This window comes from Burkholderia semiarida, assembly GCF_029268935.1.
Taxonomy (GTDB): domain Bacteria; phylum Pseudomonadota; class Gammaproteobacteria; order Burkholderiales; family Burkholderiaceae; genus Burkholderia; species Burkholderia semiarida.
The window spans coordinates 2020130-2065789 of sequence record NZ_JAHLCL010000008.1; the positions used below are offsets into that span (position 1 = coordinate 2020130).

The 45660-nt window shown below is 67.5% G+C and carries 42 protein-coding genes and 1 pseudogene (1 of these 43 running past the window's edge); 26 read left to right on the top strand and 17 right to left on the bottom strand.

The annotated features are described in order from the left end of the window. The 7 genes from osmF to KPB06_RS32160 all read left to right on the top strand — a co-directional run. Positions 1-900, top strand: the 3' portion of a protein-coding gene (osmF, locus tag KPB06_RS32130; RefSeq protein ID WP_104012533.1) for a glycine betaine ABC transporter substrate-binding protein OsmF. 24 nt of this gene lie to the left of the window's left edge; the window shows 900 of its 924 coding nt (coding positions 25-924); the start codon falls outside the window, past its left edge; the stop codon is at positions 898-900. Continuing rightward, positions 897-2075, top strand: coding sequence for an ABC transporter permease (locus KPB06_RS32135; RefSeq protein ID WP_104012532.1), 1179 nt, complete (start codon positions 897-899; stop codon positions 2073-2075). Before osmF ends, KPB06_RS32135 begins: the two co-directional genes overlap by 4 nt. After that, positions 2072-3025, top strand: coding sequence for an ABC transporter ATP-binding protein (locus KPB06_RS32140; RefSeq protein WP_104012531.1), 954 nt, complete (start codon positions 2072-2074; stop codon positions 3023-3025). The genes KPB06_RS32135 and KPB06_RS32140 overlap by 4 nt, the downstream gene beginning before the upstream one ends. Continuing rightward, a complete protein-coding gene (locus KPB06_RS32145) occupies positions 3022-3789 on the top strand; it encodes an ABC transporter permease (RefSeq protein ID WP_104012530.1) in 768 nt (255 codons plus the stop codon). The genes KPB06_RS32140 and KPB06_RS32145 overlap by 4 nt, the downstream gene beginning before the upstream one ends. 32 nt (positions 3790-3821) lie before the next feature. Continuing rightward, positions 3822-4217, top strand: coding sequence for an NAD(+)--rifampin ADP-ribosyltransferase (arr, locus tag KPB06_RS32150; RefSeq protein ID WP_099317801.1), 396 nt, complete (start codon positions 3822-3824; stop codon positions 4215-4217). Positions 4218-4375: 158 nt separating this feature from the next. Beyond that, positions 4376-5062, top strand: a complete 687-nt coding sequence (locus KPB06_RS32155; protein WP_059575378.1) for a lytic transglycosylase domain-containing protein — start codon at positions 4376-4378, stop codon at positions 5060-5062. Between the two features lie 3 nt (positions 5063-5065). Next, positions 5066-5482 (top strand): lysozyme inhibitor LprI family protein, encoded by a 417-nt coding sequence (locus KPB06_RS32160; protein WP_104012529.1) that lies wholly within the window; start codon positions 5066-5068, stop codon positions 5480-5482. Between the two features lie 178 nt (positions 5483-5660). Here the strand turns inward: KPB06_RS32160 and KPB06_RS32165 are convergent, their stop codons facing one another. The 8 genes from KPB06_RS32165 to KPB06_RS32200 form a co-directional block, all read right to left on the bottom strand. Continuing rightward, positions 5661-7013: a HipA domain-containing protein gene (locus tag KPB06_RS32165; RefSeq protein WP_059575382.1), complete on the bottom strand. Its 1353-nt coding sequence runs from the start codon at positions 7011-7013 to the stop codon at positions 5661-5663. Then, the gene (locus tag KPB06_RS32170; RefSeq protein ID WP_059575384.1) at positions 7013-7348 is read right to left on the bottom strand and encodes a helix-turn-helix domain-containing protein; all 336 of its coding nucleotides are present in this window, start codon (positions 7346-7348) and stop codon (positions 7013-7015) included. Before KPB06_RS32170 ends, KPB06_RS32165 begins: the two co-directional genes overlap by 1 nt. A 254-nt stretch (positions 7349-7602) precedes the next feature. After that, positions 7603-8043 carry a dihydroneopterin aldolase gene (locus KPB06_RS32175; RefSeq protein WP_034186032.1) on the bottom strand — a complete coding sequence of 147 codons (441 nt, stop codon included), beginning with the start codon at positions 8041-8043 and terminating at the stop codon, positions 7603-7605. Then, positions 8040-8672, bottom strand: a complete 633-nt coding sequence (locus KPB06_RS32180; protein ID WP_060314087.1) for a sarcosine oxidase subunit gamma — start codon at positions 8670-8672, stop codon at positions 8040-8042. Before KPB06_RS32180 ends, KPB06_RS32175 begins: the two co-directional genes overlap by 4 nt. Next, complete coding sequence (locus KPB06_RS32185; RefSeq protein WP_104012528.1) at positions 8662-11673, bottom strand: sarcosine oxidase subunit alpha family protein; 3012 nt, start codon at positions 11671-11673, stop codon at positions 8662-8664. The genes KPB06_RS32180 and KPB06_RS32185 overlap by 11 nt, the downstream gene beginning before the upstream one ends. Further along, positions 11670-11969: a sarcosine oxidase subunit delta gene (locus tag KPB06_RS32190; RefSeq protein ID WP_011547035.1), complete on the bottom strand. Its 300-nt coding sequence runs from the start codon at positions 11967-11969 to the stop codon at positions 11670-11672. The genes KPB06_RS32185 and KPB06_RS32190 overlap by 4 nt, the downstream gene beginning before the upstream one ends. A gap of 25 nt (positions 11970-11994) precedes the next feature. Beyond that, positions 11995-13239: a sarcosine oxidase subunit beta family protein gene (locus tag KPB06_RS32195; RefSeq protein WP_034204196.1), complete on the bottom strand. Its 1245-nt coding sequence runs from the start codon at positions 13237-13239 to the stop codon at positions 11995-11997. Between the two features lie 15 nt (positions 13240-13254). Further along, positions 13255-14640 (bottom strand): L-serine ammonia-lyase, encoded by a 1386-nt coding sequence (locus tag KPB06_RS32200; RefSeq protein WP_059575392.1) that lies wholly within the window; start codon positions 14638-14640, stop codon positions 13255-13257. A gap of 286 nt (positions 14641-14926) precedes the next feature. Here KPB06_RS32200 and KPB06_RS32205 point away from each other — a divergent pair, with 286 nt between their 5' ends. From KPB06_RS32205 to denD, 8 genes are all read left to right on the top strand, one after another. Next, positions 14927-16000 carry a GlxA family transcriptional regulator gene (locus KPB06_RS32205; protein WP_059643859.1) on the top strand — a complete coding sequence of 358 codons (1074 nt, stop codon included), beginning with the start codon at positions 14927-14929 and terminating at the stop codon, positions 15998-16000. Positions 16001-16190: 190 nt separating this feature from the next. Beyond that, complete coding sequence (locus KPB06_RS32210) at positions 16191-16895, top strand: FadR/GntR family transcriptional regulator (protein ID WP_059575396.1); 705 nt, start codon at positions 16191-16193, stop codon at positions 16893-16895. A 70-nt stretch (positions 16896-16965) separates the two neighbouring features. Then, on the top strand, positions 16966-17856 hold the full coding sequence (ltnD, locus tag KPB06_RS32215; protein ID WP_059575397.1) for an L-threonate dehydrogenase: 891 nt from the start codon (positions 16966-16968) through the stop codon (positions 17854-17856). A 19-nt stretch (positions 17857-17875) separates the two neighbouring features. Further along, positions 17876-19174: a 3-oxo-tetronate kinase gene (gene otnK / locus KPB06_RS32220; protein WP_104012527.1), complete on the top strand. Its 1299-nt coding sequence runs from the start codon at positions 17876-17878 to the stop codon at positions 19172-19174. Next, positions 19171-19812: a 3-oxo-tetronate 4-phosphate decarboxylase gene (otnC, locus tag KPB06_RS32225; protein WP_420831953.1), complete on the top strand. Its 642-nt coding sequence runs from the start codon at positions 19171-19173 to the stop codon at positions 19810-19812. The genes otnK and otnC overlap by 4 nt, the downstream gene beginning before the upstream one ends. Positions 19813-19934: 122 nt before the next feature. Continuing rightward, a complete protein-coding gene (locus KPB06_RS32230; RefSeq protein ID WP_275905219.1) occupies positions 19935-21260 on the top strand; it encodes an MFS transporter in 1326 nt (441 codons plus the stop codon). A gap of 67 nt (positions 21261-21327) precedes the next feature. After that, complete coding sequence (gene otnI, locus KPB06_RS32235) at positions 21328-22104, top strand: 2-oxo-tetronate isomerase (protein ID WP_275905220.1); 777 nt, start codon at positions 21328-21330, stop codon at positions 22102-22104. A 28-nt stretch (positions 22105-22132) separates the two neighbouring features. Beyond that, complete coding sequence (gene denD / locus KPB06_RS32240) at positions 22133-23104, top strand: D-erythronate dehydrogenase (protein WP_275905221.1); 972 nt, start codon at positions 22133-22135, stop codon at positions 23102-23104. Positions 23105-23268: 164 nt separating this feature from the next. Here the strand turns inward: denD and KPB06_RS32245 are convergent, their stop codons facing one another. Both KPB06_RS32245 and KPB06_RS32250 read right to left on the bottom strand, forming a co-directional pair. Beyond that, positions 23269-23544 carry a DUF4148 domain-containing protein gene (locus tag KPB06_RS32245; protein ID WP_275905222.1) on the bottom strand — a complete coding sequence of 92 codons (276 nt, stop codon included), beginning with the start codon at positions 23542-23544 and terminating at the stop codon, positions 23269-23271. A 71-nt stretch (positions 23545-23615) separates the two neighbouring features. Further along, positions 23616-23960 (bottom strand): DUF4148 domain-containing protein, encoded by a 345-nt coding sequence (locus KPB06_RS32250; protein WP_275905223.1) that lies wholly within the window; start codon positions 23958-23960, stop codon positions 23616-23618. A gap of 211 nt (positions 23961-24171) precedes the next feature. Between KPB06_RS32250 and KPB06_RS32255 the strand changes: the two genes are divergently transcribed. The 3 genes from KPB06_RS32255 to KPB06_RS32265 all read left to right on the top strand — a co-directional run bounded on the left by KPB06_RS32255 (position 24172) and on the right by KPB06_RS32265 (position 26466). Next, positions 24172-24861 (top strand): aspartyl/asparaginyl beta-hydroxylase domain-containing protein, encoded by a 690-nt coding sequence (locus KPB06_RS32255; RefSeq protein WP_059643785.1) that lies wholly within the window; start codon positions 24172-24174, stop codon positions 24859-24861. A 112-nt stretch (positions 24862-24973) separates the two neighbouring features. Beyond that, positions 24974-25243 (top strand): MoaD/ThiS family protein, encoded by a 270-nt coding sequence (locus KPB06_RS32260; RefSeq protein WP_104012525.1) that lies wholly within the window; start codon positions 24974-24976, stop codon positions 25241-25243. A gap of 74 nt (positions 25244-25317) precedes the next feature. Continuing rightward, entirely contained in the window at positions 25318-26466 is a 1149-nt protein-coding gene (locus KPB06_RS32265) for a WD40/YVTN/BNR-like repeat-containing protein (RefSeq protein ID WP_275905224.1), read from the top strand. On the opposite strand, the gene KPB06_RS32270 is transcribed toward KPB06_RS32265, so the two are convergent. Beyond that, positions 26453-27397 carry a LysR substrate-binding domain-containing protein gene (locus tag KPB06_RS32270; protein ID WP_275905225.1) on the bottom strand — a complete coding sequence of 315 codons (945 nt, stop codon included), beginning with the start codon at positions 27395-27397 and terminating at the stop codon, positions 26453-26455. The two genes, KPB06_RS32265 and KPB06_RS32270, sit on opposite strands and share 14 nt — an antisense overlap. A 146-nt stretch (positions 27398-27543) precedes the next feature. Here KPB06_RS32270 and KPB06_RS32275 point away from each other — a divergent pair, with 146 nt between their 5' ends. Continuing rightward, positions 27544-27969, top strand: coding sequence for a PACE efflux transporter (locus KPB06_RS32275; RefSeq protein WP_059575418.1), 426 nt, complete (start codon positions 27544-27546; stop codon positions 27967-27969). A gap of 8 nt (positions 27970-27977) precedes the next feature. On the opposite strand, the gene KPB06_RS32280 is transcribed toward KPB06_RS32275, so the two are convergent. From KPB06_RS32280 to KPB06_RS32300, 5 genes and pseudogenes are all read right to left on the bottom strand, one after another. Further along, positions 27978-28604: a trimeric intracellular cation channel family protein gene (locus KPB06_RS32280; protein ID WP_059575420.1), complete on the bottom strand. Its 627-nt coding sequence runs from the start codon at positions 28602-28604 to the stop codon at positions 27978-27980. A gap of 293 nt (positions 28605-28897) precedes the next feature. Further along, on the bottom strand, positions 28898-29845 hold the full coding sequence (locus KPB06_RS32285) for a choline ABC transporter substrate-binding protein (protein ID WP_275905226.1): 948 nt from the start codon (positions 29843-29845) through the stop codon (positions 28898-28900). Between the two features lie 104 nt (positions 29846-29949). Next, positions 29950-30948, bottom strand: coding sequence for a GlxA family transcriptional regulator (locus tag KPB06_RS32290; protein WP_059575422.1), 999 nt, complete (start codon positions 30946-30948; stop codon positions 29950-29952). Positions 30949-31055: 107 nt separating this feature from the next. Beyond that, positions 31056-31952 carry a choline ABC transporter permease subunit gene (choW, locus tag KPB06_RS32295; RefSeq protein WP_059575424.1) on the bottom strand — a complete coding sequence of 299 codons (897 nt, stop codon included), beginning with the start codon at positions 31950-31952 and terminating at the stop codon, positions 31056-31058. Then, a pseudogene (locus tag KPB06_RS32300) lies at positions 31945-33391 on the bottom strand (quaternary amine ABC transporter ATP-binding protein); the annotation flags it as partial. The gene choW and the pseudogene KPB06_RS32300, both read right to left, overlap by 8 nt. A gap of 329 nt (positions 33392-33720) precedes the next feature. Between KPB06_RS32300 and KPB06_RS32305 the strand changes: the two are divergent. Together KPB06_RS32305 and KPB06_RS32310 are read left to right on the top strand one after the other, a co-directional pair. Beyond that, the gene (locus KPB06_RS32305) at positions 33721-37098 is read left to right on the top strand and encodes a DUF2339 domain-containing protein (protein ID WP_104012522.1); all 3378 of its coding nucleotides are present in this window, start codon (positions 33721-33723) and stop codon (positions 37096-37098) included. Further along, complete coding sequence (locus KPB06_RS32310) at positions 37095-38450, top strand: DUF3999 domain-containing protein (RefSeq protein ID WP_059575430.1); 1356 nt, start codon at positions 37095-37097, stop codon at positions 38448-38450. The genes KPB06_RS32305 and KPB06_RS32310 overlap by 4 nt, the downstream gene beginning before the upstream one ends. A gap of 165 nt (positions 38451-38615) precedes the next feature. On the opposite strand, the gene KPB06_RS32315 is transcribed toward KPB06_RS32310, so the two are convergent. Then, complete coding sequence (locus KPB06_RS32315; RefSeq protein WP_059575432.1) at positions 38616-39404, bottom strand: GNAT family N-acetyltransferase; 789 nt, start codon at positions 39402-39404, stop codon at positions 38616-38618. A 279-nt stretch (positions 39405-39683) separates the two neighbouring features. Between KPB06_RS32315 and KPB06_RS32320 the strand changes: the two genes are divergently transcribed. The 5 genes from KPB06_RS32320 to KPB06_RS32340 form a co-directional block, all read left to right on the top strand. Then, the gene (locus KPB06_RS32320; protein ID WP_059575435.1) at positions 39684-39989 is read left to right on the top strand and encodes an NIPSNAP family protein; all 306 of its coding nucleotides are present in this window, start codon (positions 39684-39686) and stop codon (positions 39987-39989) included. A gap of 310 nt (positions 39990-40299) precedes the next feature. Then, complete coding sequence (locus KPB06_RS32325; RefSeq protein WP_060968372.1) at positions 40300-40950, top strand: NADPH-dependent FMN reductase; 651 nt, start codon at positions 40300-40302, stop codon at positions 40948-40950. A gap of 232 nt (positions 40951-41182) precedes the next feature. Then, entirely contained in the window at positions 41183-41401 is a 219-nt protein-coding gene (locus KPB06_RS32330) for a hypothetical protein (RefSeq protein ID WP_006480563.1), read from the top strand. 95 nt (positions 41402-41496) lie between these two features. Then, positions 41497-42399 carry a hypothetical protein gene (locus tag KPB06_RS32335; RefSeq protein ID WP_059575437.1) on the top strand — a complete coding sequence of 301 codons (903 nt, stop codon included), beginning with the start codon at positions 41497-41499 and terminating at the stop codon, positions 42397-42399. A 964-nt stretch (positions 42400-43363) separates the two neighbouring features. Next, a partial coding sequence (locus KPB06_RS32340; protein WP_275920566.1) for an ESPR-type extended signal peptide-containing protein occupies positions 43364-45660 on the top strand: 2297 nt, incomplete at its 3' end.

Below are 45660 nucleotides of genomic sequence, written 5' to 3' on the forward strand. Positions count from 1 at the left end.
ATCCTGGGCCTCGCGTTCGCCGCCGCGATCGTCGCGCCCGGCGCGCATGCCGACACGCCCGTCGTGGTGTCGTCGAAGATCGACACCGAAGGCAACCTGCTCGGCAACCTCATTTCACAGGTGCTGAAGGCCCACGGCGTTCCCGTCACCGAAAAGATCGCGCTCGGCACGACGCCGATCGTGCGCAAGGCGCTCACGAGCGGCGAGATCGACATCTACCCCGAATACACGGGCAACGCCGCGTTCTTCTTCAACAAGGCCGACGACCCGGTATGGAAGAACGCGAGCCAAGGCTACGACACCGCCAGGAAGCTCGACTACGCGGCGAACCATCTCGTGTGGCTGGCACCGGCGCCCGCGAACAACACGTGGGGCGTCGCGCTGCTCGCGCCCGTCGCGCAGTCGCAGCACCTGAAGACCTTCTCCGATTTCGGCAAGTGGGTGACCGGCGGCGGCAAGGTGAAGCTCGCGGCCTCGGCCGAGTTCGTGAACAGCGCGTCGGCGCTGCCGTCGTTCGAGAAGGCGTACGGCTTCAAGCTGAAGCCGGAGCAGCTCGTCGTGCTGTCCGGCGGCGACACGGCCGCGACGATCAAGGCCGCCGCGAACCAGACCGATGGCGTGAACGCCGCGATGGTCTACGGCACCGACGGCGGCATCGCGTCGAGCGGCCTCGCGGTGCTCGACGACGACAAGCACGTGCAGCCCGTCTACGCGCCGGCGCCGGTGATCCGGGAAGCCGCGCTGAAAGCGCATCCGCAGATCGCCGACTTGCTGAAGCCCGTGTTCGCGAGCCTCGACCTGAAGACGCTGCAATCGCTGAACGCCCGCATCCAGCTCAACGGCGAGCCGGCCGCCGGCGTCGCGAAAAGCTATCTGAAAGCGAAGGGTTTCGTGAAATGACGGGCCGCGCGGCGGCGTCCGCGCGGCGCATCACGCTCGACAAGGTCGGTGTCCTGATCGGTGTACTGACGCTCGTCGCGGTGTTCGGCCTGTCGTTCGCGGTGCTGCGGCCGAACCGGATCGCGGCCGGCACCGGGCTGTCGGTGTTCGCCGCGCTGCCGCCGATGCAGGGCGCCGCGCTCGCCGCGCTGTGGACCGTCGGCGCGCTGTGGGCGATGACGGCGAGCCGTCCCGCGTGGCGGCTCGCGGCCGGTTGCACGGGGCTCGCGACGCTCGCGTACGCGATCGGCGCGGCCGCGGCGCACGTCGTCGCGCCCGACGACATGCTGGCCCGCGTGTCGCCCGACGCCGGCGTCTGGCTGCTGCTGTTCGCGTGGGCGGTGCTCATCGCCGATGCGCTCGCGCGCCTCGCGTTCGGCCCATGGCGGCGGCTCGCCGCGCTTGCCGTCGCGATCGCGGCGGTTTCGGTGCCGCTCGCGAGCGGCTGGTGGGACGGCCTCTCGGTGATGCGCGAATACGCGGTGCGCAGCGACGATTTCTGGCGCGAAGCGATCCGTCACGTGTCGCTCGCCGGCGGCTCGGTCGCCGCCGCGCTCGTCGCGGGCGTGCCGCTCGGCATCGCCTGCGCGCGCATCGCGACGGTGCGCACGATCGCGATGCCCGTGCTCAATGTCGTGCAGACGATCCCCAGCATCGCGATGTACGGGCTGATGATGGCGCCGCTCGGCCTGCTCGCCGCGCACGTGCCGCTCGCGGCCGCGCTCGGCATCCGCGGCATCGGCGTCGCGCCGGCCGTGCTCGCGCTGTTCCTCTACTCGCTGCTGCCGATCGCATCGAGCGTCGTGGTCGGGCTCGGACAGGTGCCGCCGCACGTGACCGAAGCGGCACGCGCGATGGGCATGACACGTATGCAGCGGCTGCTGCGCGTCGATCTCGTGCTCGCGCTGCCGGTGATCCTGAGCGGCGTGCGGATCGTGCTCGTGCAGAACATCGGCCTGACCGCGGTGGCCGCGCTGATCGGCGGCGGCGGATTCGGCACCTTCATCTTCCAGGGGATCGGGCAATCGGCCGCCGATCTCGTGCTGCTCGGCGCGATCCCGACGATCGCGCTCGCACTGGCGGCCGCCGTCGTGTTCGAAGCCGCGACGTCGCTCGCGAAGGGACGTGCAGGATGATCGAGATGGAACGGGTCGGCAAACGCTTCGGCGACGTGGTCGCCGTCGACGACGTATCGCTGACGGTGCAGCGCGGCACGATCACCGCGCTCGTCGGCGCATCGGGCAGTGGCAAGTCGACGCTCCTGCGCATGATCAACCGGCTGATCGCGCCGACCAGCGGCACGATCCGCATCGACGGCGTCGATACGGCAAGCGTCGCGCCCGAACAGTTGCGGCGCGGCATCGGCTACGCGATCCAGGGGCACGGGCTGTTTCCGCACTGGAGCGTCGCGCGCAACATCGCGACCGTGCCGCGCCTGCTCGGCTGGCCGGCCGAGCGCATCGACGCGCGCGTGAACGAACTGCTCGATCTGTTCCATCTCGCGCCGGCCGAGTTCGCAGGCAAGCTGCCGCATGAACTGTCGGGCGGCCAGCAGCAACGCGTCGGCGTGGCGCGCGCACTCGCCGCCGAGCCCGCGATGCTGCTGATGGACGAACCGTTCGGCGCGCTCGATCCGATCATCCGCAACAAGGCGCAGGACGACCTGTTCGCGCTGCAGCGCCGCCTCGGCATCACGGTCGTGATCGTCACGCACGATATCGAGGAAGCGCTGAAGCTCGGCGACACGATCGCGGTGATGGACGGCGGCCGGCTGCTGCAGGTCGCGACGCCGGCCGAGATTCTCGGCAAGCCGGCGGCCGGTGTCGTCGAACAGCTCGTCGCGGGCGTCGATCGGCCGCTGCGCCTGCTCGCGCTGACGCCGATCGACACGGTGGCCGAAGCCGGCCACGCCGACGGCGAACCGATCGCGGCGACGCGCACGCTGCGCGATGCGGTATCCGAATTGTTGTGGCGCGGTGTCGATGCGCTGCCCGTCGACGATACGGCCGACGGCAACCGTCACGCACACGGCCCTCGCCGCATCACGCTCGACGCGATCCGCTCGCACGCGAGGAAGCCCGCATGACGACGCGCAGCAGCGTGCGGCCCAAGCGGCCTTCGCTTCCCGCGTACGTCGCCCGCGCGGCCGCGCTCGCGCTGCTGCTCGTGCTGCTGTTGCGCCCCGGGTGGCTGCAAGGTCTGTTCGCGCCGTTCGCGGACAACGGCGCGCCGGTGATCTACGATCGCGCGAGCCTGCTCGATCTCACGCTCGCGCATCTCGGCACGGTCGCGCTGTCGAGCCTGATCGGCACGATCGTCGCGGTCGCGGCCGGCATCGCGGTCACGCGGCCGTTCGGCGCGGATTTCCTGCCGGTCGCGCGCAGCGTCGTCGACATCGGCCAGACCTTCCCGCCGGTCGCCGTGCTCGCGCTGGCCGTGCCGGCCGTCGGCTTCGGCTTGAAACCCGTGCTGATCGCGCTCGTGCTGTACGGGCTCCTGCCGGTTTTCGAAAGCACGATCGCGGGGCTCGAGGACGTGCCGCGCGACGTCGTCGACGCCGCGCGCGGAATGGGAATGAGCGGGTGGCAGCAACTGGTGTCCGTCGAGCTGCCGCTCGCGTTCCCGGTGATCGTCAACGGCATCCGGCTCGCGGTCGTGATCAATCTCGGCACCGCGACGATCGGCTCGACGGTCGCCGCGCGCGGGCTCGGCGACGTGATCATCGCGGGCCTGCAGACGTCGAACACCGCGTTCGTGCTGCAAGGCGGCGTGATCGTCGGCTTGCTCGCGGTGCTCGTCAGCGATGCGATCGGCGCGATTGCGCGGGCGGCGAGCGCGCGGCGCGCCTAGAAACCGTTGCGGAATGTTTCGAAGGAGAAGCGATGACTGCATTAGACACCGGCCCGTTTTTTCATGGCACGAAAGCGGATTTGCAGATCGGCGACTTGCTGACGGCAGGCTTCAGATCGAATTATCGCGATGACGTCGTGATGAATCACATTTATTTCACGGCGCTGCGCAAAGGCGCCGGCCTGGCGGCGGAAATGGCCAAAGGCGAAGGCCGGCCGCGGGTCTACATCGTCGAGCCTACCGGCGAATTCGAAAACGACCCGAACGTCACGGACAAGAAATTCCCCGGCAATCCGACGCGATCGTATCGAAGCACATCGCCGTTGAAGATCGTTGGCGAACTCGATAGCTGGGAACCCTACGATCCGGAGTTCATTCAGCAGCTCAGAAGCCGCATCGAAACCGGCATCGGCGAGATCATCAACTAGCGTTCGTGCGGACTGCGATGCGTGTCCGCGCAACGATCGGCTTGCCGGCCCGCCCGAATCGACACAAGCCTACAGCGTGCTTTCATTCGAACCGGCGCTCGAACATCGGTGGCAATTGGCCGATATACTATGCGCCTCCCATTTCCCCGCACTCCACCATGCGACGACGGTTTTTCTGGCTGATCGTGCTCTCGCTCGGCATTGCGCAACAGGCCGCGGCGCAGCAGGCGCCCGCAGTGCCTGCGTCCGCGCCCGACGCGCTGGCATCGGCGCCGACCGTCGCCTCCGCGCCGCTCGCGAACGTCAACGATCAGCCTAACGAAGCAAACCGCCGCATCACCACCTACCTGACGAAGAAATTCGGCGTCGCAAGAGAAAAGGCCGCGAAGCTCGCGGATATCGTGAGCGTGACTGCGACGAAATATTCGCTGCCGCCGGCACTCGTTTACGCGATTATTTCGATCGAATCGCGCTTCCAGGAAAAGGCGCGCGGCCAGCATGGCGCGACCGGATTGATGCAGGTCGTGCCGTCCGCGCACCGCGGCATGCTGCGCGACGTGAAGGATCTCACCGAGCCGAATGCGAACGTCGAGGTCGGCTCGCGGATCCTGTCGGGCTACGTGAAAGCGGCCGGCGGCAACGTGCTGGCCGGGCTGAAGAGCTACAGCGGCGGATCCAGTGCATATGCGGCGAAGGTGATGCAGCGGGTCGATTCGTTCCGGTTCGTGCTCGAACCCGATGACGACGCGAAAAGTCCCAATACCGTGAACGACGGGAAGGCGCACATGGTGCCGGTCAGCGATCCGTCCGGCCCTGCGCCCGCCGCGAACCGCAACGCGAAGTAAGCAATGGGCACCCGCGTTCACACTGCTCCGGCCCGACGCCGCGCGGCCCGGCTGCTCGCCATCGTCGCGCTGTCGGCCAGCCCTGTATCGGCTTTCGCTGTCGTCGACTGCGAACAGGCGGGGCCGACGATGGAAGCCGTGAGGCGCTGCGTGCTCGATCAGCAGCAGAAGCAAGTCGACAGCGCGTACCGGTCGCTTGCTCGCAAGCTCCGCCAACGCAACCCCGACGCTGCCGCCCAGCTGGCGAAATCGCAAACGAGTTGGGCCGACTTTGCCGGCGATACTTGTGACTACGTGAAGACCGCCAATCTGCAGCAGACGATTCCGAGTGACGCCTGGCTGAATTGTTGGGTGGGTTTCAGTCAGGCACGCGTGCGCATCCTGAAGAAGTGGGAAGCCCAATTGACGCAGCCGAACTGAACTGCCGCCCGCCCCGTGTCACCCGTCATTCCTGCACGCAACGCGCGCGCCAGCGATCGGTGCCGATGCAGCATCGGCTCTCACGCACCTGAAAGCAATACGGCGGATAGCGTTAGTCAGGCCGGTTTTTGCGACGCGCGCGCAAACGGGGCGTGCCGATGGTTGATGAAGCACACGCTCAGAGTAGCGTAACGTCGACCTTGGGCACCATGGGCGCAATACGCATGACGCGTTCCGCCTGCACTCGCACGTACTCGGCGATACGACGCACCCACGCACGCTCGTCACCCATATAGACGCCCGACTCCGCCAGCCCGGGGGCCAGTTCCGCCGCCAGCGTCGCCATCCGCGTCATTTCACGCGCAACGAGTGCCGGCCGGATCTGCACGCGATGCGCGAAGTCCGCGAGCGCGAAAGCGGTCAGTTCCTCGGTGCGGAATACATCTCCGTACGCCATCGCCATGTCCTGCACATAAGCGTCGCCGTACACGTTCACGCATACCAGATCGTAAAACGGCGCCGGCTCGAGCCCGCTGCTGCTGACAAAAAACGAAATGTTCTTGCCATGCGCGTCGCTGTTGCCGATCAGCAGTTGCAGCAACGCCCAGCGCAGCATGACCGTGCGCGCGGCGACCGGTGTCTCCAGAGACGATGTCAGCGAAAACAGCTTCTCGAAGCTCACGCCTTCGCGAATATTGCGCACGTCCGCGTTGTTGCCGAGATTGCGTTCGTATTTGAGCGTCGCCGGCAAGTCGAGGGCCTGGCATCCATCAATGACATGAAGCCGCTGCACAGCGCTCGCGCGCTGCGGGTCGTCCGGATCGGTCGTCACGAGCCGGTCGAATCGCTCGATCAGCAGAATGGGCTCGGGGATGCGTCGAATCTCGACATGCGCGACCGGCAACCCCATGCGGGCCGCCAACGTCATGCAGAAATGCTCGTTGGCGACCATGAACGGCGCGTTCGCGCTGCGCGACTCGGGCTTCAGAATATGCGAGCTGCTCAGCGCCCCGTCCACTAGGGCCAACTGCTCGCCTTCGACCAGCACCTGCAGCTTGTCCTGATGGCCGGCGATCGACAGGCGCACCCGATCGTCCCAGACGGGAAACGGAATCGCATCGCGCTTGTGAATACGGTCGGCCAGTTCTTCCGCGGAGATCGGTCGGCGCACGGGTTCGAGAGGTTCGGACGCCCGCCCGGCCTCATCGTCGTCCGGAATGAAGCTCAACGCACCAACGGGCTCCTTGCCAAGCATCCGGATCAGACCGAAGACGTTGTCCTTCGATATCTGATACATCGATGCGGCCACGTCGAGTGCGCGGCCCTCGGGAAGCAGATTGCCCACGAAGCGCTGGATCGCGCCCGCCGGCGGCTTGCCGCCATCGAGCGGAATGCACGGCGACAACGCAAACGCGTCTGCCCGCGCGAGCCACGCCGGATCGTAGGAAAAACCGTAGTCGTCGCGGCGGGCATCATAGGTCAGTTGTCCGACCGGCGAGCCGTCAGCCGAAATCCGCAGGCGATGGATCATCACCCCCCCTCGGACGAACGGGACGTGCCAGGCGAAGCGGCACGTATCGTCGCATGATCGCGCACTGCCTTGCGCGCCACCTGGACGTCGCGTTTCGGCACGACGAGCAAATTCAGGCCAAAGCCGTCCAACACCTTGAACAACTTGTCGAGACTCACCGCGCGCCCGTTTTCGAGGCGTGACAGGACGTCCTTGGAGACGCCAAGCATGTCGGCTGCATCGTCGATCCGCATCTGGTTCTGCGCGCGCCGGTTGCGCACGAGCGCCCCCAAGGCGGTGAGATCCAGTGCGAGCGGGTCAGGTATCGCGACGGGTTGCGGTAAGGTGCGGGCCATAATTCCGGAATTTCAGGAACAAAGCGCCATCGAAGTCGATCGACAGCATAGTTACGAGAATATCGGAATTATAGTGAATCGTCCGCCAGATCGCCAATTGTTCCTATATTTCAGGAACAAAAACACCAAAGGCGGGCGGCGGGCCGTTGTTCTCATATTTCAGGAACTATAAACGAGTGCGGCGGCGCATTCGCGCCTCCGCCCCATGGAGTCACCGGATCACCTCCCTCGTGCCTTGATCCAGCCCCCTTCGATCAAAGCTGCCCCGCCGCTCCCGTCCACCGCAGGTAATCGCCGCGCGTCCAGTCCAGCGACACGCCGACGCGTTTCGTCCCCGGCCGGATCTTCGGCTTGTACACCGACAGCGTCAGCGATTCCAGCGCCGGCCATTCGCGAAACGACAGCACCGCGATATCCGCAACGAGCGTCTCCAGCAGCCGCGTATGCGGCTTGTGCGACAGGAACGACGCGACGCGCGCGCAGTAGCCGTCGTAGTCAATCCACTCGCCCTGCTCGCTCGGCTCGCAGCGATACCCGAGCCGCGCATCGATCACGATCGGCTGCGGCGCCTCGTGCTCGTGCGCATGGATGCCGATCCGCGCGGGCACCTTCAGTTCGTCGACGAACACGCTCCAGCCGCGCCCGCGCAGGCGCGGCGCGTCGATCGCCACGAACGGTTCGTCGAACGGCTTCATGATGCGAGCGGCGCCGCGGCGTCGAGCATGATACGCACGAAATAGTCAGCGAAGCTGCGACGCAGGACGATCTCGAACGAGTCGTCGCCGGTCGGGATCAGCGTGATCGGCGACTTGAAGTAGTGCGACTGCGCGCACTGACCCGGCTTGAACACGCGCGGATGCACGTCGAGCGGGCAGCCGCGCGCGATCACGTCGCGCACGCGTTCGCCGCTGATCTCGACCACCGTGTAGCCGCTGCCGACGTCGACGGCCGCCGCGTACAAGCCCTGCACGGCTTCCGCCAGCGTGGCCTCGAGCACGCCGGCCTGAACCGGCCCGTTCGACCGCACGAGCCATTCGTCGGGCCCGAGCCAGAGCACGTCGTACTCGGCGCCGCGCGCGACCGTGTTCGGCGTCGCGGGCGGCCGGCAGCCGACCACGCGCTCGAACGCGGCGACGAATGCCGGGTCGCTCAACTCGCCGCGCACGTTGACGAGATCGAGGAACGGCCGCTCGCGCAGCGTGAACTTCTTCGATGCGCGCGCCTGGTGCGCCTTCAGCACGTCGGCCGCGCCGACGAACGGCGATTCAAGCGTCACGCCGGCCGCGCCCGCCACCGGCGCCTGGTTTCTCGTTTCATTCCACATGCTGACGCACCCCTTCGGTATCGTAGAAAACCGGGCTCGAGATCTTCGCGGTGACGCGGCGGCCGTTGGCCAGCGGGATCACGACGCTCTCGCCCATCTTGTTCAGGCCGCCCTTCACCACCGCGAGCGCGATCGAGCGCTTCAGGATCGGGCTGTAGTAGCTCGACGTCACGTGCCCGATCATCGGCGTCGGATCGGTTGCCGACACCTGCGTGTCCTTCGCGATGATCTGCGCGCCTTCCGGCAGCACGAACTGTTCGTCTTCGGTCAGCAGGCCGACGAACTGCTTGCGGCCTTCCTTCGCGGTATCCGAGCGCGTCAGCGAGCGCTTGCCGAGGAAGTCCTTCGACTTCGCGACGAGCCCGCCCATCCCGAGGTCGTACGGCGTGATCGAGCCGTCGGTGTCCTGCCCGACGATGATGTAACCCTTCTCGGCGCGCAGCACGTGCATCGTCTCGGTGCCGTACGGCGTGATGTCGAACTCGGCACCGGCCGCCATCAGCGCTTCCCACACCGCGCGGCCCGCATTCGCCGGCACGTTCACTTCGTAGGCCAGCTCGCCCGAGAAGCTGATTCGCATCACGCGCGCCTTCGCGCCGGCAACCGTGCCGTTGCGGTAGCTCATGAACGGGAACGCTTCATTGCCGAAGTCGATGTCCTGGCACACCTTCTGCACGACCTTGCGGCTCTTCGGGCCGACCACCGCGAACGTCGCCCAGTGATCGGTGACGGACGCGAGCCGCACCTTCATGTCGGGCCATTCGGTCTGCAGCCAGCGCTCGAGCCACGTCAGCACGCGCGCGGCGCCGCCGGTGGTGGTCGTCATCATGAAATGCTGGTCGGCGAGGCGCACGGTCACGCCGTCGTCGAACACCATCCCGTTTTCGTCGAGCATCAGCCCGTAGCGGCACTTGCCGATTTCGAGCTTGTTCCACGGGTTCGTGTACATCCAGTTCAGCAGCTTCACCGCGTCCGGGCCCTGGATGTCGATCTTGCCGAGCGTCGACGCATCGAGAATGCCGACGCCGTTGCGCACCGCGAGGCATTCGCGCTTCACGGCCGCATGGAGATCCTCGCCGTTCCTCGGGAAATACCACGGCCGCTTCCAGTTCCCGACGTCCTCGAACATCGCGCCGTGCTCGACGTGCCATTCATGCACGGCCGTCTTGCGGATCGGGTCGAGGAAATCGCCCGTCTCGCGGCCCGCGAACGTGCCGAACGACACGGGCGTGTAGTTCGGGCGGAACGTCGTCGTGCCCGTTTCCGGAATCGTCTTGCCGAGCGCGCCCGCGAGGATCGCCATCCCGTTGATGTTGCCGAGCTTGCCCTGGTCGGTGCCGAAACCCATCGCCGTGTAGCGCTTCACATGCTCGACCGACTCGAAGCCTTCGCGCGCGGCGAGCAGGATGTCGGCCGCCGCGACGTCGTTCTGGAAATCGACGAACTGCTTCGGCCCACGCGCGGCCGCCTCGCGGCTGCCGACGAGCCACAACGGCTGCAGCGCGCCTTCGACGGTTTCGGCGACCTGCGGTGCGGCCGGACGCTGCGCGGCCGCGAAGCCCGCGGCCTTCGCCGCTTCGACGCCCGCATCGACCGCGAGCCGCAGCGCACGGGCGAGCCCGAATTCGCCGGCCGCTGCGCCGATGCTGGTTTCCGCCTGCACCGGCTTGCCCGGCAGGAAACACGCCTTCTCGTCGTTCCAGCACGCCTTGCCGCCCGATTGCGCGAACAGGTGCAGCACCGGGCTGAAGCCGCCCGACATCGCGACGAGGTCGCACGGCAGCGTCTGCATCTTGCCGCCCGTCTGGCCGTTCGAGTAGGACGCGACGTCGACCGACGATACGCGCCACTTGCCCGATGCGGCCGTGACGACCGCGCCGCTCATCACCGTCACGCCCTGCCGCTTCGCGGCGGCCGGCAGCGCGCCGTTCGACGACGCGCGCGAATCGACGACCGTCACCTTCGCGCCGCACGCCTTCAGGTCGAGCGCGGTCTGGTAGGCACGGTCGTTGTTCGTGAACACCACCACGTTGCGGCCCGGCAGCACGCCGAAGCGGTGCACGTAGGTGGAGACCGCACCCGCCAGCATCACGCCCGGCAGGTCGTTGTTGCCGAACACGATCGGCCGCTCGTGCGCGCCGGTCGCGAGGATCACGCGCTTCGCGCGGACCTTCCACAGCAGTTCGCGCGTGCCCTTGCGCATCGATACCGGCAGGTGATCGGTCAGGCGCTGCGTGACCGTCACGAGGTTGTGGTCCTGGTAACCGAACGCGGTGCTGCGCGACAGGATCGTCACGTCGGGCAGCTTGCGCAGCTCGGCTTCGATCTTCTCGACCCATTGCATCGCGGGCTTCGCGTCGATCTCCGCGCGGCACGACAGCAGGCTGCCGCCGAGTTCGCGCTGGTCGTCGACGAGGATCACGCGCGCGCCGGCCGTGGCGGCCGCATGCGCGGCGGCGAGGCCCGACGGGCCACCGCCGACCACGAGCACGTCGCAGTGCGCATAGCACTTGTCGTAGCGATCGGCGTCGAGCACCTCGGGCGCCTTGCCGAGGCCGGCCGCTTCGCGGATCTTCTCTTCGTACTTCGGCCACATGTTGCGCGGCCACATGAACGTCTTGTAGTAGAACCCGGCCGGCATGAAACGCGACAGCTTCTGGTTGATCGCGTACTTGTCGTTCTCGAGCGACGGCTCCGCGTTCACGCTCGTCGCGACGAGGCCCTGATACAGCTCGATTTCGGTCGCGCGCGCGTTCGGCACCGTGTACGGGCCGGTTTCGAGCTGCACGACGGCATTCGGTTCCGCGACGTCGGCCGTCACGATCCCGCGCGGACGGTGGTACTTGAAGCTGCGCGCGACGAAGTGCACGCCGTTCGCGAGCAGCGCGGACGCGAGCGTGTCGCCCTGGAAGCCCTGGTACGTGCGGCCGTTGAACGTGAACGTCAACGGAATCGCGCGATTGATGCGGCCACCGGTGCCGAGGCGGTCTTTCTGGCTCATTTGCTCGTGCCCTCTTCGTGTGCGTTGCCGGCAGATGCTCCGCCGAACTTTTCGTAGCCCTTGATATCGTAGGTGACCGTGTCGCGCGTGACCTTGAACCAGCGGCGGCAGCCCTGCGTGTGCAGCCATTGCTCCTTGTGCAGCCCGCGCTTGTTCTCGCGCATGAACACGTATTCGCCCCATTCGCGGTCGGTCATGGTCTCGTTCGCCACCGGGCGCACGATGTCGGCTTCACCGCCGCACGTGAACTCGGATTCGGCGCGCGGCCCGCACCACGGACATTCGATCAGCAACATGTTTCCTTCTCCTTCAGTGCGGTGGTTAGTGCGCGACGGCGGCTGCGCCGTGCTCGTCGATCAGGTGGCCCGTATAGAAGCGGTCGAGCGCGAACGGCGCGTTCAGCGGATGCGGTTCGTCGCGGGCGATCGTGTGCGCGAACACCCAGCCCGAGCCCGGCGTCGCCTTGAAGCCGCCGGTGCCCCAGCCGCAGTTGAAATAGAGGCCCTTCACGTCGGTCTTGGTGATGATCGGGCACGCGTCCGGCGACACGTCGACGATGCCGCCCCACTGGCGGTTCATCCGCACGCGCGAGAACACCGGGAACATCTCGATGATCGCCTGCAGCGTGCTTTCGATGATGTGGAAGCTGCCGCGCTGGCCGAAGCCCGTGTACTGGTCGATACCCGCGCCGATCACGAGATCGCCCTTGTCGGACTGGCTGATGTATGCGTGCACCGCGTTCGACATGATCACCGAGTTGACCACCGGCTTGATCGGCTCGGACACGAGCGCCTGCAGCGGGTGGCTTTCGATCGGCAGGCGGATGCCGGCCATGTCGGCGAGCGTCGTCGTGTTGCCGGCCGCGACCACCGCGACCTTCTTCGCCTTGATGAAACCCTTCACCGTATCGACGCCGACCACCGCGCCGCCTTCGCGGCGAATGCCCGTCACCTGGCAGTTCTGGATGATGTCGACGCCCGCGCGGTCCGCGCCGCGCGCGAAGCCCCAGGCCACCGCGTCGTGGCGTGCGACGCCCGCACGGCGCTGGATCGATGCGCCGAGCACCGGGTAGCGGCTGTTCAGGTTGATCGTCGGCTCGATTTCCTTGATCTGCGCGGGCGTCAGGAATTCGGCGTCTACGCCGTTCAGCCGGTTCGCGTTCACGCGGCGCTCGGTGTCGCGCACGTCCTGCAGCGTGTGGGCCAGGTTCATCACGCCGCGCTGGCTGAACATCACGTTGTAGTTCAGATCCTGCGACAGCCCTTCCCACAGCTTCATCGCCTTCTCGTACAGCGCGGCCGACTCGTCCCACAGATAGTTCGAGCGCACGATCGTCGTGTTGCGCGCGGTGTTGCCGCCGCCGATCCAGCCCTTCTCGAGAATCGCGACGTTGGTGATGCCGTGCTCCTTCGCGAGGTAGTAGGCGGTCGCGAGGCCGTGGCCGCCGCCGCCGACGATCACGACGTCGTATTCCTTCTTCGGCTCCGGGCTCTTCCACTGCTTTTCCCAGTTCTCGTGATACGAGAGGCCGTTGCGGAACAGGCTGAATATCGAGTAGCGGCTCATGTTAGTGATCCTTCGTTAGCATTCGATGACGTTCACGGCAAGACCGCCGCGCGACGTTTCCTTGTATTTCGTCTTCATGTCGGCACCCGTCTCGCGCATCGTCTTGATGACCGAATCGAGCGACACGTAGTGCTGGCCGTTACCCTTGAGCGCCATGCGCGACGCGTTCAGCGCCTTGATCGCGCCCATCGCGTTGCGCTCGATGCACGGGATCTGCACGAGCCCGCCCACGGGGTCGCAGGTCATCCCGAGGTTGTGCTCCATGCCGATCTCTGCCGCGTTCTCGACCTGGTCCGGCGTGCCGCCCATCACGGCGGCGAGCGCGGCCGCGGCCATCGAGCACGCGACGCCCACTTCGCCCTGGCAGCCGACTTCCGCGCCGGAGATCGACGCGGTTTCCTTGTAGATGATCCCGATCGCCGCGGCCGTCAGCAGGAATTCGACGATGCCGGCTTCGTTCGAGCCCGGCACGAACTTCACGTAGTAGTGCAGCACCGCGGGGATCACGCCGGCCGCGCCGTTGGTCGGCGCGGTGACGACCCGGCCGCCGGCCGCGTTCTCTTCGTTGACGGCCATCGCATACAGGTTGACCCAGTCGAGCATCGACAGCGGGTCGCGCAGCGACTCTTCCGAACGCGCGCGCAGGCGGCCGTACAGTTCGGCCGCGCGGCGCTTCACGCGCATCGGGCCCGGCAGGTCGCCCTCGACCTTGCAGCCGCGTTCGACACAAGCGGCCATCGTGCGCCAGATCGCGAGCAGCCCGGCGCGCACTTCGTCGGCAGGGCGCAGCGCGCATTCGTTGCGCAGCATCAGCTCGGCGATCGACAGCCCGTGTTCGCGGCACTGGCGCATCAGGTCGTCACCGGTGCGGAACGGATACGGCACTTCGACGGCCGCGCGCACGCCGTTCACGCGGTCGCCGTCGCGGTTCACGACGAAGCCGCCGCCGACCGAGTAATACTCCTTCTCGACGAGCAGTTGGCCGTGCTCGTCGAATGCCTGGAAGCGCATCCCGTTCGGATGCACGATGCTCGTGCCGCTCATCAGCTTGCGATAGAAGCCGATGTGTTCCTTCTCGTCGAAGCGCACCGTCTGCTTGCCGAGCAGCGACAGCGACTTCTCCGCGCGGATCGCGGCGAGCCGCGGCTCGATCAGGTCCGGATCGATCGTGTCGGGCAGGTGGCCCTCGAGGCCGAGCAGCACGGCCTTGTCGGTGCCGTGGCCCTTGCCGGTCGCGCCGAGCGAGCCGTACAGCTCGACCCGCACGCGGCGCACGAAGCCGAGCAGGTTCGCGTCCTCGACGTGCGACGCGAAGCGGCACGCGGCGATCATCGGGCCGACCGTATGCGAACTGGACGGGCCGATGCCGATCTTGAACAAGTCGAACGCGCTGACGTTCATCTGGCTTCCTTTGGGTTGCATGCGTGAAATGTCGTTGGGCCCCAGTACATCAAAGCGTAAAATCGGCCGATAGAACAAAAACGGCATCGGCGTGGGATAGCGCCGCCAAGCGCCGCGCCGGCCGCCCGGAAAGTGCGTTTTGGCGATGGTTCGCGACGGAAAACCACAAGTCCGGCCGCGGCCGATCGGCGACGCTGGCTGCATCCGCGCCGCCTCCGGCAGCCGCAACCCGCAAACAGACTGAAACGAGTGAGACCGCCTGCCAGGCGTGACGAGATTGGCCGCGATGACCCCCGACGTACCCGCTTCCCCCCTCGCAGAACCCGCGCCGCGGCGCATCCGCTTCGGCATCGTGCTGCTGCCGAACTTCACGCTGACGGCCTTCTCCGGCTTCGTCGACATGCTGCGGCTGTCGGCCGACGACGGCGACTACAGCAAGCCCGTGCGCTGCGCATGGAGCGTGATCGGCGAGACGCTCGCGCCGGTGCGCGCGAGCTGCGGGATCCAGATCACGCCGTGGGAGACGTTCGACGCGGCCGAGCCGTTCGACTACGTGGTGGTGGTCGGCGGGCTGCTGCATTCGGGGCCGCAGGCCGGCCCTGAAACGCTCGACTTCATCCGCCGCGCGGCGACGGGCGGCGCGACGGTCGTCGGCATCTGCACGGGCGTGTTCGCGCTGATGCGCGCCGGCGTGCTCGACGGCTACCGCACCTGCGTGAGCTGGTTCCATTACTGGGATTTCATCGAACGCTTCCCGTCCGCCGATCCCGACCTGCTGATCGCCGACCGCCTGTTCGTGATCGACCGGCGCCGGATCACGTGCTCGGGCGGCCGCGCATCGATCGACGTCGCCGCCGCGATCCTGCTGCGCCATTTCGATCACGCGACCGTGCAGAAGGCGCTGCGCATCCTGCTCGTCGGCGAGATGCAGAAAGGCAATGCGCCGCAACCGCATCCGCCGGGCCTCGAGCCGGCGACACACCCGAAGGTCAAGCGCGCGATTCTTCTGATGGAACAGCACGTCGGGCGCGCGCTGCCGCTCGAGGAACTCGCGTGCAAGCTCGACCTGTCGACGCGGCAGCTCGAGCGGCTGTTCAAGGCCGAGACCGGCAAGAGCCCGCAGGCCTTCGCGAAGCAGGTACGGCTGCGCACGGCCGCGTGGCTGCTGACGAGCTCGGACCGCACCGTCGCCGATATCGCATCGAGCTGCGGATTCGCCGATGCGTCGCACCTCGGGCGCGAATTCCGCAAGCAGTTCGGCGTGCCGCCGGCGACCTATCGCGAGCGCGGCGGCGACGTGGCCGAAGTGGCCGCGATGCCCGATGCGTCGGCCGACCCGGTCGAGGACATCGCCGACTGACCGCTCCAAGGGTGCGCGCCCTTTCCTGACCGATTGCGGAACCGCGCACGTTCGCATCGGTTTAGGTGCGTTTGGAACCGGTTCCAACCAATTTAGCCGACGTTACTCGCTGCAAAGCGCGGGTTATCCCGGATGCTGATGTTCGCTCAAATTTGTATGATGACCACATCACCTTACAAACCAGAGCATCATGTTCGAGAAAATTCCGGCCCGCGCGATGAGCGACCATGTCGCGCAGCAACTGCTCAAGCAGATCGAAGTGGGCAGCTTCTCGGCCACCGGCAAGCTGCCGACCGAGGCCGTGCTCGCGCAGGAATTCGGCGTGAGCCGCACCGTGATCCGCGAGGCGATCTCGCGGCTGAAGAACGAAGGCGTGGTCGAGCCGCGCCAGGGCAGCGGCGTGTTCGTGAACCAGCACGGCGCGATCCGGCCGCTGCGGATCGACTACGCGGAAGCCGTCGAGGCAAGCTCGCTGCCGCACCTGCTCGCGGTGCGCCGCGCGATCGAGGCCGAAGTCGCCGCCGAAGCCGCGCTGCACCACACCGACGACGACATGGCCGACATCGACGACGCGCTGCGCAAGATCGACGAAGCGGTGGCCGAAGGGCGCGACGGCGTCGCGGAAGACGTCGCGTTCCACCGCACGATCGCGGCCGTCACCGGCAATCCGTATTTCCTGAAGACGCTGCAGTTCCTGAACCAGTATCTCGAAGCCGGCGTGAAGGTCACGCGCAGCAACGAAGCGACGCGCGAGGATTTCTCGCGCCAGGTGCGCGACGAACACGCGGCGATCGCCGACGCGATCCGCGCGCGCGACCCGATGGCCGCCCGTAACGCGGCGCGCACGCACATGTACAACGCGGCCCGCCGTCTCGCGGAAGCCGGCATCTGCTGAAGCCGGCGGCCGCGGCCTTTCGGGGCGGCGGCGCCGTCATGAACCTCTTCCGAATCGATCAAGGTTGACCATGTCACGAAATGTTGGAGTCATCGGCCTCGGCGCGATGGGCCTCGGCGTCGCCCGCTCGCTGTTGCGCGCCGGCCTGCGCGTGCACGCATGCGACGTGCGCGACACCGTGCTGCAGGCGTTCGCCGCCGAAGGCGGCATCGCGTGCGCGACGCCGGCCGAACTGGGTGCGCGGTGCGACGTCGTCGTCACGCTCGTCGTCAATGCCGCGCAAACGGAAACGGTGCTGTTCGGCGAACACGGCGCGGTCGCGGCGATGAAGCCGGGCGGCGTCGTGATCGCGAGCGCGACCGTCGCGCCCGAATTCGCGGTCGCGCTCGGCGCACGCATCGAGGCCGCCGGCCTGCAGATGCTCGACGCGCCGGTGTCCGGCGGCGCCGCGCGCGCGGCCTCAGGCGAAATGACGATGATGACGTCGGGCCCGGCCGCCGCGTATGCGGGCTGCGAGGACGTGCTCGCCGCGATCGCCGGCAAGGTGTACCGCCTCGGCGATGCGCACGGCATCGGCTCGAAAGTGAAGATCATCAACCAGTTGCTGGCCGGCGTGCATATCGCGGCCGCCGCCGAGGCGATGGCGCTGGGCCTGCGCGAAGGCGTCGATGCCGACGCGCTGTACGACGTGATCACGCACAGCGCCGGCAATTCGTGGATGTTCGAGAACCGGGTGCCGCACATCCTGAACGGCGACTACACGCCGCTGTCGGCCGTCGACATCTTCGTGAAGGATCTCGGCCTCGTGCTCGACACCGCGCGCCGCAGCAAATTCCCGCTGCCGCTGTCGGCCACCGCGCACCAGATGTTCATGAGCGCATCGAGCGCCGGCCACGGCGGCGAGGACGATTCCGCCGTGATCAAGACTTTCCCCGGCATCACGCTACCGCCCGCCCGCTGATTCGAACGACGTGCCTGCCATGACCGCTTCCGCTTCCCGTCCCCTGCTCGGCTGCATCGCCGACGATTTCACCGGCGCGACCGATCTCGCGAACATGCTCGTCAAGAGCGGCATGCGCACCGTGCAGACGATCGGCGTGCCCGCCGACGGCGCCGCCGCCGACACGATCGTCGACGCCGACGCGATCGTCGTCGCGCTGAAGTCGCGCACGATCCCCGCCGCCGACGCCGTCGCGCAATCGCTCGCCGCGTACGAATGGTTGCGCGCGCAAGGGTGCCGCCAGTTCTTCTTCAAGTACTGCTCGACGTTCGATTCGACCGACGCGGGCAACATCGGGCCGGTGGCCGACGCGCTGCTCGATGCGGCCGGCGGCGACTTCACGATCGCGTGCCCGGCGTTCCCGGAGAACGGCCGCACGATCTATCGCGGCCACCTGTTCGTCGGCGACGTGCTGCTGAACGAATCGGGGATGGAAAATCATCCGCTCACGCCGATGACGGACGCGAACCTCGTGCGTGTGCTGCAACGGCAGACGCAGTCCGCGGTCGGCCTGATCCGCTACGACACGATCGCGCTCGGCGCGGCCGCCGTGCGCGCGCGGATCGACCAGTTGCGCGCGGAAGGCGCGCGTTTCGCGATCGCCGACGCGCTGTCGGACCACGATCTCTACGTGCTCGGCGAAGCGTGCGCCGGCCTGCCGCTCGTCACCGGCGGCTCGGGCATCGCGCTCGGCCTGCCGGCGAATTTCCGCCGCGCGGAGCAATTGCCCGAGCGCGACAACGCGGCGTCGCTGCCGCGCATCGAAGGCCCGTCGGCCGTACTCGCCGGCAGCGCATCGAAGGCCACCAACGCGCAGGTCGCCGCATGGCGCGCGACGCGGCCGAGCTTCCGCATCGATCCGCTCGCGGCATCGCGCGGCGAGCCCGTCGTCGACCAGGCGCTCGCCTTTGCGCGCTCGCACCTGCCGCAGCCCGTGCTGATCTACGCGACCGCGGCGCCCGACGAAGTGAAGGCCGTGCAGCAAACGCTCGGCGTCGAAGCTGCCGGCCATCTCGTCGAAAGCACGCTCGCGGCGATCGCGCGCGGGCTGCGCGAACTCGGCGTGCGCAAGTTCGTCGTCGCCGGCGGCGAGACGTCCGGCGCGGTCGTGCAGGCGCTCGACGTGAAGTCGCTGCAGATCGGCGCGCAGATCGATCCGGGCGTGCCGGCCACCGCCACCATCGATGCGCAGCCGCTCGGCCTCGCGCTGAAATCCGGCAATTTCGGCACCACGGACTTTTTCGACAAGGCGCTGCGCGCGCTCGACGGAGCCGCATGATGAGCGACGAAGCAAAACTGCGCGAAGAGATCTGCGTGATCGGCGCGAGCCTGTATGCGCGCGGCCATGCGGTCGGCAGCGCCGGCAACATCAGCGCGCGTCTGGATGACGGCTGGCTGATCACGCCGACCGACGCGTGCCTCGGGCGGCTCGATCCGAACGACATCGCGAAGGTCGGGACCGACGGTCAGCCCGTATCGGGCGGCAAGCCGTCGAAGACGCTCGCGCTGCATCGCGGCATCTACGCGCGCAATGCCGAAGCGAACGGCGTCGTCCACACGCATTCGACGCATCTGGTCGCGTTGACGCTCGCGGGCGTGTGGCGCGACACCGACGTGCTGCCGCCGATCACGCCGTACTACGTGATGAAGGTCGGCCACATTCCGCTGATCCGTTACCGTCGCCCGGGCAACCCGGCAGTCGCGGCCGAAGTCGCGGCGCTGGCCGACCAGGTGCGCGGCGTGCTGCTCGACCGCCTCGGCCCCGTGATGTGGGGGTCATCGGTGTCGCACGCGTCGTATGCGCTCGAGGAGCTGGAGGAAACGGCGCGGCTGTGGCTGATGACGCAGCCGAAACCCGAGCCGCTGTCCGACGCCGCGCTCGACGAACTGCGCGAGACCTTCGGCGCGCGCTGGTAACGCGCCGCCGCACGGATCACGCACTGCTTCCCATGCCCGCCGTGTGCGCGGGCCCTTCCGTCAGCACACACACGATCCGGCGGCGTACGCGCCGCCGGCACACAATAGTCCAGGAGACGACGATGACTGCTCTCGACGCGGCCGCAAGCCGCTCGCCCGCCGCGGTCGCCCAATCGGGCGAACTCGACCGCACCTACAAGAAAGTGTTCTGGCGCATCGTGCCGTTCCTGATGCTCTGCTACGTGGTCGCGTATCTCGACCGCGTGAACGTCGGCTTCGCCAAGCTGCAGATGTCGCAGGATCTCGCGTTCAGCGAAACCGTGTTCGGGCTCGGCGCGGGGATTTTCTTTCTTGGCTACTTTCTATTCGAACTGCCAAGCAACCTGCTGATGCACCGCATCGGCGCGCGCATCTGGATCGCGCGGATCATGATCACGTGGGGCCTGCTGTCCGCGCTGTTCGCGTTCGTGAAGACGCCGACGCAGTTCTACGTGCTGCGTTTCCTGCTCGGCCTCGCGGAAGCCGGCTTCTATCCGGGCGTGATCCTGTATCTCACCTACTGGTTCCCGTCGCATCGCCGCGCGAAGATCATCGCGGTGTTCATGTCCGCGATTCCCGTGTCGGGCATCTTCGGCAACCCGCTGTCGGGCTGGATCATGGAGCGCTTCCACGGCGGCTCGGGTTTCCACGGCTGGCAATGGATGTTCATGATCGAAGCCGTGCCGGCCGTGCTCGTCGGCATCGCGACGATCCTGTATCTCGACAACAGCATCCGCGGCGCGAAGTGGCTCGACGAGCGCGAGAAGCAATTGCTCGAAGACGAAATCGCCGCGCAGCCGCAGGAACAGCAGCAGCACGGCCATTCGCTGAAGGCCGTGTTCTCGGACCCGCGCATGTGGTGGATGTCGCTGATCTACTTCGCGTTCGTCACCGGCCAGTACGGGCTCACGTTCTGGATGCCGACGCTCGTGAAATCGACCGGCATCACCGATACGCTGCAGATCGGCCTGCTGTCGGCCATTCCATTCGTCGTCGCGATCGTCGTGATGAACGTCTTCGGCCACAGCGCGGACAAGCGCCGCGAACGCCGCTGGCACCTGATCGTGCCGGCGCTGATGGGCGCGATCGGGTTTGCGGTCGCCGCGTCGTACTCGCACAATACGGCGGTGTCGATCGTGTTCCTGTCGCTCGCGGCGGGCGGCGTGCTGACCTGCGCGCCGCTGTTCTGGTCGCTGCCGACCGCATTCCTCGCGGGCTCCGCGGCCGCGGCCGGGATCGCGATCATCAACTCGGTCGGCAACCTCGCCGGTTTCGCGAGCCCGTACGTGATCGGCTACCTGAAGGACGTCACGCACAGCACCGCCTCCGGCATGTACGTGCTCGCGGCGATGCTCGTGATCGGCGCGATCGCCGTGTGGCTCACGCCCGCCAAACTCGTGAACCGCTGATCCGGCCGCCGTCATTCGACGCGGGGCGCGCGGCGCCCCGCCCCATTCATATACGGGACCCGCTGCCATGCCACGCTTCGCCGCCAACCTCTCGATGATGTACACCGAGCATGCGTTCCTCGAACGCTTCGCCGCTGCCGCCCACGACGGCTTCAAGGCCGTCGAGTACCTGTTTCCGTACGACTTCGCGGCCGACGACATCCGCGCGCGCCTCGACGCGCACGGCCTCGAACAGGCGCTGTTCAACGCGCCGCCGGGCGACTGGGCCGCGGGCGAACGCGGCATTGCTTCGCTGCCGGGCCGCGAGGACGAATTCCGACGCGGCATCGACCAGGCGCTCGACTATGCGCGCGTGATCGGCAACAAGAAGCTGCACGTGATGGCCGGCATGGTGCCGCAGGGCGCCGACCGCGCGCGCCATCGCGACACCTATCTGGCGAACCTGCGCCATGCGGCGCAGGCCGCCGCCGCGCACGGCATCACGATCCTGATCGAGCCGATCAACCAGCGCGACATGCCGGGCTATTTCCTGAGCCGCCAGGACGACGCGCAGGCGATCCGCACGGAAGTCGGCGCGCCGAACCTGAAGGTGCAGTTCGACTGCTACCACTGCCAGATCGTCGAAGGCGATCTCGCGATGAAGCTCAAGCGCGATTTCGCGGGCATCGGCCATATCCAGATCGCGGGCGTGCCGGAACGCCACGAGCCGGATGTCGGCGAACTCAACTACCCGTATCTGTTCGCGCTGATCGACGCGCTCGGCTACGACGGCTGGATCGGCTGCGAGTATCGGCCGAAGGCCGGCACGTCCGAAGGTCTCGGCTGGATCAAGCCGTACCTGTGATTCCCGTATTCCACATAGGGCAACGAACATGAAAGTACTGATCACCGGCGGCGCCGGCTTTCTCGGCCAGCGTCTCGCGCGCAAGCTGCTCGAGCGCGGCGAACTCACGGGCCCCGACGGCCGTATCGAGAAGATCGACGAACTGGTGCTGCTCGACGTCGTCAAGGGCAGCGATTTCGGCGACGCGCGCGTGACGTCGATCGTCGGCGACATCGCCGATCGCGCGGTGCTCGACAGCGCGATCGACACGCAGACGGGCGCGATCTTCCACCTCGCGGCGATCGTCAGCGGGCAGGCCGAAGCCGACTTCGATCTCGGCATGCGGATCAATCTCGACGCGTCGCGCACGCTGCTCGAAGTGTGCCGCGCACGCGGCCACCGGCCGCGCGTCGTGTTCACGAGCTCCGTCGCGGTATACGGCGGCGCGCTGCCCGACGTCGTGCAGGACGACACCGCGCTGAATCCGCAATCGTCGTACGGCGCCGAGAAGGCGATCGCCGAACTGCTGCTGTGCGACTACGCGCGGCGCGGCTTCGTCGACGGCCGCGTGCTGCGGCTGCCGACGATCAGCGTGCGGCCCGGCCGCCCGAACGCGGCCGCGTCGTCGTTCGCGAGCGGCATCATCCGCGAGCCGCTGAACGGCGAGGAAAGCGTGTGCCCGGTGCCCGGCTCGACGCGGCTGTGGCTGCTGTCGCCGCGCGGCGCGATCGACGCGCTCGTCGCCGGATGCGAAATCGACGGAGCGAAGCTCGGCAGCAAGCGCGTGATCAACCTGCCGGGGCTGTCGGTGTCGGTCGACGAGATGATCGCGGCGCTGCGCGAAGTCGCGGGCGACGAGGTCGTGAAGCTGATCCGCCACGTGCCCGACGAACGCGTCGAGAAGATCGTCGGCAGTTGGCCGGGCCGCTGGGATACGTCGCGCGCGGAAGCGCTCGGGCTGAAGGGCGACACGTCGTTCGCGGACGTGATCCGCAGCCATATCGCGGACGAACGGCGCTGATTTGCGGCGCGCCGGGCCGCATCGACGCGGCCCGGGCGTTTTTTCGACGCGCGACGACGCCGCACCACCGCTCCCCACGATTCGTCTCCGCGCGACACGCTACGCGCGTGCCTCGCTCTGTCGCAATGCCGACGGTCTCGCGCAATACGGGTACATGTCGGCACCTAGTTGGCGACCTGCGCCGGCATGCCGGGTCCGGCCTCCGGTGCGGCGGACGCCGCCATCCGCGCCCGGTCCTGCTCGGCGAGCTTCGCTTGAGCGGCCTGGATATCGGCCGGATACGCGCCGTCGTCACCCTTCGCCGGGTCGTACCCGGCCGCTTCGACACGCATCAGTTCGTCCCGAACCTGCGCACGCGTCAGCGGCACGGCCGCTTGCGCGAATGCCGACTGACCGGCGATCGTACCGACCGTCATCAGTACTGCGATATAGTTTTTCATCGTGAATTCCTTCAATGTAACGTAGCGATCAACCACGGGACAGACGCGGCCTGCGAATGCAGGCGGGCGGATCAACTTCCGAAATAGATCGTGCAGAAGCTCGCGGGGCCGACGCATGCGGCGGCGCCTCGACGCGGCGACGTCGCCGCCGGCTTGCCCGCTTCGGACGACGTGGCCGGATCGCCGCCGACGGCCGTGCTGGCCTGACGCTCCGGCATCCGTTCGGCCTGCTGCTGGAACAGCGGGCTCACGTCCGGATACGACGTATCGGTCACGAAGCGCAGTCCGTTGTTTTCGGCATCGATCAGTTCCTGCCGGACCTGCTCGCGCGTGAGCGCCTGTGCCGACGCTTGCGTCGCGACACCTGCGAGAGAAATCGCCGCCACCGTGGCGGCCACCAGCCAGTGCGTGTTCATGTTCCACTCCTTCATCAGTCAATGAGACGACGTGCTACACGCGTATGACGACGGAGGAACGCGGTTTATTCCCGGCCTTTCCATTCGCGCCTGCCGGACCTTCATCGAACTGTCATTCATTCGTCAGCCGGCGTAACCTGACGTAACGCAATGCCCACCGTGCTTCGGGCAGACTGATCACCTCTTCATCCGGGCCACCCGTCGATCGACCATGTCCGCCGCTTACGACCATGCAGCCGCCCTGCTGCGCACGCTGTACGACCGCCATATCGACAGCGGCGCGGTGCTCGACGCGGCCGCATTCCCGGATGCCGAGCGTTTCGTGCGCGCATGGCCCGCGATCCGCGCGGAGGCGCTCGACGTCGCACGCGACATGCCGCGCATCCCGCGCTTTCACGAAATCATGCGCGAGCAGTACGACATCTCGGCCAACGATGCGCGCGACTGGCGGATGTTCATCATGCAGGCGTACGGCCAGCCGTTTGCGCGCAACCTGTCGCGCTGCCCGACCGTCGCGTCGCTCGTCGCGGCGTCACCGGACGTGCTGTCCGCGTCGCTGTCGTTCCTCGCGCCCGGCAAGCACATCCCGCCGCATCGCGGGCCGTTTCGCGGCATCCTGCGCGGTTATCTCGTGCTGTCGATGCCGCGGCGCGCGGACGGCACGCCGGCCGCCGTGCTGAAGGTCGACGGCCACGAATACCGGCTCGACGAAGGCCGCTTCCTGCTGTGGGACGACACGTTCACGCACGAGGTGTGGAACGACAGCGACGCCGTGCGGATCGTGCTGCTGCTCGATATCCGCCGGCGCGGGATGCCGCGCTGGCTCACGTGGCTGTCGAATGCGGTGATCGGCGTCGTGCGGCTCGGGATCCGGATCAGGGGGCGGTCGATTCCGGTTTAGCCGCCGCCACCCCGCGCGCGCCGCGCACGGCGGCTCCGTTCCACCTTTCGGCGCCCGCCGGATCGCCTACACTACAAGCCGTCCCTTCGTGCGGCTCCTGCCAGCTACCGCCATGGCGCACCTCTTTTTCGCCGCGTCGATCCAGCGGCATGTCGAAACGCCCGAGCGCGACATCGACGCGCATACGGTCGGCGAAGCATTCGACACCATTTTCAGCGAGCAGCCGCGGCTGCGCGGCTACATCGTCGACGACCAGGGCGCGCTGCGAAAGCACCTGTCGGTATTCATCGACGGCCAGCCGATCCGCGACCGGCAGCATCTGTCCGATGCGCTCGGCGACGCCAGCCGCGTGTATGTCGTGCAGGCGCTGACGGGCGGATAAAGGGACCGATGCACGGGCGCATTCCCGATACCAAGCGCCGTCGCGCCAAGGCGGACCATCCGGAGACATCGCATATGAACGATCGACTGCTCGTCGCCACCCGCAAGGGCCTGTTCGTCCTGCAACCCGACGGCAACGGCGGCTGGACGCTCGGCGAACCGCATTTCATCGGCGAGCCCGTCAGCATGGCGCTCGCCGACCCGCGCGACGGTACGCTGTATGCGGCGCTCAATCTCGGCCATTTCGGCGTGAAACTGCATCGCCTGCGCGCAGGCGCCACCGACTGGGAGGAATGTGCAGCCCCGGTTTATCCGCCGCAGCCCGCCGACGCGTCGCCTACCCGTGCCGATCCGCACGCAGGCAGCGGCGACACCGACGACGAGCCTGCCGGGTCGCCGCAGCCGCCGTGGACCCTTCAGCAAATCTGGTCGCTCGAAACCGGCGGCACGGACGAACCCGGCGTGCTGTGGGCCGGCACGATTCCCGGCGGCCTGTTCCGTTCCGACGATCACGGCGATTCGTGGGCACTCAACCGCCCGCTGTGGGATCGCCCCGAACGCGCCGAATGGGGCGGCGGCGGGTACGACGCGCCGGGCATCCATTCGGTGATGGTCGATCCGCGCGACAGCCGGCACGTTGCCGTCGGCATCTCGTGCGGCGGCGTGTGGCAGACCGCGGACGGCGGCGCGACGTGGCGCGTGACCGCGGAAGGCATGGAAGCCGACTACATGCCGCCCGAGCGACGCGGCGAACCGAACATGCAGGACCCGCACCGCGTCGTGCAGTGCGCGGCCAATCCGGACGTGCTGTGGACGCAGCATCACTGCGCGATCTTCCGCTCGACCGACGGCGGCGAACACTGGCGGCGGATCGAGGCGCAGCCGTCGAGCTTCGGTTTCGCGGTGGCCGTGCATCCGCACGAACCGGATACCGCGTGGTTCGTGCCGGCCGTGAAGGACGCGTGCCGGATTCCGGTGAACGGCCGGTTCGTCGTCACGCGTACGCGCGACGGCGGCCGCAGTTTCGAGAGCCTGTCGAACGGATTGCCGGCCGCGCCCGCGTACGACCTCGTGTACCGGCACGGGCTCGCGGTGGACGATTCCGGCACGCGCCTCGCGATGGCGTCGACGACCGGCGGGCTATGGACGTCCGATGATGGCGGCGAGCGCTGGCAGCAGGTATCGGCGCATTTGCCGCCGGTGTATTGCGTCAGGTTCGGGTAGCGGCGCGGTGCTCGTCCGGCGCCATCCGCGCCACCGCATCGCGCGTCCGTGCGATTTCGGCTTCGAGCCAGTCGAGAAACCGCCTGACCTGCGGCTCGCGCTCGCGCCCCGGCCGGCACAACGCGACGAAGCGCGCACCGTCGAGCCGCACCGTGGGCTCGATCGGCATCAACGCGCCGCGCTCGACATGCTCGGCGGCCAGCACCGAGCTGAGCAGCGCGATACCCTGCCCGTGCAGCACGGCCTGCAACGCGTAATGCTCGTCGTCGTAATGGCGAAACACCGCGCGTTCGAGCCACGCTTCTCGCCCCGCCGCACGACACCACGACGCCCAGTCGACCGACACCGGCAGCGGCGTATCCCACACGGTCTCGATCAGGTCGAGCGGCGCGTCCGCGCGATGCGCATCGAACCCGGCGGCCGCATACGCGCCGAAATATTCGTCGATCAGCGCAATCTCGTGCAACGCGGGAAACCGCCGCGACGTCGCGCGAATCGCGAGATCGATCCGGGCATCGCGTTCGAGATCGACGAGCGCGTTTCCGGTTTCGACCTTGATGTGCAGATGCGGATCGATGCGGCGAAACGCGCCGAGACGCGGAATCAGCCACATCGCCGCAAAGGCCGGCGTGGTGGTCAGCACGAGCGGGCGCTCGTCGGCCGCATCGGGACGCACCGCATCGAGCCCGCGGCTCAATGCCAGCAACGCATCGTGACTCGCGCGAAACAGCCGCTCGCCTTCTTCCGTCAGCCGCACGCCGCCTGCGCCGCGCTCGAACAGCAGCACGCCGACGCGGCTCTCGAGCGACTTGATCTGGTGCGACACGGCAGCCGGCGTCACGGACAGCTCGTCCGCGGCGGCCTTGAACGTGCCGAGCCGCGCCGACGATTCGAATACACGCAATGCGGTCAGGGGAATTTTCGAGAACACGGGGCCTCGCGGGCCGGATGCGGCCGGGTTGAATTCGATTCAATCGGGGTGAGATTAGGTGAATTGAAGCGGCTGCGCAACGCGACTAGCCTTGCGGGGCGTCGCGGCATGGTGCCGCGACGGTCGACCTCGAACCGGAGGAACCCGTGCAAGGCCTACCGCGCAGGATCACGCAGGCGGTGCTCTACGAAGCGATCGCCATTTCCTGCATCTCGCCCGCGATCGCGGCGATCTTCAAGCAGGACCTCGTCTACTCCGGCGCGCTGTCGGCGACGATGTCGGCGATCGCGATGCTGTGGAACATGATCTTCAACGCGCTGTTCGAGCGCTGGGAAGCGTCGCGCCGGCAGCCGGCGCGCACGCTCGGACGGCGGATCCTGCACGCGACCGGATTCGAGGGCGGGCTGATCTTCATCCTCGTGCCCGTCGTGTCGTGGTGGCTCGACATCTCGTGGTTCGACGCGTTCGTCGTCGATATCGGGCTGTTCGCGTTCTTCTTCTGCTACGCGTTCGTGTTCCAGTGGGCGTTCGATCGGGTATTCGACGTGCCGGCGGCGACGAAGGAGTCGTGAGCCGGGGCCTACGCCCCCGCGGCGATTTTCGGCAACTGCCAGCCGAAACGCACCGCCGCCATCCGCAGCGCGAAGCACGCGAGCCCGCCCAGCAAGGCCGCGACGACGGGCGGGCAACCGAGCCGCCGGCACAGCACGACGACGACCGCGCCGAGCAGCGCCGCGCTCGCGTAGATGTCCGTGACCAGCACGACCGGTATCCGTGCGAGCAGCAGATCGCGCACGACGCCGCCCCCGCAGCCGGTCACCGCGCCCATCAGCGTGGCAATGAACGGCGGCACGCGGAATTCGAGCGCCTTCACGGCGCCCGCGACCGCGAACAGCGCGAGGCCGGCCGCATCGAGCATCGTCAGCAGCGACGGCGAAAACGACGCGACCCGCGCATGAAACACGAAGGCGAACAGTCCTGCGGCGAACGCGAGCGCCGGATAACGCCAGTCGCTCACGGCGCTCGGCGGGCGAGCGCCGATCAGCAGGTCGCGAATCACGCCGCCGCCAAGCGCGACGACGAGCGACAGCACCATCACCCCGAACAGGTCGAGTCCGGCGCCGATCGCCGCATTGGCGCCCTCGATCGCGAACACCGCCGTGCCCGCGAGATCGGCCGCGAGCACGACTTGCTCGATGCGTTTCATGCGAATGAATGGCCGACGTACCGGATTGTCCGGCCGCAGCCTGCGTCGGCCGAAACGGTCGCGCCATTCGGCGGCGTGCCGGCTGCGTGTTGCCGTCCGGACGCATCAAGCGGGTTGCGGGTCATTGCCGTCTCCTCGATCGGGATCGAGCAGTCTAGCGCATCGTCCAGCGACCGTCGGACGGAGCATGAAGCGGGCAGCAAAAAGCCGGCGCAAGCAGGTCACCCCGCTTACGCCGGCTCAACATTCAGGTCAGGCTTCGGGCCGCGGCCGCCCAGCCCGACACGTCACCGTCAATGCGCGCCGAGATACGCCTTCACCGCCGGCAGGCCCGGCTTGCCGTCGATCGTCGTCACGCCGGCCAGCCACTTGTCGAGCGCCTCCGGGTTCGCCTTCAGCCACGCGGCGGCGGCCTTGTTCGGGTCCTGCTTGTTCATGATCGGCACCATCACGTGGTTCTCGATCGCCGTCGTGAACTGCAGGTTCGACACGAACTTCGCGACGTTCGGGCAGCGCTGCGCGTAGTCGGGCGGCGTCGCCGTCAGCACCTTCGCTTCGCCGTAGTTCGGGCCGAACACGTCGTCGCCGCCGGTCAGGTAGTCGATCTTCATCTGCACGTTCATCGGATGCGGTTCCCAGCCGAGGAACACGATCCACTGCTTGTCGCGGATCGCGCGATTCACCTCGACCAGCATCCCGGCCTCGCTCGACTCGACCAGCTTGAACTTGCCGAGGCCGAACTGGTTGCCGTCGATCATCTTCTTGATCAGCGCATTGCCGTCGTTGCCCGGTTCGATCCCGTAGATCTTGCCGTTGAGCTTGTCCGCGTACTTCTGGATGTCCGCGAACGACTTCAGGCCGCCGTGGTACACGTAGTCGGGCACCGCGAGCGTGTATTTCGCGCCGGTCAGGTTCGGCGTCGCGAGCACCTTGATCGTGCCGGCCTTCGTGAACGGCTGGATGATCGGGTCCATCGTCGGCGACCAGTAGCCGAGGAACACGTCGATCTGCTTGCTCTTGATCCCCGCGAACGTGATCGGCACCGACGCGATCGTCTTCGTCGGGTTGTAGCCGAGCCCCTGCAGCATCGTCGACGCGAGGCCCGTGGTCGCCGCGATGTCGGACCAACCGACATCCGCGAAGCGCACGTTCTTGCACACGGGCGGATCGGCCGCATAAACGGCCGACATCGGCGCGGTCATCCCGATTCCGCACACCGCTGCGATCAATAGGCGCTTCATCTTGCTTCTCCTCAAAGTGATGTCGTTTGCTTGAATGCGGGATCGTTTGTTGAAGCCGCGCGCCGCGATCCCGGCGACGTCGCGGACCGTCCGATTGCCCCGGCTCAGCGCCCCGGCAGCCGGCGCTCGTAGCTCGGCGCATGGCCGAACTGCGCGCGGTATGCCTTGCTGAAATGACACGGCGAATGAAAGCCGCAGACCGCCGTCACGCGTGCGATCGACGCATCGGTCGTGCGCAGCAGGTCGCGTGCGCGCTTCAGGCGCAGCGTCAGGTAATAGTGGGTCGGCGACACGTTCAGGTACACCTTGAACATGCGCTGCAGATGCCGCTGCGACAACCGCACGAGCCGCGCGAGCTCCTCGAGCGACAGCGGCTCCTCGATGTTCGCCTCCATCAGCCGCACGACCTCGATCAGCTCCGCACGCGAGAAGCCGACCCGCGCATCGACGGGAATCGGCTGCGTATCGGTCGAGCTGCGGATGCGCTCGAGGATGAACTGCTCGGAGACCTGCGCGGCCAGTTGCTGGCCGAACCGCATGCCGACGAGGTTCAGCATCAGGTCGAGCGGCGCGGTGCCGCCGGTGCAGGTCAGGCGGTCGCGATCGACGACGAACAACTCGTCGGCGAAACCCACCTGCGGGAATTCGGAATGCAGCGCGGACAGGTTCTCCCAGTGCACGGTGCAGCGATAGCCGTCGAGCAGCCCGCTCGACATCAGCGCGTACGCACCCGTGCAGATTCCGCCGAGCGGCAGCCCGCGTTCGGCGAGTGCCGTGAGCGTATCTCGCGCGCCGTCGTCGACCACGTCGCGGATGCGGATGCCGCCGCACACGATCATCACGTCGGGCAGGTTGTCGTAGTCGAGCGCCTGCGTGGGCCGCACCGCGATGCCGTTGCTGGCATGCGCGGGGGCGCCGTCGAGCGAGTAGATCGACCACTTGTAGTGATCCGCCCGCCCGACGTAGTTCGCCATCCGAAGCACTTCGACCGCGCTCGAGAACGCGATCATCGAGAAGTTCGGCAGCGTCAGAAAGCCGAAATGGGCGAGGGACGAAACCGGTGAAACGCAGGCGGCGGGCGCGACAGCGACGGCGGACGTCACATCGGTCTCCTGGCGAGGAGGTTGCGGGGAGCCAGCCCCGCGGCCGAAGCCGCGGGAGCCGTTATCCATTCAGGGTGAGCGGCCGGCGCGTTGCCGGCCGCCGGAGATCAGGCCTGCGCGGGCGAAGCCTTCACCCGAAAGAGCTGCTTGAGGCCCGAGAACAGCGGCGCCTTCGCAGTGCCCGGCGCGCGGCCGAAGCTCTCGGTGATGCGGTCGAGAATGATCGCGAGCAGCACGACCGACAGACCGCTTTCGAAGCCGAGACCGATGTCGAGGCGCTGGATACTCGCGAGCACGTCGTTGCCGAGGCCGCCCGCGCCGACCATCGACGCGATGATCACCATCGACAGCGCCATCATGATCGTCTGGTTCACACCCTGCATGATCGACGGCAGCGCGTTCGGGAACTGCACCTTGTACAGCAGTTGCCACGGCGTGCAGCCGAATGCCTGACCGGCTTCGACGATCTCGCGGTTCACGTGGCGGATGCCGAGGCTCGTGAGGCGCACGGCCGGCGGCATCGCGAAGATCACCGTCGACAGGATCCCCGGCACGCGGCCGAGACCGAACAGCATCGCGGCCGGAATCAGGTAGACGAAGGCCGGCATCGTCTGCATCAGGTCGAGGATCGGACGCACGATCGCGGCCACCCACTTGCTCTTCGCGGCCCAGATCCCGAGCGGGATGCCGAGCACGAGGCTGATGATCGTCGACGACAGCGTGAGGCCGAGCGTGATGACCGTCTGGTCCCAGAAGCCCGTCGCGAAGATCAGCAGCAGCGACGCGGTCGTGAACAGCGCGAAGCGCCAGCCCACCCGCCACAGCCCGACGCCGATGAAGATCGCCATCATCAGCCACATCGGGATCGCCTGCAGGCCATGCTCGACGAATGCGGCGAGCCCTTCGATCGCTTGACCGATCGCGTCGAACGTCTTCGCGTCGTGGTCGAGCAGGTAGTGAACGGACTGGTCGACCCAGGTACCGAGCGGAATCATTTCAGACATGGGAGCCTCGCGAACGCGTGATGGCCTTCAGGATGAGCGCACGATCGACCGAGCCGCAGTAGCAGCCGTCGTCGTCGACGACGGGCAATGCATTCGGGCTCGCGACGACGCGCGCGACGACATGTTCGAGCGACGCATCGCGCCGGATGCTTTCGATCGGCCGCACCGACGGCGTGTCCTGACCGAGCGCCTCGCGCGTGACGAAGCCGCGAATCTTGCGTGCGGCATCGAGCACGAACGCGTATTCGGCGCTGCCGTTCAGCGACGCCGCGACGTTCGCGGCATCGCACTTCGACACGAGCGGCACGGCGCCCGTCTGCATCAAGTCGCCGGCGGTGAGGTAGCGGCTCGTGTCGATGCCGTCGAAGAACGCGCGCACGTAGTCGTCCGCCGGATTCGCGATGATGTCCTGCGGCGTGCCGACCTGCACGAGGCGGCCGCCTTCCATGATCGCGATGCGGTTGCCGATGCGCAGCGCTTCCTCCAGATCGTGCGACACGAACATGATCGTGCGGCGCTGCTCCTTCTGCAGTTGCAGCAGCACGTCCTGCATTTCGCGGCGCTTGAGCGGATCGAGTGCGGAGAACGCCTCGTCCATGATCATCAGCGACGGGTTCACGGCGAGCGCGCGGGCGAGGCCGACGCGCTGCTGCATGCCGCCCGACAGCTCGGACGGCAGCTTGTGTGAAAACGGCGCGAGGCCGACCTGCTCGAGCACTTCCATCGCACGGCGCTCGCGCTCCTTCTTGCCCATGCCCGCGACTTCGAGGCCGAACGCGGCATTCGACACGACGGTGCGATGCGGCATCAGCGCGAACGACTGGAACACCATGCTCATGTCCTTGCGGCGCAGCGCGGTCAGCGCCGAGCGGCGCGCCGACGCGACGTCGAGCCCGTCGATCAGCACCTTGCCGGCGCTTGGATCGACCAGCCGGTTCACGAGGCGGATCAGCGTGGACTTGCCGGAGCCGGACAGGCCCATCAGCACGAAAATTTCGCCTTCCTGCACATCGAAGGAGACGTTGTGCACGCCGACGACCTGACCGGTGCGCTTGAGCACATCGTCCTTCGTCGCGCCGGCGGCGAGCATGTCGAGCGCCTGCTGGGGATTGCTTCCAAACACCTTGCACAGACCTTCGACCACAACCTTGGGGGCATCCATCGAAACCTTCTCCTCGTGTAGCGGGGACTCGCGCTTGTCATAGCGTGCCTACATAGTTGCCAGAAAAAACCCCGACCTGCCGACGAATTACGACAAACGCTTGCGCAAATACGACACGGCCCGCAGCCCCGCCCGGCGGGCCGCGCAGCCGATTGCGGCGGCGCAATACGCGCACGGCCCGCAACGGCGGGCATTCCGCGCCGGACTTGTGCGCAGCAACGCGGCGCGCATCACATGAGGTTTTGCGCCAGCGCGCATCGGGCACGCGTCGTTTTGCGACAAGTTCACGTCCGTTCAGGCGTCGATTCGCTCAGACGAAAACGCGCACTGCATTCGTCAGTAAAAAGCATGACCGTGCAGAAAGCCGGATGGCGACACCGGACGGCGCACGCCGCGATACCGCGTCAACCCCGCAAATCGCAGCATGCGCGCTGTGATACATTCCCCGCAAACACGCCAATCGCGACGCCGTCGCGGGCCTTTCGCACGAGGGCCCGGCCGTACGACGCGCGCATGCCGGTTCGCCTGCCGGCCGTGCTGAAACCGCCTCGAGCCGGTGCGATCCGCGATCGAAGGACGATAACGATAGTGAGAGGGAGCAAGGCGTTGAACTGGGCATTCGCCGTAATCGGCTTCATCGTGGGCGGCATCGCCGCCTTGATCGGGGATTTCTCGGCCGGAAGCGGCTCGCTGCTCGGGGCCGCCGTCGGGTTCTGCGTCGGGCACGCGCTGCGGCAAAGCAAGCTCCGTCACGCGCCCGCCGCGCCCGATTCATTCGCGATCTCCACGGCGCCGCCTCCCACCCCGTTACCGCTCGCCGATCGCGTCGCGCGCCTCGAAGCCACCGTCGACACGCTCACGCGCGAACTCGATTCGCTGCGCGCGCAACTGGCGGGCGCGAAGGCCGGCGCGGCGACCTCCGGCGGCCTCGCGCAAACGGCGTCGGCCGGCGCCTCCGCGCCGCTACCGGCCCACGTTCCGGCCACGCCCGCCCAACGATCTGCCGCCGCACCGGTCGACACACCGGCATCGGCTTCGACGCCGGCACCCGCAGCGGCACCCGCACCGGCAACCACGGCACGCACCGCCACGGCGTCCGCTCACGCCCACACCACCGCCAGCGCGCCCGCCACCGCGAGCCGCGCGGCCCCGCCCGTACCGCCTGCGCCGCGCGAACCCGGCCTCGCCGAACGCGCGTTCGGCGCCGCACGCGACTGGCTGCTCGGCGGCAACACGGTGGTGCGTGTCGGGATCATCGTGCTGTTCTTCGGCGTCGCGTTCCTGCTCAAGTACGCGGCCGACAACGACATGCTGCCGATCGAATTCCGCCTCGCGGGCACGGCGCTCGCCGCGGCCGCGCTGCTCGCGATCGGCTGGCGCGTGCGAGCGCGCCGCGCCGCATACGGTCTCGTGCTGCAAGGCGGCGGCGTCGGCATCCTGTACCTGACGATCTTCGCCGCGACCAAGCTTTATGCGCTGCTGCCCGTCGGCGCCGCGTTCCCGCTGATGGTCGCGATCTGCGCGCTGAGCGCGTTCCTCGCGGTGCGGCAGAACGCGCTGCCGCTCGCGTTCATGGGCAGCGCGGGCGGCTTCCTCGCACCGATCCTGCTGTCGACCGGCCAGGGCAACCATGTCGCGCTGTTCAGCTACTACGCACTGCTGAACGCGGGCATTTTCGCGATCGCGTGGTTCAAGGCCTGGCGCCCGCTGAACCTGCTCGGCTTCGTGTTCACGTTCACGATCGGTTCCGCGTGGGGCGTGACGGCCTATCGCCCCGCGCTGTTCGCGAGCACCGAGCCGTTCCTCGTCCTGTTCTTCCTGATGTATGTCGGTATCGCGCTGCTGTATGCGGTGAAACGCGAACTCGCGCTGCGGCACTACGTGGACGGCACGCTCGTGTTCGGCACGCCGATCGTCGCGACCGCGCTGCAGGCGTCGCTCGTGAAAGGCATGCCGTTCGCGCTCGCGTGGAGCGCGGTCGCGCTGTCGGCGTTCTACGTCGCGGTCGCCGCATGGCTCGCGCGGCGCCGCGACCGCCTCGGGCTGCTGTTCGAATCGATGCTCGCGCTCGCGGTCATCTTCGCGACGCTCGCGGTGCCGCTCGCGTTCTCGGGGCCGACGACCAGCGCCGCGTGGGCCATCGAAGGCGCGGCCGTCGTGTGGCTCGGCGTGCGCCAGAAGCGCCTGCTCGCATTCGGCTTCGGGCTGCTGATGCAGCTCGCCGCGGCAGGCGCGTTCTTCACGAGCCTGCTCGCGCCGGCCGACGCGACCGCGCTGCCGGTGCTCAACGGCCCGACCATCGCGATGCTGCTGATCGCGCTCGCCGGCCTGTTCACCGGCTGGTGGCTGCACGGGCGCGGCGAAGCGCGCGCATGGCACGCATGGATGCCCGAGATCGGCGTCGCGGCCGCTGCGTGGGGGCTGCTGTGGTGGGTCAGCGGCGGGCTGCACGAGATCCTGGTCCATGCAAGCCGCCACGTCGACCTGCATGCCGATCGCTTCGTCGTCGATACGACCGCACTGTTCGCGGCCGGTACCGCGTGGCTCGCGCACGCCACGCGCCACCGGCTCGCATGGCCGCTCGCCGAATGGCCCGCGCTCGCGCTCACGCCGGTGCTGGCGCTGCTCGCGCTGCGCGCGTTCGATGCGCACGAAGCGCCGCTGTCGGGCATGGGTGCGTTCGCGTGGCCGGTGGCCGCCGGTGCGGGGCTCGCGCTGCTGTGGCGCCAGTCGCGCGACACGGGCCGCGCCGCTGCCGCGAACGACGCGGCGCCGGCCGTTGCAGCAGGCATCCTCGCGCCGCTGCATACGCTGACGTTCTGGACCCTGTGCGGGCTGCTCTCGCTCGAAGGCTTCTGGCGCCTGCACGCGTTCGTCCCCGAAGGCGCGTGGAGCTGGAGCGCATGGGCATACGGATTCGGCGCGCTGCTCCTGCTCGTGTCGGGCCCCGGCTCGCGCCTGCGCTGGCCCGTCGCGGCGTTCCCGCGCGCGTATCAGGTGTGGGGGGCCGCGCCGCTCGCCGCGCTGCTGTGGCTGTGGAGCCTCGCCAGCACGGTCAGCGACGGCGACGCAGCGCCGCTCTTCTGGGTGCCGCTGCTCAATCCGCTCGACGTCGCGCAGGGTCTCGTGTTCGTCGCCTTCGCCGCGTGGCTGCGCCGCCTGAAAACGCTCGGCATCGCGTGGCATCCGCGCGTCGTCGACTATGCGGCGATCGCGACCGTGTTCCTGTGGTTCAACGCGCTGATGCTGCGCACGCTGCATCACCGCTTCCACCTGGGCTACGACATCGACACCGTGGTCTCGTCGTTCGGCGTCCAGCAGGTGTTCATGGTCGGCTGGAGCCTGTTCGCGTTCGCCGGGATGTGGCTCACACGCCGCGACGGCATCGCCCGTCTCTGCGCGTTCGCGTCGCTGCCGCTGATCGTCGTGATGTGGGCGTGGACGTTCTACGCGAACTTCACGCAGGACGGCGGAAGCTGGGCGCGCGTGCCGCTGTTCAATCCGCTCGATCTCGTGCTCGCGGTCGTCTACGCGCTCGCCGCGTCGTGGTTCGTGCGCGCGCGCAAGCTCGGCTGGTCGTTCGGCAGGTACCGCGTCGAGCTGCTGGGTGCGGCCGGCGCGACCGGCTTCCTGTGGCTGAACGCGATCCTGCTGCGCACGCTGCATCACTGGGCCGGCGTGCCGTATGAATTCCGCGCGATGGCCGAATCGACGCTCGTGCAGGCGTCGGTATCCGTGTACTGGACGGTCTGCGCGCTCGCGATCGCGATCTGGGCCACGCGCCGCGGGTTGCGGCCGCTGTGGTTCGTCGGCGCCGCGCTGCTCGCGCTCACGGTCGTCAAGCTGTTCCTGTTCGACCTGTCGCATGTCACCGGCATCGAGCGCATCGTGTCGTTCATCGGCATCGGCGTGCTGCTGCTGTTGATCGGCTATTTCTCGCCGCTGCCGCCGAAGGCAGCCGCGCAACAGGACGGCCGGCCATGAAACGATTCGCCGCCCTGCTCGGGCTGAGCCTGTTCGCGTCGTTCGCGGCGGCCGGCGATGCCCCGAATGCAGCCCGCGTCGCGCAGCGCTTCGCGCTCGACCTCGACGGCAGCGCCGCGTACTACCAGCTCACCGTGCCGCAGCCCGTGTATGCGGCGAGCCGGCGCGACGATCTCGGCGACGTGCGCATCTTCAACGGCGCGGGCGAGCCAGTGCCGTACTCGCTCGACGCGCCCGCCGCCGCGCCTGCCGTGCCGCCGTCCCGCACGCCGGTGCACTGGTTCCCGCTGCCGCCCGCCCGCGCCGGGAACGGCAACGCGCCGCTCGGCGTGACGGTCGGCCCGGACGGCGCGCTGCGCGCGGCCGTCGCGACGCCTTCGCGCACCACGCACGGCGCGGACCTCGTCGACCTGTCGCATACCGACGGCAGCATCGATGCGCTGCTCGTGCACGTGAGCGACGACAGCTACCAGGGGCGTGTGTCCGTCGAAGCCAGCGACGACCTGCGCAGTTGGCGGCCGCTCGGCAGCACGCAGTTGCTGAAGGTCGGCCGCGGCAGCGACATGCTGGTGCAGGAGCGCATCGCGCTCGACGGCGCCGCGCCGCGCTACCTGCGGCTGGACTGGCTCGACGACGCGCCTGCGATCGCGTCGATCGACGTCGAGACGCATCCGCGCGACGCTCGCGGCGCCGATACGGCATCCGCGCCGCGTCAGTGGCGCGACGCCGTGCGGGTACGCGCCGGCCGTGCGCCGGGCGAGTATCTGTTCGACACCGATGGCGCGTATCCGGTCGACCGCGTGCGCATCGGCCTGCCGCAACCGAACACTGTTGCACGCGCGGCGCTGCAAAGCCGTGCCGACGCACAGGCGCCGTGGCGCGACGTCGCGGGCGCCGTGCTGTTCCGGCTGCAGGGCAAGGGCGGCGAGCAGCGCAATCCGCCGCTCGAGTTCGTCGCGAATACGGACCGCACATGGCGAATCGTCGTCGACATGCGCAACGGCGGGCTCGGCGGCGGGCAGCCGGCCGTCGCGATCGGCTGGCATCCGGCCGCGCTGACCTTCGTCGCGCGCGGCGCGCCGCCGTTTACGCTCGGCGTCGGCGACGCGTCGCTCGGGTCGTCGGCCGTGAGCCGCGACGCACTGCTGGTCGGCATGGCGCCCGAAGTACGGCCCGCGCGCGTCGGCGCGGCGCTGCCGGCGTCGGCGGTCGCGCCGGTGGCCGCCGCCGACACGGACGCCGCGCGCCGCTACGTGCTGTGGGGCGCGCTGGTGGTGGCGGTCGGCATGCTCGGCACGATCGCGTGGCGCCTTGCGAAAGGCGGCGGCGACGCCCGCGGCCGCGACGAGTGACGTACGCAAGCAGTTGCGTGCCGCTTGGCGCGCCGTTCGTCGAGCCGGTTCGTTCTCCTGGCCATCGGAACGGGTGATTGCGCCGATTGATCGAGCGGCCCGCGTCCCGTCCTCGCGTGAAGCCCACGCGACGGGCGAACGGCACGAACCGGAGTCCGCCCGCCGCTATCGGGCCACGACGCGGCCGTGCTGACGCGGCCGCCACGGCGACGACCAGCAACTGGCCGCACCGGCCGCGCGGCGCGCCGCGAAACGTCCGGCGCGACGCAAACCCGCCTCGCGCCGGGCCAACACGACAATGCGCGGCGCCCACGCATGCAGGACACGCCGCACGGCCGCCACACGCGCAGCCAGCCGCGACGCCGACGACACCCGGCGCACGGGGCATGCAACGGGCCGCTTGCACAGGATCGCACTGTCGTAGCGCTTGCCGGCGAAGCGCATCACGTCGACCAACTCGAAGCCCTGCGCGCCGTAGAACGCCAGCAGGTGCGCGGCGGGATGCGGCGTATCCAGCGCGAGCAGCGCATAGCCGCGCGACGCGGCCCACTGCTCGGCGAACGACAGCAGCAACGCGCCGATCCCGCGGCTCTGGCAAGCCGGGTCCACCGCCAGCTGGCGCACGCTCGCGACGCCTTCACGGCGGTATAGCGAACAGGCCGACGACGGATCGGTCGCGTACAGCGTGGCCGTGCCGACGACGCGCCCGCCGCACACGGCGACGTAGCATTCGCCTGCTTCCGCGCGGCGGCGCGTGACATCTTCGTCCTGATCGACGCACGTGCAGTTGAGCCCCATCGCACCGAGCCGCGCGAACGCACGGTGCAGCATCGGCGTGAGTTGTGCGTAGCTGTCGATTGCCGGATCGAAGCGCCGGACGATCACCCGATCGGCGCCTGCGGAAAGCGGCGCGGCGGCGGTGGGTTCGGCGATCGCGTTCCAGGGTATCGACATGGCCATGCTCCGTGGTGAAGATGCCCGAAGTCTAGGAGCGCGCCGGTCGCCGTCGCAAGAAAAAATGTCGTAAAAATCCACGGGTAGCGCGGCTGGCGGAGGTGGCGAGTACGGTGTATTTCGACGCTGTGCGCACGTCATGGCGAACACATCGAAGTGCCGATCGTTGCTCGCGCAAGCAACGCATCAAGCAATGAAACCGACGCCCGCGTGCACGCCGTTGACACGTGCCGCCCCGCGCTCCAGACTCGCGGCTCCGCCACTGCATCGCGAGCGCCCATGATCACCTGCTTCCTTCGCTACGTCGTCGACCCGTACAAACTCGTCGAATTCGAGACCTACGGCAAGATGTGGATTCCGCTCGTCGAACGGTTCGGCGGCACGCATCATGGCTATTTCCTGCCATCCGAAGGCGCGAGCAACATCGCGCTGGCAATGTTCTCGTTCCCGAGCCTCGCCGACTACGAGCGCTACCGCGAACGCTCGAAGGACGATCCGGCCTGCCAGGCCGCGTTCCGCTACGCGGAGGACACGCGTTGCATCGTCAGCTACGAGCGCAGCTTCTTCCGGCCGGTGTTCGCGTAACGGGCCACGCCGCGGCACGCATCGGGCCCCGTTTTCCGGCCGAGGACGAAAAAAAGCCCCGCCGCATCCGCGTGGCGGGGCCAACCCATGTCAGTAGAGACATCATGGAGGAGACGCACCCATCTTATCGACCGTGGTGCACCGTCCCAACCAAGCATTTCTGCTATCGATCTGCGCGGCCGCGCACACGATTGCCCCGGCGCGCGGCATATCGATAGAACGAAAAGTCGTTTTCAGAGTGGCGACGCGGTCGTTACCATCTGGTTTTAAGCCTGTGCTTAGCCGGGCAAGCCACTCCCAGGAGCGCCCCTTGACTGCATTCGATCAACACCGCCGCCCGTTCGTCGTCGGCATCGGCGGTACCACCCGGGCCGCGTCGTCCACCGAACGCGCGCTGTCATTCGCCCTGCGCGGCGCGCAGGCCGCCGGCGCGCGTACGCGCCTGTTCGACGGCCCGTTCCTGCACACGCTGCCGCACTACGCCCCCGAACACAAAACGCTGACCGACGCGCAGCGCGAGCTGATCGACGCGGTGCGCCAGGCCGACGCGATCATCATCGCGACGCCCGGCTATCACGGCGGCGTGTCCGGCCTCGTGAAGAACGCACTCGACACGCTCGAGGAGCTGCGCGCGGACGAACGCCCGTATCTCGACGGCCGCGCGGTCGGCCTGATCGTCACCGCCTACGGCTGGCAGGCGGCCGGCACCGTGCTGACGTCGCTGCGCTCGATCGTCCATGCGCTGCGCGGCTGGCCGACGCCGTTCGGCGCCACCGTCAACACGCTGGAAACGCGTTTCGACAGCGCCGACAGCTGCTCGGATCCGAAGGTCGTCGCGCAACTCGAGACGGTCGGCGCGCAAGCGGCCGAATTCGCGCTCGCGTTCGCGTCGCATCGGGCGGCCTCGCACGCGGCGTCGGTCGATGCGCTCGCCCCCGTGCTGAAGGTCGCCAACCAGTAACCCCCCGCATTCCGCCGCGCGCCCTCGATCGACAGGATTCGACGAGGGCGCGCGGCGCGTCTTCCGACGCGTGCGACATGCGGGCGCGTCGTCCCGGCTCCCGACAACACCGTTCCGCGTCCCGCCCCGATAACGATTCAGCCCGCCGCGTCATTTGCATTGGCCGAAAGATTGGTTCACCCGACCGGCGGGTTTGCGTACGCTGAAAGTCCGAACTTTTTCCGCGCATGCCATGAACCGTACGATCCGCTACAAGGGCTACGAAGTCGCTCCCGCTGCCGCCCGGTTGCCGAACGGGCTGTTCGCCGCCAACCTGACGATCGAACGCGCGAGCGGCGGCCCGTCGCCGCGCTCCGTGTCGTTCGACGCAATCGATTTCTTCTTCGAGGAAGAGCACGCCCTCGCGTACGCATCGCGCTGGGGCCGCCTCTGGGTCGACACGAACGCGTGACGTGCGCGGGGCCGGCGTGCACATGGCCGCTCGAAAATACGCGATGACGGAAGCTGTGCAAGAATCTTTCGATCCGTAATCGCATAACAATAGCCATGACCGACACGCTGCAGGAAGAGCATGCAGCCGCAGATCACGCAATGCGCAACTGGACCTTCGAGGCCCAAGGCCCGGTCCGGATCGGTTCCGATGCGCACAAGCAGATGTTCTGTCGGATGCTGCTCGACACACACAACCCGTACAAGCCGGCCGTGATCGACTGGCCGGCGCTCCAGCCGGCCGAGCTCAGGCGGCTCACGTCGCTGCCGATCTGGGACATCGCGGTGCAAACCGAAGGCCGCGCGTCGATCCGCGTGGCGACCTACGCCGCGACGGTCGACGATCCGCTGCTGCGCCGCGCGCTCGAGATGGACGGCGGCGAGGAAGCCCGCCACAAGGTCGTGCTGTCGAAGCTCGTCGAGGCGTACGGCATCCGGCTCGCGCCCGAGCCGGCCTACCCCGCGCCGAAAGATCCCGAATGGTCGTGGATGATGACGGGCTTCAGCGAGTGCATCGACAGCTTTTTCGCGTTCGGCCTGTTCCGCTCCGCGCAGCGCTCCGGCTATTTCCCGCCCGAACTGGTCGAGACTTTCGAGCCCGTGATCCAGGAAGAAGGCCGCCACATCCTGTTCTTCGTCAACTGGTACGCATGGTACTGGCGCACGATGCCGTGGTGGCGCCGGCCGTGGTTCTTCGCACGCGTCGCAGCCGTGTGGGTGCAGCTGATCCGCGACCGCATGAGCATCGCGCGCGGCATCGATGCCGACGGCGCCGCGCGTGACGCGAATTTTCCGGCGACGGGCACCGCCGACATCGGCGATGCGCTGAACCCACGCGAGCTGATCGAGCTGTGTCTCGTGGAAAACGACCGGCGGATGGCCGGTTACGACAAGCGCCTGCTGCGCCCGATGTTCGTGCCTCGGATGGCGCGGTTCGCGCTGCGGTTTCTGAAGAAGTAAAGCCGGAAGTTTGCCGCGGGTCATGCGGCAGGCTGGCCCATTCGGCCCACGCTCGTGGGCCGAATGTGGCGCGCCCGATACATTCGATCCCCCCTCTTTTTATTCGCCACGCCGAGGCGGCGGCGGCGTGGCGGACAAATTGCGGCTCTCGAGCCTGACATTTCGCCCCCCCTCCGACGCGACGCCGACCCGTGGGCGTTGGCGCCCCGTCGACACCACGCCAAACACCCGCCACGAGCCCACCTGCTCGACTTCCGGCATATGCGCCGATTCCGCCCTAACAGCGATATCAATGCGATCGTCAATAGGACAAATCCGATAAATCGACGCGGAGTGTTTCATTTGGGCGCTCTGTAGCAATTTTTTACAACTTCGACGGCCAGGCGGCCCGGAGCGCCCGTCACACGGGCCCCAGCGCCGGGCGGAATGCGCACATCAGCACAATCAAATACACTTCGAATCCGATTAATTGGGCCATCAGATAATCCCCATACGCAAACAAAAAAATTCAATATAAGCCAAATTATTAACACGTTAATAATTCGACAAAAGCGTTATCTCATCGCAATCCCCATAACATTACAAACATGAAAGAATGTGGTGCCGCGCAAACGTTTGCTATTTCATTTGTCTTACTTTTAAGTCCGTCCAGTGTGTCATCTACCGCACAAAACAACAACAACTATTTGATTTTTAAGAGAAAATAGCCATCTCCGCGGAAGAATTCAAACCATACTTCAAGCATTCTTGAATCTTTCAAATTCATTCGCACTTCCCGCATCAAAACACGTCGCATTAACCATTCTTTAACTTTAAAAACACTTCATTTATCACTGTTTGTCAATCTTAAAAATGCACCTCCAATAAACTCCGCCCATCAATTTTGAGATTCGCGCGAGCGCACGGAGCAATCCTCTAACAAAAGAGACCGGTGTGTGGCGTGCACATTTGGAGGTAGTAGGACATGAACCGCACATACCGCTCGATCTGGAACGAAGCTCTTGGCGCCTGGGTCGCGGCATCGGAAATCGATTCGGCACGGGGCAAGCCGAACAAGTCGGCCGTCGTGGTGGCAGCAGTCGCGGCGCTGGCGATCAGCCTGCCCGAATTGGCCGAAGCCAATACGCTCAACACACAGCAAACCTGCCTGACGGGAAGCAGCGGCGCGGTCGGCCGCGTCAACCCCGGCGGCACGCAAAACCAGGCCGGCGACGGTTCCGGAACGTATTCGGTCGTAGCCGGGTGTAACTCCAACGGCAACGGCTGGACCGGTGTCACGGTATATGGCGCATTCGCACAGGCGACCGGCAACGGCGCGGTCGCCACCGGCATACAGTCGTCGGCGGGTCTGTGGGGCGTCGCTGCCGGCCTCGAAACCACCGCCAGCGGTGCCGGCGCGACCGCACTCGGCTTCGGCTCGACTGCGAACGCACTGAACTCCGTCGCGATCGGCGGCGCGGGCGGCAACGGAACGACGCCGCTGTCGCAGGCGAACTCGACCATCGCTTCGGGCGCGGGCGCAGTCGCCATCGGCAGCAACGCAACGAAGGGCGCGCAGTCGGCCGCGGCGGACGGCATCGCGATCGGCGGGCAGTCGTCCGTCGCATCGACCGCCACGTCGGGTATCGCGCTCGGCCGCGGTGCGACCGTCAACGGTGCGTATGGCATCGCGCAGGGCGACGGCGCCACGGCAAGCGGCTCCGCGGTTGCATTGGGTCAATCGGCGACGGCCGGTGCGAACGCTGGCACGGGCGGCGGCATCGCGATCGGCAGCGGCGCGAACGCGGGCAACGCTACGTCGGGTTCCACGATCGCGATCGGGGCCGGTGCTGTAGCAACGTCTCCGACGGGTTCCGGCGATTCGCTCGCCATCGGCACGAGTGCATCGGCTACGGGTCAGGATTCGACGGCGATCGGCGCCCAAACTACCGCCAACGGCACGAACTCGATCGCCATCGGCAACAATGGCACGCTCGCCACCGGAACCGGCGCACAGGTAATCGGCGTCGGCGCAACGGCATCCGGCACGAACGCCACGACATTCGGCACCGGCGCGACGGCCTCGGGCACCGGTGCGATGGCGCTCGGCGCAAGCAGCACGGCCAGATACGCATCCAGCGTCGCGCTCGGCACCGGAAGCGTGACGGGCGCCGCAGCGCCGACGGGCACGGGTTATCTGACGGGCAGCGCCGCGCCTCTGTCGGAAGTTTCGGTCGGCAGCTCGACGGCCCTGCGCCGCATCACGAACGTCGCGGACGGCTCGGCGCCGCAGGACGCCGTCACCGTCGCCCAGCTCAGCACCGGCATGAGCACGACGACGAGCGCAATCGGCAGCCTGTCGACGTCGGCGTCGACCGGTCTTTCGTCGGCGAATAGCGCGATCACTTCGCTGTCGACCTCGACTTCGACGGGCATCAACTCGCTGTCCACGGGCCTTAGTTCAGCTAACAGCGCTGTTACGTCGCTTTCGTCGTCCACGTCGACCGGCCTCTCGTCGGCCAACAGCTCGATCACCTCGCTGTCGACCTCGACTTCGACCAGCATCAATTCGCTGTCCACTGGCCTCAGCTCGGCTAACAGCTCGGTTACGTCGCTTTCGACTTCCACGTCGACGGGCCTGTCGTCGGCCAACAGCTCGATCGGTTCCCTGTCGACCTCGACTTCGACGGGCCTGTCGTCGGCCAACAGCTCGATCGGTTCCCTGTCGACCTCGACTTCGACCGGCATCAACTCGCTGTCCACTGGCCTCAGCTCGGCGAACAGCTCTGTGACGTCGCTGTCGACCTCCACGTCGACGGGCCTCTCGTCGGCCAACAGCTCGATCACCTCGTTGTCGACGTCGACTTCGACAGGTATCAATTCGCTGTCCACCGGCCTCAGCTCGGCAAACAGCTCGGTTACGTCGCTTTCGACTTCCACGTCGACGGGCCTGTCGTCGGCCAACAGCTCGATCGGTTCCCTGTCGACCTCGACTTCGACCGGCATCAACTCGCTGTCCACTGGCCTCAGCTCGGCTAACAGCTCTGTGACGTCGCTGTCGACCTCCACGTCGACGGGCCTCTCGTCGGCCAACAGCTCGATCACCTCGCTGTCAACCTCGACTTCGACCGGCATCAATTCGCTGTCTACCGGCCTTAGTACAGCTAACAGCTCGGTTACGTCGCTTTCGTCCTCCACGTCGACGGGCCTCTCGTCGGCCAACAGCTCGATCACCTCGCTGTCAACCTCGACTTCGACCGGCATCAACTCGCTGTCCACCGG

What these genes read in the sequence shown, in the direction of transcription:
- KPB06_RS32135 (WP_104012532.1), top strand. Translation starts at nt 897, where the DNA reads ATGACGGGCCGCGCGGCGGCGTCCGCGCGGCGCATCACGCTCGACAAG.
- KPB06_RS32140 (WP_104012531.1), top strand. Translation starts at nt 2,072, where the DNA reads ATGATCGAGATGGAACGGGTCGGCAAACGCTTCGGCGACGTGGTCGCC.
- KPB06_RS32145 (WP_104012530.1), top strand. Translation starts at nt 3,022, where the DNA reads ATGACGACGCGCAGCAGCGTGCGGCCCAAGCGGCCTTCGCTTCCCGCG.
- arr (WP_099317801.1), top strand. Translation starts at nt 3,822, where the DNA reads ATGACTGCATTAGACACCGGCCCGTTTTTTCATGGCACGAAAGCGGAT.
- KPB06_RS32155 (WP_059575378.1), top strand. Translation starts at nt 4,376, where the DNA reads ATGCGACGACGGTTTTTCTGGCTGATCGTGCTCTCGCTCGGCATTGCG.
- KPB06_RS32160 (WP_104012529.1), top strand. Translation starts at nt 5,066, where the DNA reads ATGGGCACCCGCGTTCACACTGCTCCGGCCCGACGCCGCGCGGCCCGG.
- KPB06_RS32165 (WP_059575382.1), bottom strand. Translation starts at nt 7,013, where the DNA reads ATGATCCATCGCCTGCGGATTTCGGCTGACGGCTCGCCGGTCGGACAA.
- KPB06_RS32170 (WP_059575384.1), bottom strand. Translation starts at nt 7,348, where the DNA reads ATGGCCCGCACCTTACCGCAACCCGTCGCGATACCTGACCCGCTCGCA.
- KPB06_RS32175 (WP_034186032.1), bottom strand. Translation starts at nt 8,043, where the DNA reads ATGAAGCCGTTCGACGAACCGTTCGTGGCGATCGACGCGCCGCGCCTG.
- KPB06_RS32180 (WP_060314087.1), bottom strand. Translation starts at nt 8,672, where the DNA reads ATGTGGAATGAAACGAGAAACCAGGCGCCGGTGGCGGGCGCGGCCGGC.
- KPB06_RS32185 (WP_104012528.1), bottom strand. Translation starts at nt 11,673, where the DNA reads ATGAGCCAGAAAGACCGCCTCGGCACCGGTGGCCGCATCAATCGCGCG.
- KPB06_RS32190 (WP_011547035.1), bottom strand. Translation starts at nt 11,969, where the DNA reads ATGTTGCTGATCGAATGTCCGTGGTGCGGGCCGCGCGCCGAATCCGAG.
- KPB06_RS32195 (WP_034204196.1), bottom strand. Translation starts at nt 13,239, where the DNA reads ATGAGCCGCTACTCGATATTCAGCCTGTTCCGCAACGGCCTCTCGTAT.
- KPB06_RS32200 (WP_059575392.1), bottom strand. Translation starts at nt 14,640, where the DNA reads ATGAACGTCAGCGCGTTCGACTTGTTCAAGATCGGCATCGGCCCGTCC.
- KPB06_RS32205 (WP_059643859.1), top strand. Translation starts at nt 14,927, where the DNA reads ATGACCCCCGACGTACCCGCTTCCCCCCTCGCAGAACCCGCGCCGCGG.
- KPB06_RS32210 (WP_059575396.1), top strand. Translation starts at nt 16,191, where the DNA reads ATGTTCGAGAAAATTCCGGCCCGCGCGATGAGCGACCATGTCGCGCAG.
- ltnD (WP_059575397.1), top strand. Translation starts at nt 16,966, where the DNA reads ATGTCACGAAATGTTGGAGTCATCGGCCTCGGCGCGATGGGCCTCGGC.
- otnK (WP_104012527.1), top strand. Translation starts at nt 17,876, where the DNA reads ATGACCGCTTCCGCTTCCCGTCCCCTGCTCGGCTGCATCGCCGACGAT.
- otnC (WP_420831953.1), top strand. Translation starts at nt 19,171, where the DNA reads ATGATGAGCGACGAAGCAAAACTGCGCGAAGAGATCTGCGTGATCGGC.
- KPB06_RS32230 (WP_275905219.1), top strand. Translation starts at nt 19,935, where the DNA reads ATGACTGCTCTCGACGCGGCCGCAAGCCGCTCGCCCGCCGCGGTCGCC.
- otnI (WP_275905220.1), top strand. Translation starts at nt 21,328, where the DNA reads ATGCCACGCTTCGCCGCCAACCTCTCGATGATGTACACCGAGCATGCG.
- denD (WP_275905221.1), top strand. Translation starts at nt 22,133, where the DNA reads ATGAAAGTACTGATCACCGGCGGCGCCGGCTTTCTCGGCCAGCGTCTC.
- KPB06_RS32245 (WP_275905222.1), bottom strand. Translation starts at nt 23,544, where the DNA reads ATGAAAAACTATATCGCAGTACTGATGACGGTCGGTACGATCGCCGGT.
- KPB06_RS32250 (WP_275905223.1), bottom strand. Translation starts at nt 23,960, where the DNA reads ATGAACACGCACTGGCTGGTGGCCGCCACGGTGGCGGCGATTTCTCTC.
- KPB06_RS32255 (WP_059643785.1), top strand. Translation starts at nt 24,172, where the DNA reads ATGTCCGCCGCTTACGACCATGCAGCCGCCCTGCTGCGCACGCTGTAC.
- KPB06_RS32260 (WP_104012525.1), top strand. Translation starts at nt 24,974, where the DNA reads ATGGCGCACCTCTTTTTCGCCGCGTCGATCCAGCGGCATGTCGAAACG.
- KPB06_RS32265 (WP_275905224.1), top strand. Translation starts at nt 25,318, where the DNA reads ATGAACGATCGACTGCTCGTCGCCACCCGCAAGGGCCTGTTCGTCCTG.
- KPB06_RS32280 (WP_059575420.1), bottom strand. Translation starts at nt 28,604, where the DNA reads ATGAAACGCATCGAGCAAGTCGTGCTCGCGGCCGATCTCGCGGGCACG.
- KPB06_RS32285 (WP_275905226.1), bottom strand. Translation starts at nt 29,845, where the DNA reads ATGAAGCGCCTATTGATCGCAGCGGTGTGCGGAATCGGGATGACCGCG.
- choW (WP_059575424.1), bottom strand. Translation starts at nt 31,952, where the DNA reads ATGTCTGAAATGATTCCGCTCGGTACCTGGGTCGACCAGTCCGTTCAC.
- KPB06_RS32310 (WP_059575430.1), top strand. Translation starts at nt 37,095, where the DNA reads ATGAAACGATTCGCCGCCCTGCTCGGGCTGAGCCTGTTCGCGTCGTTC.
- KPB06_RS32315 (WP_059575432.1), bottom strand. Translation starts at nt 39,404, where the DNA reads ATGTCGATACCCTGGAACGCGATCGCCGAACCCACCGCCGCCGCGCCG.
- KPB06_RS32320 (WP_059575435.1), top strand. Translation starts at nt 39,684, where the DNA reads ATGATCACCTGCTTCCTTCGCTACGTCGTCGACCCGTACAAACTCGTC.
- KPB06_RS32330 (WP_006480563.1), top strand. Translation starts at nt 41,183, where the DNA reads ATGAACCGTACGATCCGCTACAAGGGCTACGAAGTCGCTCCCGCTGCC.
- KPB06_RS32335 (WP_059575437.1), top strand. Translation starts at nt 41,497, where the DNA reads ATGACCGACACGCTGCAGGAAGAGCATGCAGCCGCAGATCACGCAATG.